The organism is Polymorphobacter sp. PAMC 29334 (assembly GCF_019431245.1).
GTDB classification, from domain to species: domain Bacteria; phylum Pseudomonadota; class Alphaproteobacteria; order Sphingomonadales; family Sphingomonadaceae; genus Polymorphobacter_B; species Polymorphobacter_B megasporae.
Genome location: NZ_CP080243.1, coordinates 2,572,765 through 2,629,478, shown reverse-complemented (window position 1 = coordinate 2,629,478; position 56,714 = coordinate 2,572,765). Strand labels below are relative to the sequence as shown.

The window sequence follows — 56,714 nt, the reverse complement described above, 5'->3', positions numbered from 1 at the left end:
AACCTCGACCGCCGGGTCGAAGTGCTGGTGCCGATCGAGAACCCGACGGTTCATGCCCAGATCCTCGATCAGGTCATGCTCGCGAACCTCAAGGATACCGAGCAGTCGTGGACGCTTGGGCCCGACGGCCTGTCGACACGCATCGTCCGGGGGGCGCACGAGGCGTTCAATCTCCATCGCTACTTCATGACCAATCCGTCGCTGTCGGGCCGCGGCACCGCGCTGCGCGGGCACGATGTGGTCCCACGGCTGATGCTCGACAGCGATATCGACGAGATGGACGCGCTGCCCGACGCCGGAGCCGCGCGCGAATGAGCTTGATCCTGCCGTGGTCGCGAACCAAGACACCAATCGTGGCGCCCGATAACGACCTTAGCGGTATCATCGACATCGGCTCGAACTCGGTCCGGCTCGTCGTGTATCAGGGGCGCAACCGGACGCCCGCGGTGATCTTCAACGAGAAGGTCATGGCCGGGCTCGGGCGCGGGATCGCCAGCGAAGGCCGGCTGAGCGAAAGCTCGATTCGCGTCGCGGTGACCGCGCTGTCCCGCTTCGCGCATCTCGCGCGCGACATGGGAGTCTCCGACCTGCGCACCGTCGCCACGGCTGCGGTCCGTGAGGCGCGCAACTCACAGCGCTTCATCGATGTCGTCGCCGAGCGCTGCGGCCTGACGATCGAGGTCATCAGCGGCGAGGCCGAGGCGCGCGGCGCGGCGCTCGGCGTGATCGCGGGCATCCCTGCCGCCGACGGCATTGTCGGCGATCTCGGCGGGGGCAGCCTCGAACTGATCCGCGTCGAGGGCGGCGAGGCGCACGAACGCATCTCGCTGCCGATCGGCGCGCTGCGGCTCGATGCGGTGCGGAAGCGCGGCAGCCGGGCGCTGCGCCCGTTCATCGCTGCCGCGCTCGACCAGGTCGACTGGGCGGCGAAGGGCGCGGGCAAGCCGTTCTACATGGTCGGCGGATCGTGGCGCGCGCTCGTCCAGCTCCACATCTACCTCCACGATTACCCGCTGCCGGTAATTCACGAATATTCGATGGACCCGGGCTCGCCCGACCGGCTGGTCCGCTCGCTCGCGCGGATCGATCCAAAGACGTTGAAGGACGTCACCGCGATCTCGACCTCGCGGCTGCCGTCGCTGCCCGGCGCGGCGCTGCTGCTCGGCGCGGTGGTCAAGCGGCTCGGCAGCAGCACGATCGTCGCGAGCGCATACGGCCTGCGCGAGGGGCTGCTGTATGAACGCATGCCGCCCGCGCTCCGCGCCGAAGACCCGCTGATCGCCGCCGCGCGCGACGAGGGCGCACGCCAGGGGCGCTTTCCGGAGCACGGCGACATGCTGATGGCGTGGATGGACGGGCTGTTCGGGACCAAGGAAGCCCCCGACATGCGTCGGCTGCGCCTCGCGACGTGCCTGTTGAGCGACGTCGCGTGGCGCGCGCATCCCGACTTCCGTCCCGAACGCGGGCTCGACGTCGCACTCCACGGTAACTGGGTGGCGGTCGATGCGCGTGAACGGGCGCTGCTCGCCGCATCATTGGTTGCGTGTTTCGGCGGTTCGCCGTCGGGGCCGGCGGCGGAGTTGCTCGCGCGGCTCGCCGATGCGCCGAGCCTCGCCACCGCACGCTGCTGGGGCCTCGCGCTCCGCCTTGGCCAGCGATTGACCGGGGGAACGGCGGTCGCGCTGCAATCGAGCCGCCTCGAAGTCGTCGACGGGGTGCTAACGCTGACGGTGGCCGAACGCGATGCGCCGCTTTACGGCGAGGCGGTGGCGCGGCGGCTCAAGCTGCTGGCGACGGCGCTGGGGTATGAGGCGGCGCACCGCTTCAACTGACGTTACGCGCGGCGCCGCGCGATTCGGCATCGACAATGCCGCATTTTTACTTCCATCAACCACTAAGATTATTGCGCTGCCGCAATAAAACACGCAGATACTGACGCACCGACCAGAAACGATATGGCTTTCGACTCGACCATTGGTTGTTTTAGAAAGATTGATGTGCGTTATTTATTTGTAGCTTTTTATTCGTTATTTGCGGCTTCCCAGTTATCGGCGGCTCCGTATGTGGTCGATTCCGCCAAAGACCGCAATTCGATCGAAAGCCTCGTCGATCACGAACGATTGATTGCGGGCAGGCACGCCGTCGCGGACAGCCCGGCGGTTTTCCCTGGCCAGTCGGCGTCGCCGATGACGCGCAGGCCGATCGTGCTCGCCAGCCCGGCGATCGCGTCGTCGATCCCGCTGCCGGCGTTGCGACCGGCGATGACATCGTTCGAATTCTGCAAAATCCCCGAGGCCAAGCCGCGGGAGCAGATGATGGTCACGGCCAAGCGCTATGCCGGGCGTGCGGCGATCATCGTGGCCGGGGCACTCGGGGCTCTCGCCCTGATCGCCGCGCTCATGGAATCGTATCGCCTCAGTCGTCGGACGAAGACCGGCAGCGCCGTCCGCATCATGCGCACCATCGCGCCGGCCGCCCCCGTCCGCACAGGGGTCACGGTATCATCGCGATCGTACACCGGCCCCGATTGCCGCGTCTGCCAGATGATCGATCAGCGCGCCGGCGAACTGCGTCGCACGACCGACATCCCGCTGAGCGGGCACAAGCGCAACCCGCCCCCGTTTTCGGCGCTATTCCGCTTTCCCGTTGCGGTAGAGAAGCTCGAGGCGTGACGCCGGCGCTTTACGCCGCGGTCGACGTCATCGTCAGCCGACCGGCCTTGACCGTGAACCCGAGCCGCCCGTCGATCAGCGCGAGTGCGTCCTTGCCGAAGACGTCGTAGCGCCAGCCGCCGAGGACGACCAACCCATCGCGGACCCCCCCGGCGATCGCGTCAAGCTCGTCGCCGCGCGCGATCAGCTTCGGCGCGACGTTGGCCTCCTTGGCGCGGATCTTGAGCAGCAGCTTGAGCAGGTCGGCGATCAGCGCGCCCTCGGTCGACAGTCCCGGTCGGGCGACTTCGCGGGTCGGCATGTCGGCGGCGGCCATCGGCTCGGCCTCTTCCAGCGCCCGCATCAGCCGTCGCCCGATGTCGTTCGATGCCCATGCTGCCGACAGGCCGCGCACCTTGGCGAGGTCGGCCTGCGACTTCGGCGCGGTCGCGGCAAGGTCGCCCAGCGTCTCATCCTTGACGATTCGCCCGCGCGGGACATCCTTCGACTTCGCCTCGCGCTCGCGCCACGCCGCGAGCGCCTTGAGACGGCCGAGCACCTCGGGCTTGCGGCTCGGCACGCGGAGGCGGAGCCACGCGGTCTCTGGGTCGTTGGCGTAGGTCGCGGGATCGCAGACCCGCGCCATCTCGTCGTCGAGCCACGCACCGCGTCCGGTCGAGCGCAACTTGTCGACCATCTTGGGGAACAGCTGCGCGAGATAGGTGACGTCGCCGATCGCATAGTCGATCTGGCGGTCGTTGAGCGGACGCCGTGCCCAATCGGTGAAGCGCGCGCCCTTATCGACCGCGACGCCGAGATACGACTGGACGAGGTTCGTATAGCTGACCTGCTCGCCCTGGCCGAGCGCCATCGCCGCGACCTGCGTGTCGAACAACGGGGAGGGGGTCTTGCCGGTCAGGTTGTAGATGATCTCGAGGTCTTGCCCCGCGGCGTGGAACACCTTGAGGACGTCGTCCTCGACGAGCAGCTTGAGCAGCGGCGCAAGGTCGATGCCGGGGGCCTTGGGGTCGATCGCCGCCGCCTCGCCGCCGCCAGCGATCTGGAGCAGGCATAGATCGGGGAAAAACGTGTTCTCGCGCATGAATTCGGTGTCGACCGTGACGAAATCAGCGGTCTTCAGGCGGTCACACAAAGCGGAAAGCGTAACAGTATCGGTAATCAACGGGTGAATCAGCATCGCCTTGCATAACCGTTGCGGCGGATAAGGGCTAGAGGCGTCCCGCGCACGCTCGGCCGGGGCCGAAGACCTGGCGACCGGCGTGCGCAAGACGACGATCACGCCGCGACGGACGCCCGCCGCTGCCGCAACGCCGCTCCGGCCAAGGCAAAGCCGGCGATCATCAGTGACCATGCGGCGGGTTCGGGGACCGAAGTGGTCACGGTGACGAAACCGCCGTTATCGTTGTAATAGCTCGCCGAGCCGGTCAGCGCATAGCCATCGGCAAAGCCGAAGTAGAGCTTGGTCGCCCCGGTCGGCACGACGATCGTGAAGCTCGAGCCGATGTTCAGGACCGCATTCGAGGCGCCGCCAGTAAACGTCCCGAGCAGCCCGAACGAGCGCGTACCGAGATAGTCGGCGACGCCGCTTCCGGTCGGGTTGGTCACGACAGCGCTGCCGGCGACAGGGTTGGTCGCAAAGCCGTCGGCATCGGTGACGAGACCGGACCCGATCGCCGGGGTCACCGTGCCGAAGGCCGAAATCCGCAGCTTCTCGCCCGCGAACACCGTGATCGACGGCGGCAGCGATCCGCCGCCGCCGGGCAGCGCCGGGAGGGTGGTCAAGCCGGCCGCGAAGATGATCGAGTTCGCCGGGACGACGAAAGTTGCGGCATGTGCCGAACCGGCCAGCAAAAGGCCGAGTACCGCGATCGTCCGAACCATCGAAAATTCCCTGTCTACGAGCCTTTGTGACTCGCGGCAGACGAAGCAATATTCGTGCCATATCCGTAACGATATGGGATGGCAGGGCTTTGGCTTGGCACCTGCAGGACAGTGTGTCGGATGTGTAAAGTCCACCGACACTTTTGCGCGAAGTCGCCTGCAAGGCCGATCACGAAAGCTCGCCTAATTCTGCGCCTCGAACGCGGGCATGGGCAGAACGGTCGCCTTGGGATCGAGCGACAACAGGGCGCGGGCGTGCGTCTTGTAGCGCTCGGCGAGCTGGTCGAACTCGGCGCGGCGGCCCTCGATCTGCGCGCTGGTCAGCGCCGACGACAGCATCGCGACCGAATTGCGGTGGAAGGCGATGCGCCGCTCGTTTGCCGCCAGCAGCCAGACAATCGGGCGGCGGCGAAAGTGGAACAGCACCGCAACGACCACCGCGACGGTGATCAGCCCGAAGCCGGTCGTCATCAATCCAATCAGCGTGCTGCTCGACATCGTGTCCCTAACCGGGCGCGATGCCCATCCGCTCAACTAAGTACAGTGAGCGACGGGTAAAGTGCCGCGATGCCGCAGTCGAGTGCTTCCGCTCAGCCGGCCCATTGTGCGAGCCAGTCGGCGAGCGCCTGCGGGGTCATGTTGCGGGCGTCCGACAGCGCAGCGTAGCGGTCGGGATTGCGCGTCTTGCCCGACACCGGATCGACGATCATCACCATCGGCACGCCCTTGACGCTGGCACCGTACGCCTCGGCAACGTCGAGGTTCTTGTCGCGGCGGCCGATGTCGACCGTCACGACCTCATAGTGCTTGCTGAGGAATGCCTTAACCTCGGGCACCGCCATCACCCCGGCGAGGACGCGGCAGTCGGGGCACCAGTTGCCGCCGAGGTCGATCAGCAGCAGCTTGTGGCTCGCCTTCGCCCGCTTGCGCGCCGCGTCGACCTGCACCTTGCCGACCGCTTCGGTGTCGTACGGGATGGGGAGCGGCTGGGGCAGGTCGTCGAGGGTCGCGATGCTGACCCGCGGCGCGGCCGCGGCATTGGCAGGTGCGGCGGCGAGCGCGGTGACAACGGCAGCGGCGGCGAGAACGAGCTTCATCGGGGTCTCCATTTGGTTGGTGACGATTGCCGAAGCGCGCCGCCGCTGACCAACAACAAGTCCTTGCCGTTGCCCAAGCCGCGCCCTCTGCACGATGCCTCACCTTGACAATTCGGACGTCAGCGTGTGTCACCCCCGTCGCTCACCGCACAGTTCGAACGGTTCATCCATGCACGCCTATCGCACCCACACCTGCGCCGCGCTCCGCGCCGAGGACGCCGGCACGATCGCCCGCCTGTCGGGCTGGGTCCACCGCAAGCGCGATCACGGCGGCGTGCTGTTCGTCGACTTGCGCGACCATTACGGCCTGACGCAGATCGTCGCCAACACCGGCTCCGAGGCGTTCGACATCCTCGACAAGCTGCGCGCCGAGAGCGTGGTCACGATAACCGGCGATGTCGTCGCGCGCGCCCCTGAAGCGGTCAACCCGAAGATGCCGACCGGGGCGATCGAGCTTCGCGCTGGCGAGGTCACGGTCCAGTCGCGCGCCGACGAGCTGCCGCTGCCGGTCGCGGGCGAGGCCGACTACCCCGAGGAAATCCGCCTCAAGTACCGCTACCTCGACCTTCGCCGCGAACGCCTCCACCGCAACATCATGCTGCGCTCGAACGTCATCGCCTCGCTGCGCCGCCGAATGATCGACCAGGGCTTTACCGAGTTCCAGACGCCGATCCTGACCGCGAGCAGCCCCGAGGGCGCGCGCGACTTCCTCGTCCCGAGCCGCGTCCACCCGGGCAAGTTCTACGCGCTGCCGCAGGCGCCGCAGATGTTCAAGCAGCTGCTGATGGTCGCGGGCTTCGACCGCTATTTCCAGATCGCGCCGTGCTTCCGCGATGAGGACGCGCGCGCCGACCGTTCGCCCGGCGAGTTCTACCAGCTCGACTTCGAGATGAGCTTCGTCACGCAGGACGATGTCTTTGCAGCGATCGAGCCGGTGCTGGCGGGTGTGTTCGTCGAGTTCACCGGCTTCGTCGACGGCAAGCCCAAGACCGTCACCGATACCCCGTTCCCGCGCATTGCCTACGCCGATTCGATGATGAAGTACGGCAACGACAAGCCCGACCTCCGTAACCCGCTGATCATCCAAGACGTCACCGAGCATTTCCGCGGCAGCGGCTTCGGCATCTTCGCCCGGATGATCGAGGGCGGGGCGGTCGTCCGCGCGGTCCCGGCTCCCGGCGCAGGGCTCAAAGCGCGCAGCTTCTTCGACGGCATGAACGACTGGGCGCGTGCCGAGGGTTGGGCGGGCTTGGGCTATATGAACTTCAAGAGCGGCGAGCCGGGCGGTCCGATCGCCAAGAACCTCGGCCCCGAGCGTGTCGCCGCGATCGTCGCGCAACTCGGCCTCGGCCCCGATGACGGCGTGTTCTTTGCCGCCGACAAGCCGCTTAAGGCCGCCAAGCTTGCGGGCCTCGCGCGGACCAAGGTCGGCGAGGACCTCGGGCTGGTCGAGCAGGGGTGCTACAAGTTCTGCTGGATCGTCGACTTCCCGATGTTCGAGTATGACGAGGACGCGAAGAAGCTCGACTTCAGCCACAACCCGTTCTCGATGCCGCAGGGCGAACTCGAGGCGCTCGAGACCAAGGACCCGCTCGACATCCTCGCCTACCAGTATGACATCGTCTGCAACGGCGTCGAACTGTCGTCGGGCGCGATCCGCAACCATCGCCCCGAGATCATGTACAAGGCGTTCGAGATCGCCGGCTACTCGCAGGCCGACGTCGATCGCGATTTCGCCGGCATGATCAACGCGTTTAAGTTCGGCGCGCCGCCGCACGGCGGCTCGGCCCCGGGCGTCGACCGCATCGTCATGCTCCTCGCCGACGAGCCGAACATCCGCGAGGTGGTGGTCTTCCCGATGAACCAGAAGGCGGAGGACCTGATGATGAACGCGCCGTCGGCAGTCCCGGCGAAGTCGTTGCGCGAGCTGCACATCCGCACCGTTGAGCCGGTCGGCAAGCCATGAGCAAGATCCGCCTCAAGGACTATGAGGGCACGCCCGAGATCAAGCGCGCCGACTACGACACGCAACTCCTCGCGCTTCAGTACAAGCTCCAGCTGATCCAGGCGGCGTATATCACGCAGGGCCTGCGCGGGATCGTTGCGATCGAGGGCTGGGACGCGGCGGGCAAGGGCGGGCTGATCCAGCGGATGACGACCGAGCTCGACCAGCGCTATAGCGATGTCTGGTCGATCGGCACCCCGACCAAGGACGAACTCAACCACCATTTCCTGTGGCGCTTCTGGGCGAAGCTGCCCGGCTGCCGCGAGATCGCGATCTTCGACCGGACATGGTACGGGCGCGTCCTCGTCGAGCGGGTCGACAAGCTGACCCCCAAGCCCGACTGGAAGCGCGGCTACGACGAGATCAACGATTTCGAAGCGCAGCAGATCGCCGACGGCACGCGCATCGCCAAGATCTTCCTCCACATCACCCAGCGCGAGCAGGACAAGCGGCTCCGCGAACGGCTCGAGACGCCGTACAAACGGTGGAAGACCGGGCCTGAGGATTACCATAACCGCTCGATGCGCGACGCTTATTGCGAGGCGTACGAGGACATGTTCGACAAGACGTCGACCCCGCACGCGCCGTGGACGGTGATCGCCGCCGACGACAAGAAGACCGCGCGGATCGCCGCGATCGAGGCGGTAATCGCGACGTTGGGCGAGGATGTGGATTTGACGTACCCGCCGGTTTCGCCGGAGTTGCGGGCGCTGGCGGAAGCGGCGCTGGGTGTTACGCTTAAGGTTTAGGTGCGGCGGGGAGGAGAGGGGCGGCCCAGCAATAACCGACTCCAGTGCCACGACAACTAACCGTTAAGTCGTCATCCCGGCGAAGGCCGGGAGCCACGGTTGTGCGCAATGCGGATTTCGTCGCCTGGCACGACGGTGGATCCCGGCCTTCGCCGGGATGACACTGAGAGTGTGGGGCTGCTAAACGCACTTTCCCCTGTCCTACACCCCCGAAAAAGCGATACGCCCGCCCCCAGTCGAGCCGCCACCGGGCGGCGGGAAATGTGTGCGTTCTCATCGCTGGTTTCTTGTTCGCCCCGAAGAGGCGAAGGCGAAAAAACACATGCGTTTGTGTGAACTTATTTTGAACTTAGCGTTGGATTGCTGTGGGCAATCGTCGACGGATTGTATCCGATCGGGCCACAACCCGTTGAAATAGCGTCTTTTATCACCCCGGTGTCCGCTTCCCCAGATACGCGCTCAGCCGGTTCGACGCCGGCATCGTCGCGGTCGACGGGTGGAGCAGGTCGTAAACCACCGCGTTCGCCAGCACCCGCTGGACATAGTCGCGGGTCTCGCTGAATGGGATCAGCTCGACCCAGTCGACGACGTCGGTGCCGGGGATGCGCGGATCGCCGTTGAGCGCGAGGAACTTGCGGACGTTGCCTGGCCCGGCGTTGTACGCCGCGACCGCAAGCACGTTGCTGCCGCCGAGATTGTCGCGGATGCGCCCGTAATACGCCGCGCCGAGCGTGACGTTGAACACCGGGTCGTCGGTCAGGCGGCTCATCGAGTACGGCAGGCCGAGCTTGGCCGCCTGCTCCGACGCGGTCGCCGGGAGCAATTGCATCAGCCCGCGGGCGTTGGCGGAACTGACCGCGGCGCGGTCGAACTGCGTCTCCTGCCGGGCGATCGCGTGGACCATCGTGAAATCGGCCGCAAGCGTCGGCGGCAGGCTGAGCAACGGGTAGGCGACGTCGAGCAGCGCCAGTTCGCCGCCCAAGCGCGCCGCCTTGCCGGTCAGGACGCCAAGGTCGGGACGGTCGAGCGCGGCACCGAGGTCGGCGAGCAGGCGCTGCTGCTCGGGGGTCTCGGCATGTTCGACGAGCGCCTTCATGAACAAAGTCTGCCGCGCCCGGTCGCCGATCTCACCGAGCGCGCGCGTCACCCGGACGAGCTCGTCGGCGTTGAACTTGTCGCGCGCCTCGCGACTGACCGCGACCGGAGTTGCGGCGGGGAGGCTCAGCGTCGGGGCGATGTGCTCGGCGGCGAGCTGGCCGTAGTAATAATCGGCGTGAGTCGCGGCAGCGGCGTAATAGACCCTTGCGTCGGGGTTGGCCGCCGCTTCAGCGGCGCGGCCCGACCAGTAATCGCCGCGTGCCTGGCTGACGGGAGTCAGCGCGGCATCGCGGACGCGCTCGAAGTGGGTCAGCGCCATCGCCGGCTGGTTGAGGCGGCGGAGCGCGATCCAACCCGCCAGCCACTCGTTGTCGATCAGGCCCTGCCGCTCGCCGAGCGTCTGCTCGCTCAACGGCTTGCCGAGCGCGAAGGCGTGGTGGCCATCGGCGATCTTGTAGGCGAGGTCGAACTGGCCGTCGCGCATCGCCGCGCGGGCAAGCTCGAGCCGCAGCTTGAGCCACTGCTCGGGATCGGTCACCAGCCCCGGCGCGCCGTCATACGTCGCCATCGCCGCCCGCGCGCCGGCCATGTCGCCGGTACGCTTGAGCCACGTCGCCTGAGCGTAGATCACTCCGGGATCGTTGCGGGCCGCCGCTGGCAGGCTCGCCAGCGCACTGCTCGCACCGACGCCGGTCAACATCGCGATCCGCGCCGCCGCAACCGCGCGGACGTCGGGCGGAACGAGACCGAGCATCCGGCCCGCGGCGGTCGTCTCGCCGCGCCACAGCAGCCGGTCGAGGCGCGCGACATTGTCGGCGGGGGTCAGCGCGGTGGCGAACTCGTTCTGCAGCTGGATCTCCGCGACGGCATCGAGCCCGCCCGAGACCCACGCGGCGCGGGCATTGGCGTTCGCCGAGGCGACGTCGCGCGCCACGAGCTGCGCCTCGGCGAGGCGGAACTTCGCCAGTGACGACAACGGCGGGTAGTCGCGGAAAAAGGCGATGCGTTCGGGGAAGCCGACGCGGTCGTCGATCAGCTTTTCGGCGCGGCGGCGGAGCAGCGTCTCCGACGGCCAGCCGGGGTGTGCCCGGAGGAAGGCGGAAATCTCGGCGAAGCTCGCCGGACCGGTGTCGCGGCGCAGCCGGTCCCACACGACGACGGCGTCCATCAGCGGGTCGGTCGCCGGGTTGACGATCGGCGACAGCGGCAGGGTGTTGAACCGCCCCGCCGCAGTCTCGGCCAGCCGGGCGGTGTAATACGCCCTCACTGCGGGGCTCAGTGCCGCCGCCGCGGTCGATGCCGCCATCAGGATCGCAACCCCGATCCAGCGGAGTTTGCGGAAGCCGCGCCTTGGCTCCATATCACGCATTGAGATACTCATCCGCGCCTGACTAGACGGTCGAGCGGCGCGGCGGAAGGCAAGGCATGTTTAACGGATCGATTCCGGCGCTGGTGACCCCGTTCAAGGACGGCAAAGTCGACGAAACGGCGTTCGCCAGCTTCGTCGACTGGCAGGTCGCGAGCGGCTCGACCGCGCTGGTGCCGTGCGGCACCACCGGCGAATCGGCGACGCTGACAATCGACGAGCACAACCGCGTCATCGCGCTTACGGTCGAGGCAGCAGGCGGCCGCGTGCCCGTCATCGCCGGCTGCGGATCGAACGACACCGCGACCGCGCTGATCCACATGCGCCACGCCAAGCACGTCGGTGCCGATGCCGCGCTCGTCGTCTGCCCCTATTACAACAAGCCGAGCCAGGCGGGGTTGATCGCGCACTTCACCGCGCTCGCCGAGGGCTGCGACCTGCCGATCATCATCTACAACATCCCCGGCCGCTCGGTCGTCGACATGTCGGTCGAGACGATGGCGACGCTGGCGAAACTGCCCGGCATCATCGGGGTCAAGGATGCGACCGGCAATCTCGGCCGGGTCTCGGCGCAACGCGCGGCGTGCGGCGACGACTTCTGCCAATTGTCGGGCAACGACGAGACCGCGCTCGGCTACATGGCGATGGGCGGCGTGGGATGCATCTCGGTAACCGCCAATGTCGCACCCGACCTCTGCGCGCAGTTCCAGGCCGCCTGCGCCGCCGGGGATTACGCTGCCGCACTGGCGCTGCAGGACCGGCTCTACCCGCTCCACGACGCGCTGTTCAGCGATGCGAGTCCCGGACCGACGAAGTACGCGCTCGAACGCCTCGGCCGCATGAGCATCGCCACCCGCCTGCCGATCACCCCGCCGTCGCCCGCCGCGCGCGCCCGCGTCGATGCGGCGCTCGCCCATGCAGGGCTCGTCTGATGGCGCGAGCTTTCGTCAACACCGGCATCAAGGCCAAGATCGTCGCCGAGAACCGCAAGGCGCGGTACGAATTCTTCATCGACGAGGTCGTCGAGGCGGGGATCGCGCTTGCCGGGACCGAGGTCAAGGCACTGCGGCAGGGTGAAGGCTCGATCGCCGAGTCGTACGCCGAATTGAAGGACGGCCAGATGTGGCTGGTCAACGCCAACATCCCCGAGTTCAGCCACGGCAACCGCAACAACCACGAGCCAAAGCGCCCGCGCAAATTGCTCATGCACGCCAAGCAGATCAGCAAGTTCAACGGCGCGGTGACGCGGCAGGGGATGACGGTCATCCCGCTGATGATCTATTTCAACGACCGCGGCCGCGCCAAGGTCGAACTCGCGCTCGCCAAGGGCAAGAAACTCCACGACAAGCGCGAGACCGAGAAGACGCGCGACTGGAAGCGTGACGCAGCGCGGATCATGCGCGAGCGAGGGTGACGATGGCCGACGACGACATCACCGCCGAGCCCGGCTTTCGCGACAAGCTTGTCGCGTCGAAGCAGGCGTGGGCGCGCGCCGGGAGGCTGCTGACGGGCAAGGACGCCGATCCCGCCACCGACCGCCTGCCGCCGGGGCAGCGGCTCACCGACAACTGGCCGGTGCTCGATCTGGGTATCCAGCCCGACGTGCCGCGCGATCAGTGGGAACTGACTGTCGGCGGGCTTGTCGAGACGCCGGTGACATGGAACTTCGCCGCTTTGATGGCCGAGCCGCAGTTCCAGGATACTTCGGACATCCACTGCGTGACGTCATGGTCACGCTACGACAATCGCTGGCAGGGCGTGTCGACGCGGCATCTGATCGACGTCGTCCGGCCAACGCCCGAAGCCGCGCACGTCGTCCTTCACGGCTATGATGGCTACGTGACCAACCTGCGCCTCGCCGACTTTGTCGATGACGACTGCCTCCTCGCGCACAGCCACGACGGCAAGCCGATTACCCGCGAACATGGCGGGCCGGTCCGCGTCATCATTCCGCGTTACTATTTGTGGAAGTCGGCGAAGTGGCTAAAGGCGATCGAGTTCGTCGCCGCCGACCATCCCGGTTTCTGGGAGACACGCGGCTACCACAACATCGCCGACCCGTGGCTGGAACAGCGCTATAGTTGATTACCCTCCTCCATTCAGCATCGGGGCGACGCTAGGCGCGCTCCGTGTCATGAATATCCTCCCGCTCGGGTTGGCGCTGCTCGACGGCGGCGGCCAGTGCATCCAGACGAATGCGGTGTTCAACGAAACCGTCGGCAGCGATTGCACGAGCGGCGACGGCATCCTCGCGCTCGCGGTCGAGGACGACCGGGCACAGCTCGCCAAGGCGATCGTCCAGGTTCTCGACGGGACGGTCGACGGGCAGGAAGTGCGGCTCCGCCTCGCGGCGCGTCCCGACGAGACCGTCGTCGTGACCCTCGCGCCCGCGCCCGCCAACTGGGGATTCGCGGCGCTGATCGCGGTCCGCGATATCCGCGAGCAGGTCCGCCTCGAGCAACAGGTCGCGCAGGCGACGAAGATGCAGGCGGTCGGCCAGCTGGCCGGCGGCATCGCGCACGACTTCAACAATATCCTCACCGCCATTCTCGGCCTGTGCGACCAGCTGCTCGACCGGCATCCGGAAGGCACACCCGACTTCGAGGACATCGATCAGGTTCGCCAGAACGGCAACCGGGCAGCCAACCTCGTCCGCCAGCTGCTCGCTTTTGCCCGCCAGCAGACGCTGCGTCCGCAGGTGCTCGATGTCGCGAGTGTCATCGACGCTTTGAAGCCGTTGCTACGGCGGCTCGTCGGCCCCGATGTCGACCTCATCGTCGTCAACCATGGCGGTGCGGGAGCGGTTCGCGCCGACCCGGGCCAGCTCGAGCAGGTTCTGGTCAACCTGTCGGTCAACGCGCGTGATGCGATGAGCGCCAAGGGACGGCTGACGATCACGATCCGCGGCGTCCCGGCGGCCGAAGTGCCCGGTCTGGGCCACCGCATCATCCCGACGATCGATCTTGTTGCGATTTCGGTCAGCGACACCGGGACCGGCATTCCGCCCGAGATCGCCGCGAAAATCTTCGAGCCGTTCTTCACGACCAAGCCGGTCGGGCAGGGGACAGGGCTTGGTCTGTCGACGGTTTATGGCATCGTCAAACAAACCGGCGGTTTCGTCTTCGCCGAGCCGGTCGCCGAAGGCGGGACGTGTTTCGTCGTCTATCTGCCGGCAAGCGCGGCGCCAGCGGTGGTGCCCGTCGCGCAACGGCCGCGACAGCGTCCGCCGCTGATGGGGACGGTGCTTCTCGTCGAAGACGACCGCGCCGTCCGGCTCGTCGTCGAACGGGCGCTGCGTCGCCATGGTCTCGGGGTCATTGCGCTCGGCGATGCGTCGACCGCGCTCGATCTGATCGAGCAGGGGGAGACGCTGATCGACCTGCTCGTTTCCGATGTCGTCATGCCGGGAATGGACGGTGTCGATCTGCTCCGTCGCGCCCGGGCGCGTTGCCCGGCTCTGCCGGTCGTCTTGATGTCGGGCTATGCCGAACCGCCGCAGCGGCGGGCGCTGGTTCGCGCCGGCGTCGTCTTCCTGCCGAAGCCCTTTTCGGTCGAAGATCTGCTCGACGCGGTCCATACCGCGCTTGCCGCGGTCCCGCTTGACATGCCCCTGCCTCCTTCTATCGGTGCTTAGCGTGAACCAAACTGTAGTTTTGCCATGAATACCGCAGCACAGGCGCAATCGCAGGCGACAGGATCACGCCGCGTCCTCATCGTCGAAGACGAGGTCCTGATCGCCATGGTGCTCGAGGACGTGCTCGACCTGCTCGGACATCGGGTCGTCGGCACCCCATCGACATACGCCGAGGCCGACGCCGCCATTGCAGCGGGCGGGTTCGATCTCGCCATTCTCGACGTCAATCTTGGGAACGACCCGGTCTTTCCGCTTGCCGACAAGCTGCAGGAGAGCGGGGTGGCGATCATCTTCGCGACCGGATCGCACCGCGATTCACTGCCGTCGCGCTTCGCGAGTGCGCCCGTTCTCGAAAAGCCGTACGCGGTGCAGGCCGTCGAGACGGCACTCGGCGAACTCGCATAGTTCACGACTTGTTCTTGTAGAACAGACATGGTACGGCTCGGCCCTGGATACGGCAGGGAGACGGGTGATGGCGGCGGCGCTGAAAGTGGTTGGGGGCGACATGGACAAGGCAAAGGCGCTGGAAGCAGCGCTGGCACAGATTGATCGCGCCTTCGGCAAGGGCTCGGTGATGAAGCTCGGCTCGCGCGCCACGATGGAGATCGAGAGCAGCCCGACGGGTTCGCTCGGCCTCGATATCGCGCTCGGCATCGGCGGCCTGCCCCGCGGCCGCGTCATCGAGATTTATGGCCCCGAGAGCTCGGGCAAGACGACGCTCGCGCTGCACGCGATCGCCGAGGCGCAGAAGAATGGCGGGACCGCGGCCTTCGTCGACGCTGAACACGCGCTCGATCCGGCCTATGCCAAGAAGCTCGGCGTCAACATCGACGAACTGATCGTGTCGCAGCCCGACACCGGTGAGCAGGCGCTCGAGATCGTCGATACGCTCGTCCGGTCGAATGCGATCGACGTGCTGGTGATCGATTCGGTCGCCGCCCTCGTTCCCCGCGCCGAAATCGAAGGCGAGATGGGCGACAGCCATGTCGGTCTCCAGGCGCGATTGATGAGCCAGTCGCTGCGCAAGCTGACCGGGTCGATCAGCCGCTCGCGCTGCATCGTCATCTTCATCAACCAGCTGCGGATGAAGATCGGCGTGATGTACGGCAATCCGGAGACGACGACCGGCGGCAACGCGCTCAAATTCTATGCCAGCGTCCGCCTCGACATCCGCCGCACCGGCCAGATCAAGGATCGCGACGAAGTCGTCGGCAACACCACGCGGGTGAAGGTCGTCAAGAACAAGGTGTCGCCGCCGTTCAAGCAGGTCGAATTCGACATCATGTATGGCGAGGGCATTTCGAAGATTGGCGAGATCCTCGATCTCGGCGTCAAGGCGGGCGTCGTCGAGAAGTCGGGGGCGTGGTTCAGCTACGACTCGATCAGGATCGGTCAGGGCCGCGAGAATTCGAAGAAGTTCCTCAAGGAAAACCCCGACATTCGCGACCGGATCGAGAAGGCCGTGCGCGACAACGCGGCTGGCATCGGGGAAGCTTTGATGGTTGGCCTGTCGGCCGACGACGACACGGGTGACGACGAAATGTGAGATGTCGGGCGAGCGTGCCGCGCTTGAGATGCGCGGCTCGCTCGCCTAGGTTCGGCGCATGATTACCACCAACGAAATCCGGCGCTCGTTTCTCGACTATTTCGGTAACACCGGCCACCGTATCGTCCCCTCGGCACCGCTGGTGCCGCAGAACGACCCGACGCTGATGTTCGTCAATGCGGGCATGGTGCCGTTCAAGAACGTCTTCACCGGCCAGGAGCGGCGGCCTTACGTCTTGGCCACCTCGTCCCAGAAGTGTGTCCGCGCCGGGGGCAAGCACAACGACCTCGACAACGTCGGCTACACCGCTCGTCACCACACATTTTTCGAGATGCTCGGTAATTTTTCGTTCGGCGAGTATTTCAAGGCGCAGGCGATCGAGCATGCATGGACGCTGCTGACCCGCGACTGGGGCATCGATCCGAACCGGCTGACCGTCACCGTCTACCACACCGACGACGAAGCCTTCGATCTGTGGAAGCGGATTGCCGGGCTGCCCGACGATCGGATCATCCGCATCGCGACCAACGATAATTTCTGGTCGATGGGCGACACCGGCCCGTGCGGACCGTGCAGCGAGATCTTCTTCGATCACGGCGCGCATATTCCGGGTGGTCCGCCGGGATCGCCCGACGAGGACGGCGATCGCTTCGTCGAAATCTGGAACCTCGTCTTCATGCAGTACGAGCAGGTCGATGCGGCGACCCGCCTCGACCTGCCGCGCCCTTCGATCGACACCGGGATGGGGCTTGAGCGGATCGCCGCCGTGCTGCAGGGCGTCCACGACAATTACGAAACCGATACCTTCCGCAACCTGATCGATGCCAGCCGCGAGCAGATTGGCCGGGACACCGGGGTGTCGTCGTCGACGCCCGACAGCCGCGTCTCGCACCGGGTCATCGCCGACCACCTCCGCGCGAGCTGCTTCCTGATCGCCGACGGTGTGCTTCCTGCCGCCGACGGACGGGGCTATGTCCTTCGCCGGATCATGCGCCGGGCGATGCGCCACGCCCAGCTGCTCGGCGCGCGTGATCCGTTGATGCATCGTCTCGTTCCTGCGCTCGTCGCCGAAATGGGGGTCGCTTTTCCCGAATTGATCCGCGCCCAGTCGCTGATCGAAGCGACGCTCGAGCTCGAGGAAACGCGGTTCCGTTCGACGCTCAGCAACGGTCTGCGTTTGCTCGGCGAGGCAACTGCGACGCTCCGACCCGGCGACACGCTCCCGGGTGATGTCGCGTTCAAGCTCTACGATACCTTTGGCTTCCCCTACGACCTGACCGAGGATGCGTTACGCGCGCAGGAAATCGTCGTCGATCGCGCCGGCTTCGACACCGCGATGGCGGAACAACGTCGCGCGGCACGCGCGGCATGGACCGGCTCGGGCCAGACGGCATCGGCGACGGTGTGGTTCGACATCCTCGACGAAAGCGGTGCGACCGAGTTCACCGGCTATTCGACCGATTCCGCTCAAGGCCAGATCGTTGCGATCGTCAAGGACGGCGTTCGCGTCACCTCGACTACCGCGGGCGACAAGGTGGCGATCGTGACGAATCAGACGCCATTCTATGCTGAATCGGGCGGGCAGGCGGGTGACGCGGGCACGATCGGCAGCGACACGGTCAAAATGACCGTCGAGGACACGTCGAAGCAGCTCGGCAAGCTTCACGTTCACCTTGGCACCATCGACACCGGATCGGTTGCGGTCGGCGAAACCGTCACGCTGGCGATCGACCACGACCGCCGCGCGCAGCTACGCGCCAATCACTCCGCGACGCATTTGCTCCACGCTGCGCTGCGCGAGAGGCTCGGCGACCATGTCACGCAAAAGGGATCGCTCGTCGCTCCCGACCGGCTGCGCTTCGACTTCAGCCAGACCCGCGCGCTGACTCGCGAAGAACTCACCACGGTTGAAGCCGACGTCAACCGGCACATCCGCGAGAATACCACGGTGTCGACACGACTGATGTCCCCTGACGCGGCGATCGCCGCCGGGGCAATGGCGCTGTTCGGTGAGAAATACGGTGAGGAAGTTCGGGTCCTGAGCATGGGACTCGCTGGCGAGGCCAATTACTCGACCGAGCTTTGCGGCGGGACCCACGTCGCCGCGCTCGGCGAGATCGGACTGTTCAAAATCGTCAGCGAAGGCGCGGTGGCAAGCGGCGTGCGACGGATCGAGGCGCTGACCGGCGAGGCCGCGCGCGTCTTCCTTACCGAACAGGAAAATCAGCTCAAGACTGCGGCGACGCTGCTGAAATCGCGGCCTGATGAAGTCTCCACGCGGATCGCCGCCCTGATCGAAGACCGACGCCGCCTTGAGCGCGAACTCACCGACGCGCGACGGGCGAGCGCGCTCGGCGGCGGCAAGTCGGAGGGCGCGGTGTCCGAGCAGGTCGGCGGCACCGGCTTCATCGGCCAGGTCATCCCCGGCCTCGATGCCAAGAACCTGCGCGGCCTTGTCGATGACGCAAAAAAGCAGATCGCGAGCGGCATCGTCGTGCTCGTCGCGGTCAACGACGGACGCGCCACCGTTGCGGTCGGCGTTACCGAAGACCAGGTTTTGCACCACAATGCAGTCGACCTTGTTCGGATAGCAGCCGCTGCAATCGGCGGTCAGGGCGGCGGCGGTCGTCCCGACATGGCGCAGGCCGGCGGGCCCGATGGCGCACGCGCGAGTGCCGCGATCGACGCGGTCCGTGCCGCACTGACCGGGGTCGCTGCAGCGGCTTAAATCCGCGAGGCGATCACCGCGAAACCCAGCGCCGCCGCGGCCGCGGGCCAGAGTGCGCCGAGGCCGAGGAGCGGAAAGACCAACGCCCCGGTCACGGCGCCGCTCACGAGTCCGAGCCAGAGCAACAGATAGGGTGCCCAGGCGAAGCGCGGGCCGCCAAGTAACGTCGTCGTTAGGCGTTGGCCGAGCTTGACCAGCGTCCCGGTCATGTACGTCAGCCCGACGACCTCGCCGTCGCGCTCGAACACGGCATTTTCCGCGCCCATGGCGAGGACCATCGCGATTGTTGCGCCCTTGGTCGATCCGGCGATACCAAACGCGGCGGCGACAGCGAGAAGCAGCGCGACGAACGCTAGTACCATCCGGGCGCGATGAACCTTGGCGCGAACCCCGACATACGATCCGGCGACGACTCCGATAACAAATGTCGAGATCAACCCGGCGGCGAGCGGTGCGGCGGAGGTTTGGTTTGCGATCCCGATCGCCAACCGCGTCGAGTTCCCGCTCATGAACGACGTGAAAAAGCCGCCGAGTGTCAGAAATCCGATCGCGTCGACGTAGCCGGCAAGTGCCGCCAACGCGGCGGCGAGCAGGCGGCTACGCCGGTCGAAACGGTTCACTGGAGCCCGGACAGCATCGTCGAAGCCCCCCTCATCGCGCAGTTTCGCTCGGCCGGCGATCCGCCTTCGCCGTTCTTCGCCCGACCGCCGACCAAGATGACGGCGTTTCGGACGACGGTTCGACTAGCCGGCGACCGGTGCCGCCATCGCCGCGTCGAGGTTCTTGCGAACCGCCTCGAAGAACTGTTCGGTCGTCATCCACGCCTGATCGGGTCCGATCAGGATCGCGAGATCCTTAGTCATTGCGCCCGCCTCGACGGTTTCGACGCAGACGCGCTCGAGCGTCTCGGCGAAGTGCGTCACTTCAGGGGTGCTGTCGAGCTTGCCGCGATGCTTGAGGCCACCCGTCCACGCAAAGATCGATGCGATCGGATTGGTTGACGTCGGCTTGCCCTGCTGGTGCATCCGATAATGGCGGGTGACGGTGCCATGCGCCGCCTCGGCCTCGACGGTCTGGCCATCGGGAGTGAGCAGGACGCTGGTCATCAGGCCGAGCGAGCCGAACCCCTGCGCGACCATGTCCGACTGGACGTCGCCGTCGTAATTCTTGCACGCCCAGATGAAATTGCCCGACCATTTGAGCGCCGAGGCGACGAGATCGTCGATCAGGCGATGTTCGTAGACGATGCCAAGCTTGGCGTACTTGTCCTTGAACTCGGCGACATAAGTTTCCTCGAACAGGTCCTTGAAGCGGCCGTCATATGCCTTGAGGATCGTGTTCTTGGTCGACAGATAAACCGGCCATTTCCGGGCGACGCCGTAGGCGAGGCACGCACGCGCGAAGTCGCGAATCGAGTCATCGAGGTTGTACATGCCCATCGCCACGCCCGCGCTGGGATATTGGAAGACCTCGTGTTCGATGACTTGGCCGTCTTCGCCGGTGAATTTCATTACCAGCGTGCCGGGGCCAGGGACGAGGAAGTCGGTCGCGCGATACTGGTCACCGAAAGCGTGGCGGCCGACGACGATCGGGCTGGTCCAGCCAGGAACGAGGCGGGGCACCGACGGAATGACGATCGGCTCGCGGAAGACGACGCCGCCAAGGATGTTGCGGATCGTCCCGTTCGGCGACTTCCACATCTTTTTCAGGTTGAATTCGGTGACGCGCGCTTCGTCGGGGGTGATCGTCGCGCATTTGACGCCGACGCCGTGCTGCTTGATCGCATTCGCCGACTGGACGGTAACACGGTCGTCGGTGGCGTCGCGGTTCTCGATCGACAGGTCGAAATAGATCAGGTCGACGTCGAGATACGGCAAAATCAGCTGTTCGCGGATCCATTGCCAGATGATCCGGGTCATTTCGTCGCCGTCGAGCTCGACGACGGGGTTCTTCACCTTGATCTTTGACATAGCGTCCTCGTTCTGGTCGGCACCGTGTAGGGGGCTTGCGCGGCGCGGGTCAACGGTCGACGAACGCGGCGAGGCCGACGAGGTCGACCGTTTCGACGAGCGCGAACAGTCCCGGATAGGCGAACCCGGCGCGATCGAGGTGGCCCAGCAGGCCGAGGAACGGTTGCCAGAAGCGGCCGCCGAGCAGGAAGATCGGCTTCGTGTGGAGGCCGAGATTGCGCCACGTCATTACCTCGAACAATTCGTCCATCGTGCCGATGCCGCCGGGCAGGACGACGATCGCGTCCGATTTCGCGAACATCAGCGCCTTGCGCTCGTGCAGCGTCGCGGTGACGATCAATTCGGACAGGCCCGGCTGCGCGACCTCGCGTGCTTCGAGCGCCGCCGGGATGATGCCGATGACCTCGGTGCCGCCCGCGAGCGCTGCGCGGGCAGCGATCCCCATCAGGCCGAAGGTGCCGCCGCCATAGACCAGCGTCAGCCCGCGTTCGGCGCAAAACGCGCCGAAACCGGCAGCGAGTTCGGCTGCCGCAGGGTCGACCCCCGGCATCGAACCGCAGAACAGGCAGAGCGAACCGATGGTCATTGCGTCGCTTAGCAAGCCGCGTCGTCGTTGTCAGCGCGCTTGCTTCGGACTAGGTGAGTTAGATGCTTACGACAGAGACGCCGAACCTGCCGGCGACGGCAAAATACCACCTCCCCCCAATGCATCCCGAGGGGCGCAAGTTCGTCGGGGCGGCGGCGGTCGTCACGTTGCTTCTCGGCTTCGCGCTGCACTGGACGACCGGCGGCTGGCTGATGGCCGGGGTAACGGCATGGGTCGCGCTGTTCTTTCGCGATCCCGAGCGGACGACACCGCAGGGCGAGGGGCTGATCATCTCGCCCGCCGACGGCATGGTCTGCATGGTCGCCGACGTCGCGATCCCGCGGCAGCTCGACGGCGACGGCGGCCTTGGCACGACGATGGTCAAGCGCGTGTCGGTGTTCATGAACGTATTCGATGTTCATATTAATCGCACACCGATCAGCGGCACGGTCAGCCGCGTGACGTATGTTCCGGGCAAATTCCTCAACGCCGACCTCGACAAGGCGTCGGACGACAACGAGCGCCAGTATTTCATCGTCGAGGCCGCAGATGGAACGCGGGTCGGCTTCACGCAGATCGCCGGGCTCGTGGCGCGACGGATCATGCGCTTCGTCCAGCCGGGCGATTCGGTCGTCGCCGGGCAGCGCGTCGGGCTGATCCGTTTCGGCAGCCGGGTCGATGTCTATTTGCCAGCGGGTTATCAGTGCCAGGTCCTGCCGGGGCAGCGCTGCGTTGCGGGCGAGACCGTGCTCGCGCGCCGCGACCTCGCCGAAGTCACCATCGGTGTGACGCAATGATGCCGGGCTGGACCCGAGGGTGACCTGTTGATCGAGCCCCGCCGTTTCGGCCGGGTCATTCCGATCCGGGCGTTGATCCCCAACGCCGTGACCGTACTGGCGTTGTGCTTTGGACTGACCGGCGTGCGCTTCGGCATTGCCGGAGAGTGGGAGAAGGCGGTCGCGGCGGTCGTCGTTGCGGGTGTCCTCGACGGGATCGACGGGCGGATTGCACGGTTGCTCAAGGGCACGAGCCGCTTTGGGGCCGAACTCGACTCGCTGTCCGACGTCATCGCCTTCGGCGTCGCCCCGGCGCTGATCATGTATCTGTGGGCGCTCCAGTTCCTCCCGGCGTTCGGCTGGATCGTCGCGCTCGCGCATGCGGTGACGTGTGCGCTGCGACTGGCGCGGTTCAATGCCGGGATCGGCGCGACCGATCCCGCGGTCAAGCGCGCCGGTTATCTGATCGGGGTACCTGCCCCGGTCGGGGCCGGACTCGCGCTCAGCCCGATCTTCGTCTGGCTGTGGCTCGGGCCATGGCTAGCGGCGGTGGCCCCGAACGATCCGCAGCTCTCGCTTTACGTCCGTGCCGGAATCAGCGCGGTGGTGATGATCGCCGTCGCGGTGATGATGGCATCGAGCCTGCCGACCTTTAGCTGGGGTTCGACCCGGCTTCGCCCCGAATGGCGTCTGGTTGCGCTGCTCGGCATCGGACTGTTTGCTGGAGCCTTGTTCACCGTGCCGTGGATGACGCTGTCGCTGCTCAGCCTAGCGTATGGCGCCTCGATCCCGTTCGGGATCCGCGCCGCACGGCGGGTCAGGCGGCCACTGCTCGCAGCGGTGCCACCGGCGCAGTGACGGCGGACGCAAGCGGATCGTCGAACAGCGCCGCCGCGATGGCGACCCGCGCCCGAATGAACCCAACCACGATACCCCCAAGCAACCCGACAATCAGCGCCGAGTTGACGATCGAACAAATTAGAACAGCGATCATTGCCCATCTCCCTGTTAGAGGTGTAATGTTCCTCATATGTTCCATGATGTCAAGCCGGTTTGCGGGGGCACCGGCGCGCTGATAGCGTGCCGCTTCAAGGAGACGCTCGATGATCGGCGCGATGCAGGACTGGCCGTTGACGCTCGGACGCTTGATCGATCATGCCGCGGTCAATCATCCGCAGCGTGAGATCGTCAGTCTGCTCGTCGAAGGAGGCGAGCATCGGACCAACTGGGCGGAAGTGCGCGATCGTGCCCGCCGCCTCGCCGCCGGACTGACAGCGCTTGGAATGCGACCCGACGACCGGATCGCGACGCTGGCGTGGAATACGCACCGCCACGTCGAATGCCTGTACGGCATTGCCGGCATGGGCGGGGTCGCGCACACGATCAACCCGCGGCTGTTCGACGACCAGATCGTCTTCATCGCCAACCACGCCGCCGACCGCGTCCTGCTGTTCGACCTCAGCTTTATCGCGCTGGTCGAGCGAATCGCGCCGCGATTGGAGACGATCGAACATTTCGTCGTCCTAACCGATCGCGCGCACATGCCCGAGTCGAGCCTCGACCTGATGTGCTACGAGGAGCTTGGCAGTGCCGCGGACCCTGACTTCGCCTGGGTGGCGCGCGAGGAGAACGCGCCGGCGGGGCTGTGCTACACCAGCGGGACCACGGGCAATCCCAAGGGCGTGCTATACAGCCACCGCTCGACCGTCCTTCACGCGATGGCGGCGTGCACCGCCGACGCCTTTGCGATCGGCGCGCGGACAGTCGCCCTGCCGGTATCGCCGATCTACCACGCCAGCGCGTGGAGCATTCCGTACGCCTCGGCCGTCGCGGGCGCGAAGCTGGTGCTCGCCGGGCCGCACTTCGACGGGGCGACGCTCCAGCGGCTGATCGTTGCCGAGGATGTCGATTTCGCGCTCGCGGTGCCGACGATCTGGCTGACGATGCTCCACTATCTCGATGCCAGCGGCCTCGGGCTGGGCAAGCTCGACCGGCTGGCGATCGGTGGATCGGCGGTGCCGCGGTCGATGATCGAGGCGTTCGCCGCGCGCGGGGTTACCGTCAGTCATCTATGGGGGATGACCGAGATGTCGCCGGTCGGCAGCGTGGGCGCGCCAACCCCCGAGATCGTCGCGCAGGGCGATGAAGCCGACCTCGCCGCGCGGATGAAGCAGGGGCGGGCGCTGTTCGGGGTCGAGATGAAAGTCGTCGACGACGCCAACGCCGATTGCCCGCGCGACGGCACCAGCTTCGGACGGTTGCTCGTGCGCGGGCCGTGGACCGTCGCGACCTATTTCCGCGGCGACGGTGGGCAGGTGACCGACGCCGAGGGCTGGTTCGACACCGGCGACGTCGCGACGATCGATCGCTTCGGCTATATGGCGATCGTCGACCGGTCGAAGGACGTCATCAAGTCGGGCGGCGAATGGATCAGCTCGATCGAGCTCGAGAACGCAGCGGTCGGCTGCCCCGGGGTGCTCGAGGCGGCGGTGATCGGCGTACCACACCCGAAGTGGGACGAGCGACCGCTGCTGATCGTCGTCCGCAAGCCCGGCGCAAGCGTGACCCGCGCCGACATGCTCGCGTATCTGACCGGGCGCATCGCCAAATGGTGGATGCCCGACGACGTCGTCTTCATCGACGAACTGCCGCACACTGCGACGGGCAAGCTCCTCAAGACCGCGCTCCGGGAGCAGTTTCGCGGGCATGTTCTCGCGGCGTGATCGCCGCCGCTCAGAATAGACCCAACTGCTTCGGCCCCGGCACGTCGAACAGGTCGGTTCGCAGCGCCGGGCGCGGCGCGTCGAGACCGAGGCGCGCCTTCGCCAGCGCCACGCGGCGATGGAGGAGCGCGGCGTAGGGGCCGGTCCCCCTCATCCGCTTGCCGAATTCCGCATTGTTGTCGCGTCCCTCGCGCATCGACTGGATCAGCGACATCGTGTGCCCGGCGCGGCCGGGATGATGCGTATCGAGCCATTGCCGGAATAGCGGCGCGACCTCGTTCGGCAGGCGGACCGGGCGTGCGAAGGCGCCGACCGCACCGGCAGCGGCAGCGGCTTCGAGGATCGCCTCGATCTCGTGATCGGTGATCGCGGGGACGATCGGCGACACCGAGACATAGGTTGGCACACCGGCGGCGCTCAATGCAGCGATCGCCGCTAGACGCCTCGTGGGGGTTGCCGCACGCGGTTCAAGGGTGCGGGCGATCGTCCGGTCGAGGCTCGTCACCGAGATCACCACGGCGACAAGGCCGTCGGCGGCGAGGCTGGTGAGGATGGCGAGGTCGGCGACCACGCGATCGGACTTGGTCGTGATCGACACCGGATGGTTGAACGCGCGCAAAACCTCGAGCATCCCGCGGGTGATGCGATGGGTCGCTTCGATCGGCTGGTACGGGTCGGTATTCGTCCCCATCGCCAACACTGCCGGCATATAGCCCTTACGGCTCAATTCCTTGCGGAGCAGCGCGGGTGCGGTCGGCTTGACGAACAGCCGCGACTCGAAATCGAGTCCCGGCGACAGGCCCAGATAGGCATGGGTCGGGCGAGCAAAACAATAAATGCAACCGTGCTCGCATCCCCGATAGGCGTTGACCGAGCGATCGAACGGGATGTCGGGCGAAGTGTTGCGGGTGATGATCGTCCGCGGCGTCTCGATCGTCACCGTCGTCCGCAGCGGCGGCGGACCGTCGTCAACGGTCGTTTGATCGTCGAGCCAGTCGAGATCGGTCTCGCGACCCGGCTCGTCGAAGCGCGCACTCGGCGCATTGGTCGGCGCGCCGCGACCGCGAACAGGCAGGGGGATCTGCATCCCCCTACCTAACGCGCTTATGAGAACATTACAAGAACAACCTTACGCGAAGACGCCGTAGCGGACCTCGGCTATGCGTCGCGTCCCGTTCTCTACGAGGAGCAGGTCGGGACCGTAACGGACCCAATGATAGCCATATGGCGGCGCGTAAAGCCCGAGCGACTGATAGTCGTTGAAGAAGTACGACGTTGAAAACAGCAGCGACGGCAGCAGCAGGCCCGGCGACCAGCGGCGATACGAGTAGCCGCGCGGGTAGTTGTACCCCGACCCCCGCACGCGCGGACGGTTCCAGTTGTTGCCGTTCCAATAGCCCGGGGGCGGGCGATACGACGGCGGGCGCTGGAAGTTTCCGCCGGGCCGACCGGGACGAATATCGCCGCCCGGGCGATTGTCGCCGGGCCGCCCGGGACGATTATCGTTGCCGGGACCGTCGGGCCGGTTGTTGCCAAAGCCGGGGCGATCGCCGCCGGGCTGTCCCGGGCGATTATCCCCTCCCGGACGTCCGGGCCGATCGTCGCCGCCGGGGCGACCGGGACGATTGTCGCCACCGGGACGGCCGGGCTGGACCTGCTGCCCGGGCGAAGGCCTTGGCTGCTGGACTTGCAGGCCGGGGCGCTGCCCGCCGTTGACGTCGCCGGGGCGCTGGCCGGGACGCTGTCCACCGGGTTGGCCGCCGCCGGGCCGTTGCCCGCGGTCTTCGCCTGGGCGCTGCCGATCCTGATCGGGGCCGCGATCCTGCGCGGCGGCGAGGTCGGGCACGACGGTCAATGCGGCGACGGCAACGAGGAGCAAACGCTTCATAGGTCGACCTTTACTGTTGCGACGCAACTGTAACGATCGGGCTATTCTAACGCTCCATCAGCCGGGGCATCAGCTCGACGAAGTTGCAGGGGCGGTGGCGGCTGTCGAGTTGGGTCGACAAGATGCCCGCCCACGCGTCGCGCACCGCGCCGGTCGATCCGGGGAGGGCGAAGATATAGGTGCCGCGTGCGACCCCGGCGGTGGCGCGCGACTGGACCGTCGAGGTGCCGATCGTCGCGTAGCTCAGCCAGCGGAACAGCTCGCCGAAGCCGGGGATTTCCTTGTCCCAGACCATCGCCAGCGCCTCGGGCGTGACGTCACGTCCGGTGACGCCGGTGCCCCCGGTGGTGATGATGCAGTCGATCTCCGGGTCGACAATCCATGCGTCGAACTGCGCGACCAGCGCAGGGACGTCGTCGCGGACGATCTCGCGCGCGGCGAGGATGTGTCCTGCCTCGGTCAGCAGCGCGGCGAGCGTGTCGCCCGATCGGTCATCGGCGTGAGTGCGGGTGTCGGAGACGGTCAGCGTCGCGATGCGGACCGGGCGGAAGGGGAGGGTGAGGTCGATGGGCATGCGGGGAGCCTAGCACACCAAGAAGTGTTGCCCACTCTCCGGGCGTTATCCCCGCGAAGGCGGGGACCCATCAGCCCATCAATTTGAAATTTGCAATGCCGCTCGACCATCCGTGGCCAACATCGATTGCCCCTGGAGAATGGGTCCCCGCCTTCGCGGGGATGACGACATTGTTGGGCGAACCGCCGCTCTCGATGTTGTCCCGACGAAGGTCGTGATGACATTGGCATGTGGGAAATCGGACTGCAGTACAACGGCGCGTAACCCCGCAGAGCATCGGCCGGGGACAGTAAAGCCACCGCTGCCAGCCACCCGCCGCTAAAGCGAACTTGCGACCACCGTGGTGTCGTCGGGCAATATCGGCAGCGGGCGGACGATTGGCATCAGCGGTGCGGTCATCGTCGGGATGCCGACGACGCCGGTCGCGCCCGGCATCCCGGGGAAGCGCGGCCACAGCCCCGCAGCGAGCGCGTCGATCGACGACGGGCTTTGTCCGGCGCGAAGCTGGTACATCCAGTAGTTGCGCAGCACGACCTCGACATAATGCCGTGTCTCGCGGAACGGGATCGATTCGATGAACAGCAACGGATCACCGTTGTCGCGGACCGTGGCATTCCACTTTTGCACCGATCCGGGACCGGCGTTGTACGCGGCGATCACCTTGGGCAGCAGCCCGGCGGTGTAGCTCATATCGCGCAGGTCCTCGAGGTAGCTTTGGCCACACTCGATGTTGAACTCGGGATCGGTCAGGTCGCGGGTGACGACGAGGACCTCGGTGCCGTCGGCCATCCGCGCGGACACTTTTTTCGCGGTCGCGGGCATCAGTTGCATTATGCCCTTGGCCCCAGCCTTCGACGTCGCGCCGGTGACGAAGTTCGATTCCTGCAGTGCGTGCGCGAAGACGAGGCCCTTGTCGACACGCCAGCCTTTAGCCGGGGTCCATGTCGGCTCGGGGTAGCGCGCCGACAGCGGCGGATCGATCCCCTCGGGCGGGTGGTGCGCGAGCCAGAACTGCGTCGCGGGCAGGTTGAGCCGCGCCGCCAGCCGGAGCAGCGCGGCGTAATTGCCGGTGTCGGTGATCGTCGCAAGATACTTGAGCTCGCGGTCTGCAAGGCCAAGCTGCCCGATCTCGACGAGCGCGGCGGCGCGGCGGGCTCCCGGGATCGCCGACAGATGGTTCCAGTCGGCGGTGATGAAGTCGGGTTCGGCCCAGTCGAGCGGCTGGCCGAGACCGAGCGTCCGCAGTGCGAGCATGCCGTAGAAGCTGTCCGGACGCGCGGCGGCGACCTTCAACCGCGCCGCGACCTTGTCGGGCTTGCCGCAGGCGAGATAGGCGCGCGCCGACCAGAACGCGGATGCTGGAGCGATATCCTCGCCGCCGAAGCGCGTGCCGACGAGGTCGAATGCGGTCGAGGCAGCGGCGCAATCACCACGCCGGAACGCGGCGAGCCCGGCGGTCCATGCGCCGAGCGACGACCATTCGCTGCTGCCGGTCGCGGCAATCCGGCCCATCCGCTCCGCCGCCATGTCGTCGCCCGCGCCGTAATAGCTCCACGCGGTCCGCTGCGCCCATTCGGCAGCGACGTCGGACGATAGGGCGCCGCGTTGCGATGCGAGGAAGGCTTCGGCATCGGCGTTGCGGTCGGCGGCGAGGAGCGGCTTGAGCCGGGCCACGGCGGCGGCATCGACGCTGCCGGTCGAGAAGCTCGACTTCGGCGACATCGGCGGCTGGAAACTGACCGTGCGGAGGAGGCGGCCGATCGGCAGTGTCGGCATGTCGGGGCTGCGGACCGCGAGCGCGATCAGCTTCGGCGCCTGCGGCAGGTCGGCGTTGGCGCTGAGCCATGTCGCGATACCGCCGCCGCGCACCGAGCCGCGCGCGAGCATCAGCTGCGCCTTCGCCGATGCGTGGAGCGGGCCGTCGCCGAGCGCCGACAGCTTCGCTTCGGCAGCGGCATAGCGCCCGGCATCGATGTCGACGAAGATCGCGTGATACGCAGTGCGCTGCGGGATCGTCAGCTGTTGCGGTACCCGGCGTTGCGCAGCGGTGATCCCGGCGTAACCGGTGACGGTGATCGTATCGCCCGCCATGTCGGGCGCGGCGGGCTCGGCGACGGCGGCGGTGATCGGCAGCAGCGCCGCCGCGAGGATCAACCAGCGCTTCATCCGTCGAGCCTCGCGCGGAACGCACACAGGTCGGCCCATGCCAGCGCCTTGTGTCCCGGATGGAGGAGGAGGTGCGACGGGGCGAAGGTCGGCATCACGGCGATCCCGCCGTCGGCCATCTCGTGCCAGCGCCCGCGCAGCCGGTTGATCCCGGCGGTCGATCCGGTGAGCGCGCTCGCCGCCGCCTGGCCAAGTGCGAGGATCGCGCGGGGGCGGGCGAGCTGGATCTGGCGGCGGAGGAACGGGGCAAAGGCGGCGACTTCGGCGGGGGTCGCGGCGCGGTCGCCCGGCAGCGCGACGATATTGGCGAGCATCGCAGTGTCGCGTCCGCGCCCGATGCTCAGCAGCATTTTGTCGAGCAGCGCCCCGGCAGCGTCGCCGAACACGCGGCCCGCGGCAGCATCGGCCATCGTCGGGCGCTCGCCGATCACCATGATGTCGCCCGCGCCGTCGGCGAACAGCGCGGCGGGATAGGCCTCGGCCATCGCGGCGGCGAGTGCGGCGAGGCTGTCGACATTGATCGCAACGGCTTCGCTGCGGACGACGACGGGTGCGATCGGGGCGACGGCAGGCGCGATCGGGCCGGCGTCGGCAAGCCACGCGAACGGCGCGTCGCCGACGACGGTATCGACCCCGGCGTCGACCAGCCAGCCGAGCGCGGCGGCGATCTCGTGACGGCTTGCGGTGTGGGCCCCGGTCATGCACCGCCATAGTGCGACGCGGCTGGTACTGGTCAAGCGCAACCCGGCCCCGTATCTGACGAACAACACTATTTCAGCGACGTGCCGATGGCCTGGGGAAGATCATGAGCGAAAATAACGCCCAACGGGAGTCCCAGAGGGAGTCGATGCCCTACGACGTCGTCATCGTCGGCGGCGGTCCGGCGGGGCTGTCGGCGGCGATCCGGGTCAAGCAGGCGGCGGCTGAAAAGGGCATCGAGGTGTCGGTCTGCGTCCTCGAAAAGGGGGCCGAGATTGGCGCGCATATCCTGTCAGGCGCGGTCGTCGACCCGCGTGCGCTCGACGAGCTGCTGCCGAATTGGAAGGACCTCGACAGCCCGATGACGGTGCCGGTCGTCGAGAACCATCACTGGATCCTGACCGCGGGCAAGAAGTACGACTTTCCCCACGGCCTGATGCCGCCGTTCATGAACAACAAGGGCTGCTACACGCTCAGCCTCGGCAATTTCTGCCGCTGGCTGTCGACGCAGGCCGAAGCGCTCGGGGTCGAGATCTTCCCCGGCTTCGCCGCCGCCGAGATCCTGTACGACGAGCACGGCGCGGTGATGGGCGTCGCGACCGGCGACATGGGCGTGGCGCGCGACGGGACGCACAAGGACAGCTACACGCCGGGGCTCGAACTCCACGCCAAATACACATTTTTCGCCGAGGGTGTCCGCGGGCATCTGTCGAAGCAGCTGATCCGCCAGTTCAAGCTCGATGAGAACAGCCAGCCGCAAGTCTATGGCATCGGGATCAAGGAGCTGTGGGACATCGACCCGGCGAAGCACGTCCCCGGCAAGGTCATCCACACCCAGGGCTGGCCGCTGAGCGATGCCAACGGCGGCGGGTTCATCTATCATCAGGCGAACAACCAGGTCGCGCTCGGCTTCGTCGTCTGGCTCAATTACTCGAACCCCTACCTCTCGCCATTCGACGAGATGCAGCGGTGGAAGACCCACCCCGCGCTTAAGGAGATGCTCACCGGCGGCCGCCGCGTCAGCTACGGCGCGCGCGCGATCAACGACGGCGGCTACCAGTCGGTGCCCAAGCTGACCTTCCCCGGCGGTGCGCTGATCGGGTGCAGCGCGGGCTTCGTCAACGTGCCCCGGATCAAGGGCAGCCACACCGCGATGAAGACCGGCATGATGGCCGCCGACGCCGCCGTCGACGCGATCGTCTCGCAGCGCGCCAACGACGGCCTGACCGCGTATCAGAACGCGTACGATGCGAGCTGGGTCAAGGAGGAGCTGCGCGGCGTCCGCAACACGCTCCCGGCGGTCGAGAAGTTCGGCAACGTCGCCGGCACCGGCATCGCCGGCGTGACGATGTGGGCCGAACACCTCGGGATCCGCATGCCATTCACAATGGGGCATCACAAGGACAACGAGCAGCTCAAGCGTAAGGAGCACGTCCACAAGATCGTGTACCCCAAGCCCGACGGCGTCTTCAGCTTCGACAAATTGACGAGCGTCTTCCTGTCGAACACCAACCACGAGGAAGACCAGCCGATCCACCTGACGCTCAAGGACGCGACCGTCCCCGTCGAGGTCAACCTGCCGCTCTACGACGAACCGGCGCAGCGCTACTGCCCGGCGGGAGTCTACGAGATCGTCGAGGAGGAGCGCGGCCCGCGCCTCCAGATCAACGCGCAGAACTGCGTTCACTGCAAGACGTGCGATATCAAGGACCCGACGCAGAACATCGTCTGGGTGGTGCCCGAGGGGGGCGGGGGGCCGAATTATCCGAATATGTAGCCGCTGCGCGGCCGCCAGCCGCGAAGCGAACGCACTTCGCGTTCGTTAGCAGCGCAGCGGACTCGCGCAGCGGCCGGCCGGCGGGGCGGCGGCCATCGGGCCGCCGAACCCGTCCGACGACCGGCACGGCTTTGCCGCGACGCTGCCTTGGGCAAGCGCCAAAACAAGTGCTAGAATCCTACCGCTCTACGTCATTGATCTCATTATCATTGACGACAAGGCTAAGTGCGAGCTCACCGAATATCTTGTCGGCACCCCAAGCCTGAGCTGCTGTAAAAGCGATCTGCCGCTGCTGGTCGAACGTAAGCTCTCGCACAGTTTTGTATCCAAGGTCGTGATGAGATTCCGACCAAGCGTGTTGAAATAAGGTCTTTATTTGTAGCTCAAAGAATTCTGGGACAGCACTTTCCTCTCCATCAGAAATGACTTCATCTGGCGTTTGAAATATGAAATGATACCCAAAATAACCAAATGAACTAGCATCATCTGGAGACTTTGGAGCAGCTTCAATGTGACTCATAAAAGCAGTTACATGGGATCGAACAAGCTCAACGTCACTAAGATACAATACGTTAATGCGAGCCCCAATCTGATCTTGTATGCCGTATCTGGGGTTTTCATATTTAAGTTGGCCGGCGTCATCCACCTTAGAAGCTTTAGCGAAATATCGATCAGGATTTTTTGCTCTAACGGTTACCGAGTCTATTCTCGGCAATTGAGACATGATTTGACAGAGGTAACTTTGTAATCGCTCAGAAGTCTTTACCAAGATGTCATAACGTTCTAGGTATTCAGTTTTAACGGAGACATCGATAGTCATTTCTTGGCCAATCGTTGGTCGCTCACCCTTCCGCGGGTTTTGTATTCGATTATATCCCCAGAATGTGTGGTCTCAAATATCTTTTCAAACTCGTCGCTTGGAGCGGTCAGGATTGCACCCGTATTCATTTCAACGGTGCGAAACGGTGCAACAACCTTGAATTGGTTGGCGTCAAACTCGAACGTTTTACCAAATAAGCTGGGCTTTGGCAGCGCGGTCTTAATCGTCTCTTGTGCGGCCGTACTTAGGGCGAAATGGTCACAGAAACCCTGGATGGTTAGCGATTTATTCTCAAATACTGCCGTCGCTAGCGAACTAGCGTGCGCAATTTCGCTTTTAACCGTAAGGTTTGGATTTGTTTTTAAAGCTTCTTTGAGCGCTGTCGCTAGCCGACGCGTACCCTGTGCAGGTGTTTCCGAAAAGTCTGCGTTCAAAAAATCTCTCAGCCAGTATTCGGAGATATGCTCACCAGACTGCCCGGCTTGCCGATCCGTCGCAATGCCTTTCCAAAATCCATCAGGGGGGCTTGGGTGTTCTACCATCGCTGCTTTGTATGAAGTGAGGCGCTTGATGAAGACCTGCTCAAGAAATTCTACATCGAGCGAACCAGAGGCGGCATCTGCAAGGATCGCTTGATCTGTCGGAAAACGCGACATAACCAATCGCCTTTGGAGTCCGTGAAGGCCGCTTAAAAGGAAAAATAATCCTGTTCCGCTTCGATTGTCCGTAACATTCTGGAGACGTTGAGCAATAAGGAGGCCAGTTGCAATCGATGGAAGCTCATAAAAGCTGAGCATAAGGCTACGACATTCATTTAGTTGCTTCCCGTTCGCGTCAGGATTGAACGTGATTTCAAAATTATGTGCTCCAGTCTGATCGGAAAAAACGCCGGAGAGCATAATGCTCAGTTTGTTTTGCTCGATGATGATCTCCTTACTGGAAATCACCGGCGGATTGCTCAAACCTTTGCCGGGAGCGATCAGATAAGCGAAAACATTTGTGATTGGCATAAAAGTCCCCCTCAGACCTTCTGCCGATCCGCGAAGCAGAAATCAAATAAGGCTTGTGTTTGGCGTCTGGCGACTCGTTGATATGTGATCAGCGGCACCCAGACATCTTCAACACGACCCACCTCTCCCCTGCAACTTTCCCCTGTCCTACACCCCTCCGCTTACGCTAGCCTTCCCCCCGTCGCCACCGGGCAACACGCGCTCTTTCTCATTGGTACTCCCCGTCGTCGCTCCCGCCGGAAAGGCGAGACGAAAAAGCACACGCTTTAGTGTGAACTTATTTTGAACTTAGCGTCGGATCGGCCGACGCTCCCCCCAAAGGCGCGGCGCCAAGAACCGCTGTTCGACGCCCCCCGATCCGCGTTACCCTTGGCCGGTACGAGTCTCGGAGCCTCACCTTATGCCCACCCTCTCGCTCAGCCGCAGCGCCTCGCGGCTCCCTCGCACCGGGAGGGTGTTTCAACTCGACGTGGCGTCAACTTCGTCAACTTCCGCGGCTTTTGCACTTATTTGGTTAGCGCTGGCCGCCCCCGCGCTGGCGACGCCGCGCCCGGCGATCTCGCCGCTCCACGGCTATATCCTCGGGCGCTTTGCCGATGCCGACAACCGGCTCGACGATGCCGCGCATTATTACGACGATGCGCTCAAGGCCGATCCGGGGGACCTGACGCTCCAGCGGCGGACCTTCGACACCGCGGTCGCGGCGGGGGACGAGAAGCTTGCGGTCGATCTGGCGAAGCGGCTCGACGCGGCGAAGGCGGGGGATTCGACGACGGCGCTGGTCCGCCTCGCCGATGCGCTCAAGCGGCGCGACTGGAACGCCGCCGATGCCGCGCGCCCGGGGCTGGCCGACGCGGGCTATGCCGCCGTCGTCGCGCCGATCGTCGAGGGCTGGACGCTGTACGGGCGGGGCAAGACCGACGAGGCGCTGGCGGTGCTCGACCCGGCCAAGTTCCAGGGCTTCGCGCGGAGCTATGTCACCGAGCATCGCGCGCTGATGCTGTCGGCGGCGAAGCGCTGGGACGAGGCGGCGCCGCTGTACGCCGCGCTGCTGACCGGCGAGGCGCGTGCGGTCGTCCGGCTCCGGGTGGCCGGGGCGGCGGCGCTCCAGGCGGCGCACAAGGATGCCGAGGCGAAGGCGCTGCTCGTCAAGGGCGGGGCGGACCCGGTGCTCGATGCGGCGCTCAAGCGGCTCGATGCGGGGCGGGCGCTCGATGCCGGGCCGAGCGAGCCGCGGCAGGGGGTGGCCTTGCTCGTGGCGCGGCTGGCGGGGGATCTGGCGCGCGAGAAGCCGGTGCCGCTGGCGCTGGTATTCGCCCGGGTCGCGACCTTCCTCAGTCCGGAGACCGCCGATACGTGGCTGATCACCGGCGACGTCCTTGCCCGGAGCGAACGGCCCGAGGCGGCGATTGCGGCGTTCGCGCACATCGCACCGAAGGACCCGCAGGCCAGCCTTGCGGCGATCCACCGGGCGTCGGCGCTGTCCGACCTGGGGCGCGATGCCGAGGCGCGCAAGCTGTTCGAGGCGGCGGCGAATGGGCCGGAGGCGACAAGCGACGACTGGCAGCGGCTGGGGGATTTCGAGCGCAAGCTCAACCGCAATGCGGCGGCGGCAGCTGATTACGGGCACGCGATCAGCCTCGCCACGCCCGCCGATCCGCCGGGGTGGATGCTGTATTTCCTGCGCGGCGCGGCCTTTGAGCAGAGCAGCGATTGGGGGCACGCCGAGCCCGATCTGCGCGCGGCGCTCGCGCTGGCCCCTGAGGAGCCGACGGTGCTCAATTACCTGGGCTATGCGCTGCTCGACCGCGGGTTGAAGCTGCCCGAGGCGCAGACGCTGATCGGCACCGCCGCCAAGCTGCGTCCCGACGACGGCTTCATCGCCGATTCGCTGGGGTGGGCGTATTACCGGACCGGGCAGTACGCCAAGGCGGTGACCACGCTCGAAGGCGCGGCGCGGCTCGAGACCGGCGACGCGACGATCAACGAGCATCTCGGCGATGCGTATTGGCGGGCGGGGCGGCGCATCGAGGCGCGGTTCAGCTGGCGGGCGGCGCGCGACCTGTCGCCGACTCCCGAGCAGGGCGCGCTGATCGCGAAGAAGCTCGATTTCGGGCTCGACGTCGCCACCGCGCAGGCGGCGCAACTTCCCTCAGCCGCCGCGCCCAAGCCTTGATCGAGGCGGCACCGGCGAAGGTCAACCTCGCCCTCCATCTTCGGCGGCGGCGCGATGACGGGTATCACGATCTCGAAACCGTGTTCGTGTTCACCGAGCTTGGCGACACGCTTCGTGTCCGCGCCGAGGCCGGCCTAAGCCTCGCGATGAGCGGTCCCCTTGCTCAGGCGGTCGGCGACGGCGACAACCTGGTCCTCCGCGCTGCGAGGGCTCTGGCGGAAGCAGCGGGGGTGCCGGCGAATGCGGCGCTGACGCTGGACAAGCATATCCCGGTCGCGGCGGGCCTCGGCGGCGGATCGGCGGATGCGGCGGCGGCGCTCCGCCTACTCAACCGCTTCTGGAAGCTGGAGTGGCCAATAGCGCGTCTGTTGCCGATCGCCGCGTCGCTCGGTGCCGACGTTCCCGCGTGTCTCGTCGGTCGTACGGTGACGGGGACGGGCAGGGGGGAGGTGCTCACCCCTGTCGATCTCGATATCGCGGGCACGCCGATCCTGCTGGTCAACCCGCGCGTCGCGGTGCCGACCGGCCCGGTATTCTCCGGCTGGGACCGGATCGATCGCGGGCCGCTCGACCCAACGGCGTGGCGCGGCGCGCGCAACGATCTGGCTAAGCCAGCGATCCGGCTTGCACCCGTCATCGCCGAAGTCCTTGCCGCACTCGCGAACACAGGGGCTTGTCTCGTACGCATGTCGGGGTCGGGAGCGACGTGTTTCGCGCTCTACGCTAGCGCAGCAGGACGCGACTCGGCAGCGCGATCGCTCAGTGAGGCTAGCCCGGGATGGTGGACCTGCCCGACGAGCATCGTCTGAGCCGGCATCCAACGATTCTTGTTGCGCCGCAGCATGAGCCGTGCTCAAAACAATTTTGATTTACGCTCAGTTTCTCGCTTGACGATCTTCTGAGTGTGACTTAGATCGGCCTCAGTTGTTCTGAGTGAAACTCAAGTCTGCCCTCCCCCGTCTCGCTTTCTAGGAGATCCACCATGTTCACCCGCTTCATCACCACAGCCCCGGTTGCCATTGCAATCAGCGCCGCGTTCATCGCAGCCGCCGCTCCCGCATCTGCCGCGCAGTCGGCAGCGACCTGCACGACCACCCCGAACCAACTCCGCGCTGCCGCAAGCACCGCAACGACTGACCGGCAGAAGTCGGCGCTGATTCTGATCTCGACCGGCGAGCGCCTGTGCGCGGTCGACGCAACATCCGAAGCTGCCAAGAAGTTCGCCGCCGCTGCCCGTACGCTGGGCGTCGACATGGCGGCGTTGCCGGCCTCGACGACGGCTTCGACGCAGTAGCTTTAAGCCTTCGACCCAGAACTGGCCGCGCACTCAATGGGTGCGCGGCCTTTTTGTTGGGGTTGCCCGATGCGGCCCGATCGGTGACACGCGGGAGATGAGCGATCACCTTTATCTCCAGACGAGCGGCGGCGTCGCCCGCCTTGTCATCGACCGCGCTGCCAAGCGCAACGCCTTCGACCAAACGATGTGGGAAGCATTCCCCAAGCTCGTCGATCGAGCCATGGCCGACCCCGCGGTCCGCGTCCTGATCGTCGGCGGCGGGCAGGGGCCGTTCTGCGCCGGGGCCGACATCGGTGAATTTGCAACCCATGCCGCCGACCCGGTCTGGCGGGGGCGCAACAACGCCGCCATCCGGGCGACGCAGATTACGCTTGCCCGTGCCCCTAAGCCGACGCTTGCAGTGATCGATGGCGATTGCATCGGCGGCGGGCTCGGCATCGCGCTGGCGTGCGATGTCCGGCTGGCGTCGCGGGCGGCGCGCTTCGGCCTGACCCCGGCGAAGCTTGGGCTGGTCTATCCGCTCCACGATACCAAGCTGCTCGTCGATCTCGTCGGCCCGAGCCAGGCCAAGCGCATGCTGTTCACCGCGCGCACCTTCGATGCGGCCGAGGCGCTCAGACTCGGACTGGTCGACGACGTCGCCGATGACCTTGCCGCCGCGGTCGACGACTTCGCCGCCCGGGTTGTCTCGCTGTCGCCCGCGACCCAGTTGGCCGCCAAGGCGATCATCCGGCGGATCCTCGACGGCGCGAGCGACGACGATGCCGTCTCGGCGGCGCAGTTCGACGCGGCATTCGACTCGCCCGACTTCGCCGAAGGCGTTGCTGCCTTCCTCGCCAAGCGGCCGCCGCGCTTTACTTGAGGGCGCGGTTGCGGCCATGAACAGGCCCATGAGCTTCGATAAATCACGGCTGCCGAGCCGCCACGTCACCGTTGGACCCGAGCGCGCGCCGCATCGGTCGTATTATTACGCGATGGGCCTGACCGCGGAGGACATCGCCAAGCCGTTCGTCGGGGTTGTTTCGGCGGGCAACGACTCGGCGCCGTGCAACACGACGCTTGATGCGCAGGCCGATGCGGCGCGGGCCGGAGTGATCGCCGCCGGGGGGACGCCGCGGCGGTTCAACACGATCACCGTCACCGACGGCATCGCGATGGGCCATCAAGGGATGAAGTCGTCGCTCGTCAGCCGCGAGGTCATCGCCGACTCGGTCGAGCTGTCGATGCGCGGCCACAGCTATGACGCGCTCCTGACCTTCGCCGGCTGCGACAAGTCGCTGCCGGGGATGATGATGGCGATGCTCCGCCTCAACGTGCCCGCGGTGTTCGTCTATGGCGGGTCGATCCTGCCGGGGCGGTTCGAAGACAAGGACGTCACCGTCGTTGACGTCTTCGAGGCTGTCGGCCAGTTCGCCGCTGGGGCCTGCCCGCTCGCCCGGCTGACCGCGCTCGAGAAGGTCGCCTGCCCGGGCCACGGCGCGTGCGGCGGCCAGTTCACCGCGAACACGATGGCGTGCGTTGCCGAGGCGATCGGCCTGTCGTTGCCCAATTCGAACATGATGCCCGCGCCGTACGAGGGGCGTGCCGCGCTCGCCGTCGCCGCGGGGGAGGCGGTGATGCACTGCCTCGAAGCTAACCTCCGTCCGCGTGACATCTGCACGCGCAAAGCCTTTGAAAATGCTGCGACGGTCGTTGCCGCGACGGGCGGATCGACCAACGCCGCGCTGCATCTGCCGGCGATGGCGAACGAGGCGGGGATCGAGTTCACGCTGTTCGACGTCGCCGAGATCTTCAAGCGGACCCCGTATATCACCGACCTCAAGCCCGGCGGGCGCTACGTCGCGCGCGATCTTTACGACGCTGGCGGCATCTACATGGTGATGAAGACGCTGATGGACGGCGGCTTCCTTCACGGCGACTGCATGACGGTGACCGGCAAGACGCTCGCCGAAAACCTCGCGCAGGTGACATGGAACGCGAACCAGGACGTCATCCGCCCGGTTTCGAACCCGCTCACGCCCGGCGGCGGGGTCGTCGGCCTGCGCGGCTCGCTCGCCCCCGATGGCGCGATCGTCAAGGTTGCGGGGATGCACACGCTCGTTTTCGAGGGCCCGGCGCGGGTGTTCGACTGCGAGGAAGACGCCTTTGCGGCGGTCGAGGCACGCTCGATTCGCGAGGGCGAGGTCCTCGTCATCCGCTATGAGGGGCCCAAGGGCGGCCCCGGGATGCGCGAAATGCTGTCGACCACCGCTGCGCTTTACGGCCTCGGTATGGGCGAGAAGGTCGCGCTGATCACCGACGGGCGGTTCTCGGGCGGAACGCGCGGCTTCTGCATCGGTCATGTCGGTCCCGAAGCCGCCGACGGCGGACCGATCGCGCTCGTCGAGAACGGCGACCGCATCCGTATCGATGCCGAAGCCGGGACGATCGACCTGCTCGTCGACCCCGCCGAACTCGACAGTCGCCGCGCCGGATGGGAGCCGCGGGTCAACGCCTATCAGGCGGGGGCGCTGTGGCGCTACGCGAAGACCGTCGGCCCGGCATGGATGGGCGCGGTGACCCACCCGGGAGCCAAGGCTGAACGGCACGTTTACGCGGATATTTGAACGACTTAGCCGGAAGAAAAACGCCTCTTGAGCTGGGTAGCGGCTACCAGGCTTGATGCTAAGTTCAAAATAAGTTCACACAAACGACGGTGTTTTTCGCATTCGCCTCTGCCTTGAGGCGGGTGCCCTTATTGCCGCAAATGCGCGATCCGCTTCCGCCTCAAGCGTAGAAGCGCTTGCCCAGCGCACTAAGTTCAAAATAAGTTCACACAAGAGACGGTGTCATTCGCGTTCGCCTCTGCCGCGAGGCGGGTGATGGTATCGCCCCCATTGCGCGACCCGCTTCCGCGAAGCGCGCGATCAAAAATGCACCGATGAGAAAGAACACGCGCCGCCCGGTGACGACCGAAGAAGGCTAGCGCAGGCCGGGGGGTGTAGGACAGCGCGTTTTTTGAGGCTCGTCACGCGCCTGTCGAGGACCGATGATGCTGTTCCCCGGGAATCATGCGTCGTCGCATCGAAGGTCGGCTGAGCGGCCGATCAGCGTCGTCGGCTAATTGCCGCGCAGCGTCCGGTCGAACAAAGCGAGCATCGCGACCCAGCCGCGCTCGGCTTCATCATGGTCGTAGACGGGAAAGTCCGGCATCATCCAGCCGTGTGCCGCGCGGTAAGTCGCGGTATCGTAGCGCACGCCGGCTTGATCGAGTGCCTGCTCGAACCGTTCCGCCATGTCTGGCGGATAGCTGCCATCGTTCTCGGCGGCGCCGATATAGACTTCGGCCTCGAGCTTCGGTGCCAGCCTGTGAGGGCTTTCCGGCGCGTCGGTCGCTAGATTGCCGCCGTGAAAACTGGCGACGGCGGCGAATCGATCCGGATACGTCCCGGCCGCCGCAAGCGCCATTCCACCACCCATGCAAAATCCGACCGCGCCGAACTCGCCGCCCGCAACGTCGTCACGCGAACGGAGATAGGCGAGGAACGCGTCGCTATCCTCGGCGGCCTTGTCGTTGCCGGTCGTCGCCATCAATGGACCGAGGATCGCGCGAAAATCACCGACGAACACTTCGGCAGGGACGAACGGTCCATAGGGCCCATAGCGGTAGAACAAGTCGGGGAGCAGGACGACGTAACCGGCGTCGGCGAGGCGCTGCGCCATGTCGAGCATGGCGGGCCGCATGCCGCCGGCGTCGGTGTAGAAGATCACCGCAGGCCACGGGCCGCTGCCGTCGGGCGTGACGGCTTAGCAAGGGCAGATGCCATCGCGGGTCGTGACGGCAACATGCTCGTGCGGCATCAGACGACCTTATGTCCTAATTGTGTTGCTTCGAACGACCTGCGCAGCGTGGTTGCGGACGACGAACCGGCGCTACGGTGCGACCGGTCTTGGCGCCACCAGCGCGAGTGAGCCAACCGGGATTGGACGGACCGCGCCGAGCATCGGCTCGCCGTTGCCGTCGCGCGGAACCTCGTCGTGGGTGCCGCCGGCGACCGCCTTGCTGTCGTACAACGGCGACTGGGCGCAGGCTCCCAGCGCGGCGACTGCGGCGAGCGCGAGGGCGGGGGCGAGGAAGCGGGGTGTCATCGGGAGCGAGTGATACTACAGCATCGCATTATGGCAAGCCGATTGACCCTGCCGCCGGTGCTCGATGCCGGCGAGATGCGCGCTGCCGAAGCGGCGCTATTCGCGGGCGGCATCGACCCGCTCGACCTGATGGAGCGCGCGGGGGCGGCGGCGGCGCGCGCGGTGCTCGCTTTTGCCTCGCCGCGCGATGTCGTCGTGGCGTGCGGGACCGGCAACAACGGCGGCGACGGCTATGTCGCCGCGCGGCATCTCGCGATTGCGGGGGTCGCGGTGCGGGTGGCGGCGACCGGTGAACCGGCCACCGCCAATGCGCGGGCGATGGCGGCCCGCTGGGGCGGGGCGGTCGAGCCAATTGCGAGTGCGAAGCCTGCGAATGTGCTCGTCGATGCGGTGTTCGGGATCGGGTTGAGCCGTCCGGTCGAGCCGGGACTGGCGGGCGAACTGGCGCGGCTTGCGGCAGCGGCCCACGTCGTCGTCGCGCTCGACGTGCCGAGCGGGCTGTTCACCGACGATGGCGGTGGCGAGTCGATCGCCGCCGACCTGACGGTTTCGTTCGGCGCGCTCAAGCCGGTCCATCTCCTCGCCGCTGCGCGCTGCGGGCGGGTCGTGGTTGCCGACATCGGGATTGATGCGAGCAGGGCGCGGACGTGGGGAACCGCGCCGCCGCCGTCGTTCGAACCTGCTGCCGACAGTTATAAATATGCGCGTGGGGCCGTTCTGACGCTCGGCGGCCCGGCGGGGCAGGGGGGAGCGGCGCGGCTGGCGGCGCGCGCGGCGTTGCGCGGCGGCGCGGGGCTGTCGATGATCGCCTGTCCCGCGGGGGCGCTTGCCGAGAACGCGGCGCGGCTCGATGCCGTGATGGTCCGTGAAGCCGACGACGCTGCGGCGGTGACGGCGTTGCTTGCCCGCCACCGCTTCGCCGCGATCGCCGCTGGTCCGGGGCTGGGCGACGGTCGCGCGCGGCTCGGCGCGGTGCTTGCGAGCGGGTTGCCGCTGGTGCTCGACGCCGACGTCTTCACGCTGTTCGCAGGTGACCCGGCTGGGCTGGCGGCGGCGCTGGCCGGCCCGGCGGTCCTGACGCCGCACGAGGGCGAGTTCGTCCGCCTGTTCGGCGACCTGCCCGGATCGCGCCTCGACCGCGTCCGCGCCGCTGCTGCGAAGGTCGGCGCGGTTGTCCTGCTTAAGGGGGCGGCGACGGTGATTGCCGCTCCCGACGGTCGCGCCGCGATCAACACCCATGCGACGCCGTGGCTGGCGACGGCGGGATCGGGCGACGTGCTGACCGGGGTCATCGCCGCGTGTCTCGCGCAGGGCTATGACGCGTTTGACGCAGCGTGTGCCGGGGCGTGGCTCCACGGTGACGCCGGGCGGCGATGCGGGGCAGGGCTGATTGCCGAGGACCTGCCCGAGGCAGTCGCGGCGGCGCTGGCCGGGCTATGACCGACTGGGTCGACATCGTCCGCATGGCAGCGCGCGGCGACGGCGTCACCGCCGACGGGCGCTTCGTCCCCGCGACAGTAGCCGGTGACCGCGTCCGCTTCGACCCGTTCGAGATCGCGCCCGGCCCCGACCACGCGACGCCGCCGTGCCGCCATTTCCCCGAGTGCGGCGGCTGCCAGCTCCAGCACGTCACCGATCCGGCGTACGAGCGCTGGGTCGCGGCGCGGATCATGTCGGCACTCGACGCCGCCAAGGTCGCAGTCGGCGCGATCGAGCCGGTTGCCCTGTCGCCGCCGCGGAGCCGACGCCGGGCTTCGCTGCGCGCGGTAAAGCGGGGCAAGACGCTGACGCTCGGCTTCAACGCCGACGCGAGCCACCGCATTGTCGACATGCACGAATGCTGGGTGCTGACCCCCGGGCTGTTCGCGCTCGTCGCGCCCCTGCGGAGCCTGCTCGACGCGGCGCTCAAGGACGGTGAAGGCGCGGGGGTGACGCTGACCGAGAGCGAGAGCGGGGTCGACCTGCTGCTCGCCAACGTCGCCGCGCGCAGTCTTGCCGAGATCGAGCGACTGAACGCCTTCGCCGCCGCCAACGATCTCGCGCGCCTGTCGGTCGAGGGGCCCGACGGGGTCGAGACGGTGACCGAGGCGCGCCCGCCGGTGCTGCGCTTCGGCGGCGTGCCGGTGGTCCTGCCGCCCGCGCCTTTCCTCCAGGCGACACGCGAGGGAGAGGCGGCGCTGCAAGCAGCGGTGGTGGCAGCGGCCGACGGGGCGGGGGCGGTCGCCGACCTGTTCTGCGGGCTCGGGACATTCGCACTGCCGCTCGCCCGAACGGCGAAGGTGCTCGCGGCGGACGGGTCGATGAGTGCCACCGCAGCGCTGGGCAGCGCTGCGCGACTGGCAGGGGCGCGGGTGTACGTCGAGCATCGCGACCTGTTCCGCAAGCCGCTGACCGGGCCCGAGTTGGCGCGGTTCGACGCAGTCGTGTTCGATCCACCGCGCGCCGGAGCGGTGGCTCAGGTCGCCGAACTCGCGGCGAGCAAGGTCCCGGTCATCGTCGCGGTATCGTGCAATCCCAACACCTTCGCGCGCGATGCGGCGATGCTGGTCGAGGGCGGCTATCGGCTCGAACGCCTCTGGCCGGTTGGTCAGTTTCGCTGGTCGACGCATGTGGAGCTGGTGGCGAAGTTCGTTCGGTGACCTGGGTTGGCGGGGCACGGGCAAAGCCCGCGCCTTCGTCGGACGGGTGCGGCTGCGTTAAACAGCCGCCCCGCCGGCCGGACTTCGCGCGAGTCCGCGCTAGCTCACGGACGCGAAGTGCGTCCGCTTCGCTAGGCGCCGGCCGCGCTCAGTCGTCGAACATCTTCCCGTAGCTGCGGACGACCCGGTCCTTCCAGTGACCGCGGTGGTATGCATCCGAAGCGAGGAGCGGCATGACCGACCCGGCTTCGGCGAAGACCATCTGCTCCTGCGTCGTCTCGACCTTGCCCCAAGACGCCGCTTCCTTGAGCGTCGACGACGAACACGCGCCGTCGCGGACGTCGGCGACGGTGATCTGGACGGCGTACTTGTGCATCTTGACGTCTTCGTGGCCGAGGATCTCGGCACAGACAACGGTGTCCTGGATGAAGTTCTTCGGGACGCCGCCGCCGATCATCAGCAGGCCGGTCGTCCCCGCCTTGATCTTGATGTCGGTCAGCTCGCGGAAGTCGGCAATTGCATCGAGAACCATGTACGGCTGCTTCGCCTTCATCCGCTCGACCTGGTGCTTGACCAGCCCGAAGCCCGCCGACGAATCGACGAACGCGGGGCAGAAGATCGGCACGTCGTGCTCGAAGGCCAGCTTGACGAGGCTGTTGTCCTTCTTGCCGTGCTTCGACAGATAGCGGCCCATCTCGCGGATGAACGCGCGGCTGCTGTACGGCTTGGCCTCGAGGCTCTCGGCGATCTCGAAAATGGTGCCGTCGCAGTCCTGAAGCTGCTCCTCGTCGATATAGGTGTCGTAGATGCGGTCGATGTAGAGCGAGCGCAGGATGTTATCGTCGGGGATTTCAAGCGCCTGATAGTGCTTGTGGCCAAGACCCTCGAAGAAATCCATGTCCACGATCGACGCGCCGGTGGCGACGATGCCGTCGATCATGTTCGACCGCAGCAGTTCGGCGTACAGGTCCATGCACCCGCCCGCGCTGGTCGAGCCGGCGATGACGAGGAAGATCGAGCAGTCCTTGTCCGCCAGCATCGCGTTGTAGATGCCCGTCGCGCGCGCAAGGTCGCGGCTGGTGAAGCTCATCTTCGACATGCCGTCGATGATTGGCCGCGCGTCGAAGCTGCGGATGTCGATATGCTCGACTTGGGTCGAGAGGAGTTCGGCCTTGCGGTTGGTCAGGTCGGTCATGATGGTCCTTTCTTCCCTCTCCCCTTGAGGGAGAGGGACGGCGCGTTTCAGCGCCAGGGTGAGGGTGAGTGATGCGCGGGTGACGCTCCCTCACCCTGGTCGCGCAAGTGCGCAACCGTCCCTCTCCCTCAAGGGGAGAGGGAAGCGGCTAGCTCCGCGCTTCGCGAATCGACGTAACGACTTCGCGTGACGGTTCGGTGACGGTGTAGTTCGACGCCATCGGCTCGTCGTCGGCGACCAAAGTCTCGCCGTTGCCGAAGCCGTTGAACGCCGTCCGCATCGCGCAACCGTACGCGCCGAGCATGCCGATTTCGATATAGTCGCCGGCGCGGATATCGGCAGGCAACATGAACGGGCCGCGCATGAAGTCGGCGTCGTCGCACGTCGGCCCGTAGAAGCTGAACGCGAGCTTCTTGGTGTTCGATTCGACATCGCGGACGAGGTCGACGGGGAAGCGCCAGTCGACGTGCGCCGCATCGAACAGCGCGCCATAGGCACCGTCGTTGATAAACAGCACGTCGTCGCGGCGCTTTTCGACGCGAACCACGATCGACGCATATTCCGCCGACAGCGCGCGGCCCGGCTCGCACCAGAGTTCGGCCGAATAGCTGATCGGAAGGTCTTCGAAGGCGCGGTGGATGACGGCGAAGTAACGCTCGATCGGCGCGGTTTCCATCCCGGGATAGATCGACGGAAAGCCGCCGCCGACGTCGATCACGTCGACGGTGACGCCCGCCGAAACGATCGCGGCGCGGACGAGGCCCATCGCGTCGCTATACGCCTGCGGGCTCATCGCCTGCGAGCCGACGTGGAAGCAGATGCCGAGCGCGTCGGCAGCCTGCCGGGCGGCGTGGAGGACCGGTGCGGCTTCGTCGACGCCGACCCCGAACTTCGCGGCGAGGCTGAGCTTCGAATGCGCCGACGACACGCGGAGGCGGACGCAGAGCGTCAGGTCGGTCGCAGGAACGCCATCGGTCGCAGTGACCTCGACGATCTTCTCGACCTCCTCGACGCTGTCGAGGCTGAAGGTGCGGACACCGTGGACGTGGTACGCCTCGGCGATCGCCTCGGCGGGTTTGACCGGGTGCATGAAGCACAGCACGGCTTCGGGCAGGAGCGACCGCACCAACCGGACCTCGGTGATCGAGGCGACGTCATAGTGCGTGATCCCGCCATCCCACAGGAGGCGGATCAGGTCGGGCGACGGGTTCGCCTTGACCGCGTACATCGACGTGCCGGGAAACTTCTGCGCGAAGAACTCGGCGGCGCGGGTAGCGGCGTGCGGGCGGACGAGGGTAACGGGCTGCGACGGACGACGGTCGCGGGCTACCCCCAGCGCGTTGCTGGGCTTATGCAATTCAAGGGACCTCCGGGAGTCAGTTCGCTACAAGCGGGTAGCACCGAAACTGCCTTGCGGTGGAAGTCCCTTGGGGCAGCGAGGGCGTATCTAGGGACGAGGGTGGTTCGTGTAAAGCAGTTTTTTTCGGTGGTGTTTTTTGATGTATTCGCTTGGCCGATCAACAGCTTAGCTTGGGCCAAAAAGGGACGCTTTTTCAATGGTTTCAATTGATGATGTGCGAACCGCAGCGGTTCGCTTGCACGGTGTGACGGTCCGCACGCCGCTCCTGCGCGCCGATGCTCTCGATGCGATTTGCGGGGGTCAAATCTGGCTAAAACCCGAGTGCCTCCAGCGCACCGGATCGTTCAAGATTCGCGGTGCGTACAACCGCTTGGCCGCAATGACCGCCGCCGAACGCGCGCGCGGAGTCGTCGCTTTTTCGAGCGGAAATCATGCGCAGGGAGTGGCGCTCGCGGCGCGGCTGCTCGGCATCGACGCGACGATCGTCATGCCGAGCGACGCCCCGGGGGTGAAGGTCGATGCCACCCGTGACTACGGCGCCGACGTCGTCTTCTACGACCGCTACACCGAGGATCGCGCCGCCATCGCGACGCGTCTCGCCGCCGTCACCGGCGCCACTGTGGTGCCGTCGTACGATGACCCTCACATCGTCGCGGGGCAGGGGACCGCGGGCCTCGAAGTCGCCGAGCAGCTTACGGCGGCAGGCGTTGTCGCCGACCTCGCGCTCGTCTGTTGCGGTGGCGGCGGGCTCGCGAGCGGATTTGCGCTCGGCTCGGGCCTCCCGGTCATTACGGTCGAGCCGACCGGCTATGACGACGTCGCGCGGTCGCTGTCGGGCGGTGCGATCGTTCCGGTCGATTCGCCGCGCGCAACGATTTGCGACGCGCTCCAGACGCTGGTGACGGTACCGCTGACCTTCGACATCCTGCGCGATCACGGCACGACGGGGGTCGCGGTGACCGACGCCGAGGCAGCGCAGGCGGTCGGCTTCGCTTTCCGCACCTTGAAGCTGGTCGTCGAACCGGGCGGCGCGGTGGCGCTCGCGGCGGCGCTGACGGGGCGGGTCGATCTGCGCGGCAAGACCGCGGTGGTGGTGCTGTCGGGCGGGAATGTCGATGCCGATATCTTCGCGCACTGTCTGGCGGCTTAGGCCAGCTTCGAGTCGATTCGCCGCGCACCGTCGATTCGCAGTCCTGAAAGTGTCAGGCCAGCTTGACGAAGTTGATGAACCTGACGCCACGTCGAAACGAAATCTACGTCCCGCCGTAGCGGTGGCACGCCGCCAATCGCTATTAAAGGGAAAGTAGGAAGTCATCCTGTCAGGCTGGCGGATAAGTTGCGTGTAGGACAGGGTTATTTCGTGAAAGCGGATCAGGGGTGTGGTCAGCTTTGCGGGGATAACAACGACGGGCCCTCCCACCCGTCATTCCGGCGAAGACCGGGACCCAACTTCCCGCGCAATGCGAGGTTCGGTGCCTGCACGACGATGGGCCCCGGCCTGCGCCGGGGTGACGCTGATGACTGGAGCCGCGATCTCGGCGGAGGTAATTTTATACAGCGGAGTGATGATCGGAAATTTCGGCTGCTGCCACGGATGATCGCGCAAACTTCGGGGTGGCCAGCCTGCGGCTTGCGCGATAGGCGCGGCGCGATGTTCCGCCGCTCGTTCACCATCGGTCTTGCCGTGTTCGCGGTGCCCGCCGCCGCCGGGCCGCCGTACGTCACCGACGACCCGCAACCGACCGATCTCGGCCATTACGAGGTCTACTTCTACGGCGCGGCCTCGCAGGTTCCCGGCGCGGTATCGGGGGCGGGCGGGGTCGATTTCAACTATGGCGGCTTCCGCGACATCCAGCTCACCGCGGTTGTCCCGCTCGCGTTCGACACGTCGGACGGCGGGCGAACCGTTGGGGCGGGCAACGTCGAGCTCGCGGTCAAATACAAGGTCTTGCACCAGAGCGAGGGCTCGGCGCTCCCCGATATCAGCGTATTCCCGCGCGTGTTCGTGCCAACCGGGGGACGCCGCTTCGGCCCGGGGCGGGTTGCGCTCCTGCTGCCGGTGTGGGCCGAGCGCGACTGGGGCAAATGGTCGGTGTTCGGCGGCGGCGGTTACCAGCTCAACCCCGGCGAGCGCGACTTCTGGACGGGCGGGATCGCCGTCAGCCGGGCGATCGGCGCACGCGCGTCGGTCGGGGCGGAGGTCTATCACCACGGCCCCGATGCGCGTAACGCCCGCGCCTTTACCGGGATCAGCGTCGGCGGCACCTACCGCCTGTCGCCGCATTGGTCGTTCATCGCAGCCGGCGGGCCGGGGATCGAGAACGCGCGCGACGGCGGGCAGGTCTCGGGTTACGCCGCGTTGAAGGCCGACTTCTAGTCCTGCCCGGGCACCGCGAACCGGTGCGTTGCGGCCTCGATGCCGTCGTCGGGCGGGGTCGCCTCGCCGAACCACGCCGCGACGCGCGCCTTTGCGGCTGCGTCGAGGTGGAGGCCGAGCTTCGTCCGCCGCCACAGCACGTCATCGGCGGTCGTCGCCCATTCGGCGTCACGGAAGTGCTGGAGTTCGGCTTCGAAGACCCCGCCGAGATTGTCGCCAAGCCCGGCCGCGAGTAACGGCTCGGTCGCGGTGCCAAGCGTATGACCGAGGCGTTCGATCAGCTTAGGATCATAATTCTCATAGGCTTGCGTCAGGTGGCCGAGCCAGCGCTTGAACGCTGTCTGGCCGTTTTCGCCCGGCAGGCGGGTGATGGCACCGCCGGGGAGAGGGGCGGTCGCGGTCCACTTCTTCGACTTCGGCGCGATCTTCGCCAGCACCGCCTCGGCAAGGACGCGGTAGGTGGTGATCTTGCCGCCGACGACGGTCAGCGCGGGGACGCCGGCGTGCTCGACGAGGGTGTAATCGCGGCTCGTCTCGCGCTCGCCCTTGCCCGCCTCGAGGATCAGTGGGCGCACCCCGGCGTAGCGATGGACGATGTCGGCCTGCGTCAGCGGACGCGCGATGTAGCGGTTGACCGCCGCGAGGAGATAATCGGCCTCGTCGGCGGTGACCGCGACCGCATTGGCGTCGTCGACGCTGTGCTCGGTCGTGCCGATCAGCGAGAAGTCGTGCTCGTACGGCAGGACGAAGACGATCCGCCCGTCGGGCTGCTGGAACATGAAGGCGTCGCGGCCGAGGTGAACCCGCCGCGTGACGATGTGCGAGCCCTGGACCAGCCGCAACGCGGGGGCGTCGTTGCGACCGAGGACGGTCCGCGCGACCTCTCCGGCCCATGGTCCGGCGGCGTTGACGATCTGGCGGGCGAAGAGTTCGCTCCCGTCGCCGAGCGTCGCGGTCCACAACGCGCCATCGTAGGTCGCGCGGACGACGCGGGTTCGCGGCAGGACGGTCCCGCCGCGCGCGGCGACGTCCTGCGCGTTGGCGATGACCAGCCGCGCGTCGTCGATCCAGCCATCCCAATAGCGGAACGCGGTGCGAAACTGCGGCTGGAGCGCGCGCCCCGCCCGGTCCTGCCGCAAGTCGATTCGGCTCGAGCCCGGCACGACGTCGCGATGCGCGAGGTGGTCGTACAGCCACAGTCCGGCGCGGAGCATCCATTCGGGACGCTGCTCGGGCGAGTGCGGCAGGACGAACGACTGCGGCCAGCTGATGTGCGGGGCGATGTCGAGCAGCACCTCGCGCTCGGCCAACGCCTTGCGGACAAGCCCGAAGGCGTAGAATTCGAGGTAGCGGAGGCCGCCGTGGATCAGTTTGGTCGACGCGCTCGAGGTTGCGCCGCCGAGATCCCCGGCGTCGAGCAACGCGACTTTCAGCCCGCGCCCGGCCGCATCGCGCGCGATACCCGCGCCATTGATGCCGCCACCGATGACGAGAAGATCGAAGATATTTTCCACGCGCCGCTATTGCCGGTCCTCGGCCCGCAAGTCGAGGGATGCCGCAGCGCGAGCGGACACCGGGACATGGTTAAATCCAGCGAGGGGGAATTCGCGACCGACCAACGTATGCACTCGATGCCGGAATGGTGTCGGGGTCCGGGAGTGTAGTTTTGCATCGTCACCGTCTGTTTTGCGGCACCGCCGCGTCGCTCGCGCTTGCCACCATCGCCACGTCCATCACCACAGCGGCACGCGCCGACGATCTCAGCATCTCGGCCTCGCAGACGACGCCGGTGGCGACTGCGACCGCCGCGAACAGCAGCGCCGGCAACATCACGCTCGTTACCGGCGGTGCGATCGCGGTGACCAGCGGCACCGCGGCGACGATCAATTCGAGCAATACGCTGACCAACGGCGGGGCGATCAGTTCGAGCGCGACGACCGGGTCGATCGGCGTGCTGATCAATTCCGGCAATCCGATCGGCTTCGTCAACAACGGCAGTGTTGCCCTGTCGGCGACCGGCGGCAGCGGCAATGTCGGCGTGTCGATCGCCGGCCCGGTGACGGGCACGATCTCGTCGGGCACCGCCGGGTCGGTGACCGTCGCTGGCGACGGGGCGATCGGCGTCGCGGTCGCGGCTCCGTTCACCGGCTCGATCGGGCTGCGCTCGGTCGGCGTCACCGGCGCGAATTCGACCGCGGTGTCGGTCACCGCGCCGATCACCGGCAACCTGACGCTGACGGGGACGAACGAGACCTCGGGAGCGGGCGGCTATGGCCTGCTCATCGCGGCGCCGGTCAGCGGCACGGTCAATACCGGCGGCTCGATCTCGGCGGGAACGATCCGCGCCGCCGATGCGACGACCGGCGTGCTCGTCGCCGGGGTGCAGGCGATCGCCGCCGAACGCGTCAGTGCCAGTGTCGGCGGCGGGCTGATCAACGACCGCTATTATATCGATTCGACGGGTGCGACGGTCGCCGCTGCGGCGGTCGATACGACGCTCGACACGCTGGTCACCGGCTCGATCATCGCCACCGGCGCCGCGCCCGCGCTGTGGGTCGCGCCCGATGCGACCAATCCGACCGCGATCACGATCGGCGCCGCGGGCACGGGCGCCGATGCCTATGCGATCGTCAACCGCGGCGTTCTCCAGACCAGTATCGCCAACACCGGGCTCGCAGCGGTCGCTCTCCGTGTCGGCGGCGGCGGAGCGACGACGACGCTGATCGGCGGGATCAACAACCAGAGCACCGCGACGATCTCATCGGCGAGCCTCGACGCGAGCTCGACGGGCGTCGACCTGCTCGCCGGGGCGGTCGTTCCGCAGGTCGTCAACGCCGGTGTGATCACCGTCGCGACTTCGGCCGTGGCAGCGAGCGGATCGACGCCGGTCGGACCGGGCGGCGCGGGCTATGGTGTCGTCGCCGAGGTGGGGTCCAATGTCGGCGCGATCGTCAACAGCGGCACGATCATCGTCTCATCGGTGGGCGCCGGCAACGGCAGCACCGCGATCCTCGACCGGTCGGGGACGCTGACCTCGATCAACAACTCGGGGACGATCACCGCCACCGCGACCGGTACCAACGGCTTCGCGCGCGCCATCGACCTGACCGGAAGTACCGCAGCGGTCACCGTGACCAATAGCGGCACGATTACCGGCGACGTCGTTCTCGGCAATGGCCCGACGACGCTGGCGCTGACCGCCGGAACGATCAACGGGACCGTCGGCTTCGGCACGTCGACATCGAACCTGCTGGCGTTGAGCGGCACCTCGACACTGACCGGCGCGCTCACCACCGCCGCGCCGATCGCGGTGACGCTGACCGACACCGCGCGCCTCAGCCTGGCGAGCGGACCGACGGTCCTCGCTTCGCTCGCGGCGACGGGCAATTCGGTGCTCGTCCTGCCGATCCGTTCGGGCGGCGCAGCGCTGACCGTCAACGGATCGGCGAGCTTTACCGGCACCAGCACGATCTCGGTCGCGCTCCAGTCGCTCGCGCTGAACCAGAACGTGACGATCATCCAGGCGGCGGGCGGCATCACCACCGACCACCTCGCCACGCTGGTCGATGCGACGAGCTCGCCGTACCTGTTCACCGCGACCGCGCCCGTCCTGACGCCGACGACCCTTTCGCTCGGCCTGACCCGCAAAACCGCAGCGCAGGCCGGCCTGACCGGTGCGCAGGCGACGCTGTACGATCAGTCGGTGATCGCGCTCGCGAACAGCCCGACCGAAGCGGGGGCAATCGCCAACCTGCCCGACCAGGCGTCGGTGCTGTCGGCGTATCGCCAGATCACCCCGCCAAGCTTCGGTCGCGCCCAGCTTCGCGCCGCGCAAAGCGCCGCCGATGCCGGGTTCGGCGCTGCGGCGGATCGTGTCGCGCTGCTGACCGACTTCGCGCGGCCAGTGCGCAACGACGACAGCTACGGCGTCAAGATCTGGGCGCAGGAACTCGGCGACTTCTCCACCCAAGCGGCGGGGACCAACGAGGACCGCTTCACCACCGCCGGGTTCGGCTTCGCCGGCGGCGTCGACACATCGCTCCTTGGCATCGACGCGGTCGGTCTCGCCTTCCTCGCCGACTACACGACGATCCATCACGACGGCGTCGGCACCGCGCCGGGGTTCAACGTGCCGGTGACGACGACCGGCGTCGAACCCTATGCGGCGTGGACATGGCGCGGCTTCTTCGTCACCGCGACCGGCCTCGCGGCGCACGTCAAGTCCACGTCGAAGCGGACGCTGGCGATCGGCTCGATATCCGACACCGTCGGCGCAGCGTGGACGGGGACGCAGTTCGGCGCCGGATTGACGTTCGGGGCAAAGCTCAACTTCGGCGCGTTCCGCCTGACCCCGTCGAACGCGATCGCGTGGACGAGCCTGCGTCAGGGCGGCTACACCGAAAGCGGGGCGGGGAACTTCGCGCTCGCGGTCGCGGGCCAGCGCGACACCGTGACGACCGACACCGCCAAGCTCGCGCTGGCGTACATCCACGCTTATGGCGACGGCAAGCTCAAGGTCGAGGCGCACGGGGCCTACGCGCACCAGTTCAACGCCAGCCCGACGACGACCGTCGCAAGCTTCGTCAGTGGCGGCGGACCGGTCGAACTGGTCGGCGACGTCGCGCGCGCCGAGGAGACGAGCTACGGTGCCGACCTCGGCTACGCGCAGGACATGGTCGCCTTGCGGGTCGGCTACGACCGCCGTTCGTCGAGTGGCGGCTATCGTGACCAGGCGATCGCGGTCACCGCAGGGATCGCCTTCTAGCGGCTGCGTCGTGTACACACCCGCCGGAACGACGCCGGAGGACGAATGCCGCAGCCTGACCTGATTGTCCTTCGTGACGAGCGAGCGACGTCGACTAAGGCGGCGGCGGTCGTCTCCGTCAGCGCGGGTTTCGTAGCCGCTCGGGCGCTGCGGCTCGCGACTCTGGAGCAGGGGCGCGCGGTATGATCGAGACGTTACTGTCGCTCGGCGCACTCGCCGGACTGCTTCTCGCCGGGTTCGGCATTTGGGCGCTGGTGACCGGCTACGGCAACCGGTTGAAGGCAGGATTGATGGTCGGCGCGGGCGTCGTCGTCCTGATCAACGTCTGGCTGTATTCGCTCCCGCCGCCGCCGGGGGCTTAACGGTCCCAGCCGACCGCAGGCCGGCCGTCGAGCATACCCTCGACGCTGAGGTCTTCGTCGATGTCGGGCCAGTGGATGCCGATGCCCGAGCCATTGAGCCGCCAGTTGCCGCGCTCCTCATCGGACGCATCGCGAAGACGCGGATACCAAATAATTGGTGTTGAAATCGTTCGTCCATCGCGGAGATCGACGACAAGCTGATCATCTGCGAAGCGAACGTCCATTGCACGCTCGCTTCCTCGATACCCTTCATTCGTCTGTCGTGCCAAAGTGGCCATGCCACGCGTCCTCGAACGTTTTCGCGCTGAGCCTTACCATGGTTTCGAGCCGCGCCAAATCTCGTGCCTTGAAGCCATCGTTCGAGGCTATTCGCACCGGGCGCAGAAAAAAGCTGGCGGAGCGACCGTCCTTTTCGACATGCACATGCGGCGGAGCGTGGTCCTGTGCATAGAAGTGGAAGCGGTAGCCTGCTTCGCGATAGATGGTCGGCATGCAATTTCCTGAAGAAGCATGCATTCCATTGATACGACGCCTGCCGACTCGTCTAGTGACATGATACGAATGTTCAGAACTCAGCCGACAGATCGAAATTACAGAGCTTACCGCGCCCGCGTCAGCTCCCGCATCGCCAGATCCAACCCGCCGAGCGTCAGCGGGTACATCCGGTCCTCCATGATGCTCTTCATCATCTGGATCGACTGGCCATGGCTCCAGCTCGCCTCGGGGATCGGGTTGAGCCAGACTGCTGCCGGGTAGACGTCGAGCATCCGGCGCATCCACGTCTCGCCGCTTTCCTCGTTCCAATGCTCGACCGAGCCGCCGGGGTAGTTGATCTCGTACGGCGACATCGATGCGTCGCCGACGAACACCAGCTTGTAATCGTGGGGAAATTTGTGGAGCAGGTCGAGCGTCGGCGTCCGCTCGGTCCAGCGCCGCCGGTTGTCCTGCCACAGCGCCTCGTACGGGCAATTGTGAAAGTAGAAGAATTCGAGGTGCTTGAACTCGGTCCGCGCCGCCGAGAACAGCTCCTCGCACAGCTTGATGAACGGGTCCATCGACCCGCCGACGTCGAGAAACAGCAGGACCTTGACCGCATTGTGCCGCTCGGGGCGCATGACGATCTCGAGATACGCCTTCTTCGCCGTGCCGCTGACGGTGGCGTCCATGTCGAGCTCGTCGGCCGCGCCGTCGCGGGCGAAGCGGCGCAGGCGGCGTAGTGCGAGCTTGATGTTGCGCGTGCCGAGCTCGACCGTTGCGTCGAGGTTCTTGAACTCGCGCTTGTCCCAGACCTTGATCGCCTTGCCCTGCCGTCCGGCATCCTGGCCGGTGCGAACGCCCTCGGGGTTGTAGCCGTTCGCGCCGAACGGCGAAGTCCCGCCGGTGCCGATCCACTTCGACCCGCCCTCGTGGCGGCCTTTTTGCTCCTCGAGACGTTGCTTGAGCGTCGCCATGATCTCGTCCCACGACCCGAGCTTCTTGATCTCGGCCATCTCCTCCTCGGTCAGATGGAGCTCGGCGACCTTGCGCAGCCATTCCTCGGGGATCTCGGCGGTACCGGTGTCGATGACGGTCTCGATGCCCTTGAACACCTTGCCGAACACCTGGTCGAAGCGGTCGAGCAACCCTTCGTCTTTCACGTAGCAGGACCGCGCAAGATAATAGAATTGCTCGACCTTATAGTCGATCACATCCGCCTTCATCGCCTCGAGCAGCGTCAGATGCTCCTTGAGCGACGCGGGAATCTTCGCGGCGCGAAGTTCAGCAAGGAAGTTGAGGAACACAGGCGCACTCCGGAGGCGGACCGCTGGACGGTAGTGCGTCGCCGGGGCATCGTCACGCGCAGAACCAAAGCGACCGAGGGATCGAGACCGGCCATGATCCGCATCCGCGACCGCCTGCTGACGACGATAGACCTCGCCGCGACGCTAATCTTGTCGACCGAGTTCGCACTGGCGGGGGCACGTGCCGACCTCGACATCTTCGGCATCGCGGTGCTCGCGTTCGTTGGCGCGGTCGGTGGCGGGGTGATGCGCGATATTCTGCTCGGCGAACACCCGCCGGCGGCGTTCCGCGACCGGCGCTACCCGATCATCGCACTGATCGGCGCGAGCGCGGTCGTTGTCGCTGGTTTGGCAACCGGTCCAGTTGCAACATGGACGCCTCCGCGCGTGATCGACGTCATCGAAGCCGCCGGGCTCGCCCTCGCCGCCGTCGCGGGTGCCCGAAAGGCACTCGACTACGACCTCAACGGCGCGAGCGTCATCGCCATCGCGGTCGTCAACGGCTGTGGTGGCGGGGTGCTGCGCGATGTCTTGACCGCGCAGATCCCGCGCATCCTCCGCGCCGACTTCTACGCCACCGCAGCGATCGCAGGGGCGATCGTGATGGTGTTGCTCGTCCGGCGGACCGGCGCGTCGAAGTCGCTTGCGGCGTTCTGCACCGGGGTGACGGTATTCGCTTTGCGGACCGCCGCGATATTCGGCGACTGGTCGCTCCCGCATTTGCGCTGAGGTCAGCCCTGTCCGCCCTGCCGCCGCGACATGAACGCCAGCCGCTCGAACAGCATCACGTCCTGCTCGTTCTTGAGCAGCGCGCCATGCAGCGGCGGGATCAACGTCTTGGTATCACGCGACTTGAGCACCTCGAGCGG

The 56,714-nt window shown here is 66.5% G+C and carries 53 protein-coding genes (2 of these 53 only partly in view); 28 read left to right on the top strand and 25 right to left on the bottom strand.

Annotation, left to right across the window (positions count from 1 at the left end; translation table 11 throughout):
• From KZX46_RS16170 to KZX46_RS16160, 3 genes are all read left to right on the top strand, one after another.
• Positions 1–315, top strand: the 3' portion of a protein-coding gene (locus KZX46_RS16170) for an RNA degradosome polyphosphate kinase (RefSeq protein ID WP_219774834.1). The gene continues 1,896 nt to the left of window position 1, outside the view; the window shows 315 of its 2,211 coding nt (coding positions 1,897–2,211); the start codon falls outside the window, past its left edge; the stop codon is at positions 313–315.
• A gap of 38 nt (positions 316–353) precedes the next feature.
• A complete protein-coding gene (locus KZX46_RS16165; RefSeq protein ID WP_369426554.1) occupies positions 354–1,832 on the top strand; it encodes a Ppx/GppA family phosphatase in 1,479 nt (492 codons plus the stop codon).
• A gap of 231 nt (positions 1,833–2,063) precedes the next feature.
• On the top strand, positions 2,064–2,672 hold the full coding sequence (locus KZX46_RS16160; RefSeq protein WP_219774833.1) for a hypothetical protein: 609 nt from the start codon (positions 2,064–2,066) through the stop codon (positions 2,670–2,672).
• Between the two features lie 10 nt (positions 2,673–2,682).
• Here the strand turns inward: KZX46_RS16160 and rnd are convergent, their stop codons facing one another.
• From rnd to KZX46_RS16140, 4 genes are all read right to left on the bottom strand, one after another.
• Positions 2,683–3,849 carry a ribonuclease D gene (rnd, locus tag KZX46_RS16155; RefSeq protein WP_219774832.1) on the bottom strand — a complete coding sequence of 389 codons (1,167 nt, stop codon included), beginning with the start codon at positions 3,847–3,849 and terminating at the stop codon, positions 2,683–2,685.
• Positions 3,850–3,947: 98 nt separating this feature from the next.
• On the bottom strand, positions 3,948–4,553 hold the full coding sequence (locus KZX46_RS16150) for a PEPxxWA-CTERM sorting domain-containing protein (RefSeq protein ID WP_219774831.1): 606 nt from the start codon (positions 4,551–4,553) through the stop codon (positions 3,948–3,950).
• A 183-nt stretch (positions 4,554–4,736) separates the two neighbouring features.
• On the bottom strand, positions 4,737–5,051 hold the full coding sequence (locus KZX46_RS16145; RefSeq protein ID WP_219774830.1) for a hypothetical protein: 315 nt from the start codon (positions 5,049–5,051) through the stop codon (positions 4,737–4,739).
• 92 nt (positions 5,052–5,143) lie between these two features.
• Entirely contained in the window at positions 5,144–5,650 is a 507-nt protein-coding gene (locus tag KZX46_RS16140; RefSeq protein ID WP_219774829.1) for a thioredoxin family protein, read from the bottom strand.
• 169 nt (positions 5,651–5,819) lie between these two features.
• Here KZX46_RS16140 and aspS point away from each other — a divergent pair, with 169 nt between their 5' ends.
• Both aspS and KZX46_RS16130 read left to right on the top strand, forming a co-directional pair.
• The gene (gene aspS, locus KZX46_RS16135) at positions 5,820–7,616 is read left to right on the top strand and encodes an aspartate--tRNA ligase (RefSeq protein ID WP_219774828.1); all 1,797 of its coding nucleotides are present in this window, start codon (positions 5,820–5,822) and stop codon (positions 7,614–7,616) included.
• Positions 7,613–8,404, top strand: a complete 792-nt coding sequence (locus KZX46_RS16130) for a polyphosphate kinase 2 family protein (RefSeq protein WP_219774827.1) — start codon at positions 7,613–7,615, stop codon at positions 8,402–8,404. Before aspS ends, KZX46_RS16130 begins: the two co-directional genes overlap by 4 nt.
• Positions 8,405–8,831: 427 nt before the next feature.
• On the opposite strand, the gene KZX46_RS16125 is transcribed toward KZX46_RS16130, so the two are convergent.
• Positions 8,832–10,871 (bottom strand): lytic transglycosylase domain-containing protein, encoded by a 2,040-nt coding sequence (locus KZX46_RS16125; protein ID WP_219774826.1) that lies wholly within the window; start codon positions 10,869–10,871, stop codon positions 8,832–8,834.
• A gap of 56 nt (positions 10,872–10,927) precedes the next feature.
• Between KZX46_RS16125 and dapA the strand changes: the two genes are divergently transcribed.
• The 7 genes from dapA (at position 10,928) to alaS (ending at position 18,776) form a co-directional block, all read left to right on the top strand.
• On the top strand, positions 10,928–11,800 hold the full coding sequence (gene dapA / locus KZX46_RS16120) for a 4-hydroxy-tetrahydrodipicolinate synthase (protein ID WP_219774825.1): 873 nt from the start codon (positions 10,928–10,930) through the stop codon (positions 11,798–11,800).
• Positions 11,800–12,282, top strand: a complete 483-nt coding sequence (gene smpB, locus KZX46_RS16115) for an SsrA-binding protein SmpB (RefSeq protein ID WP_216707809.1) — start codon at positions 11,800–11,802, stop codon at positions 12,280–12,282. The genes dapA and smpB overlap by 1 nt, the downstream gene beginning before the upstream one ends.
• Before the next feature lie 2 nt (positions 12,283–12,284).
• Entirely contained in the window at positions 12,285–12,953 is a 669-nt protein-coding gene (locus tag KZX46_RS16110; protein ID WP_219774824.1) for a sulfite oxidase-like oxidoreductase, read from the top strand.
• 49 nt (positions 12,954–13,002) lie between these two features.
• Positions 13,003–14,502, top strand: a complete 1,500-nt coding sequence (locus KZX46_RS16105; protein WP_219774823.1) for an ATP-binding protein — start codon at positions 13,003–13,005, stop codon at positions 14,500–14,502.
• A 24-nt stretch (positions 14,503–14,526) separates the two neighbouring features.
• A complete protein-coding gene (locus KZX46_RS16100; protein ID WP_219774822.1) occupies positions 14,527–14,907 on the top strand; it encodes a response regulator in 381 nt (126 codons plus the stop codon).
• A gap of 67 nt (positions 14,908–14,974) precedes the next feature.
• Entirely contained in the window at positions 14,975–16,048 is a 1,074-nt protein-coding gene (gene recA, locus KZX46_RS16095; RefSeq protein ID WP_219774821.1) for a recombinase RecA, read from the top strand.
• Between the two features lie 58 nt (positions 16,049–16,106).
• Complete coding sequence (alaS, locus tag KZX46_RS16090) at positions 16,107–18,776, top strand: alanine--tRNA ligase (protein WP_219774820.1); 2,670 nt, start codon at positions 16,107–16,109, stop codon at positions 18,774–18,776.
• On the opposite strand, the gene KZX46_RS16085 is transcribed toward alaS, so the two are convergent.
• From KZX46_RS16085 to KZX46_RS16075, 3 genes are all read right to left on the bottom strand, one after another.
• The gene (locus KZX46_RS16085; RefSeq protein WP_219774819.1) at positions 18,773–19,396 is read right to left on the bottom strand and encodes a YoaK family protein; all 624 of its coding nucleotides are present in this window, start codon (positions 19,394–19,396) and stop codon (positions 18,773–18,775) included. The two genes, alaS and KZX46_RS16085, sit on opposite strands and share 4 nt — an antisense overlap.
• A 123-nt stretch (positions 19,397–19,519) precedes the next feature.
• Positions 19,520–20,746 (bottom strand): NADP-dependent isocitrate dehydrogenase, encoded by a 1,227-nt coding sequence (locus KZX46_RS16080; RefSeq protein ID WP_219774818.1) that lies wholly within the window; start codon positions 20,744–20,746, stop codon positions 19,520–19,522.
• A 49-nt stretch (positions 20,747–20,795) separates the two neighbouring features.
• Positions 20,796–21,332, bottom strand: a complete 537-nt coding sequence (locus KZX46_RS16075) for a TIGR00730 family Rossman fold protein (protein WP_219774817.1) — start codon at positions 21,330–21,332, stop codon at positions 20,796–20,798.
• A 62-nt stretch (positions 21,333–21,394) separates the two neighbouring features.
• Between KZX46_RS16075 and KZX46_RS16070 the strand changes: the two genes are divergently transcribed.
• Entirely contained in the window at positions 21,395–22,129 is a 735-nt protein-coding gene (locus KZX46_RS16070) for a phosphatidylserine decarboxylase (protein ID WP_219774816.1), read from the top strand.
• Between the two features lie 27 nt (positions 22,130–22,156).
• Positions 22,157–22,966: a phosphatidylcholine/phosphatidylserine synthase gene (locus tag KZX46_RS16065; protein WP_226895998.1), complete on the top strand. Its 810-nt coding sequence runs from the start codon at positions 22,157–22,159 to the stop codon at positions 22,964–22,966.
• Here KZX46_RS16065 and KZX46_RS16060 read toward each other — a convergent pair.
• Positions 22,926–23,102 carry a hypothetical protein gene (locus KZX46_RS16060; protein ID WP_219774815.1) on the bottom strand — a complete coding sequence of 59 codons (177 nt, stop codon included), beginning with the start codon at positions 23,100–23,102 and terminating at the stop codon, positions 22,926–22,928. The two genes, KZX46_RS16065 and KZX46_RS16060, sit on opposite strands and share 41 nt — an antisense overlap.
• A gap of 109 nt (positions 23,103–23,211) precedes the next feature.
• Here KZX46_RS16060 and KZX46_RS16055 point away from each other — a divergent pair, with 109 nt between their 5' ends.
• The gene (locus KZX46_RS16055) at positions 23,212–24,831 is read left to right on the top strand and encodes a long-chain-fatty-acid--CoA ligase (protein ID WP_219774814.1); all 1,620 of its coding nucleotides are present in this window, start codon (positions 23,212–23,214) and stop codon (positions 24,829–24,831) included.
• Between the two features lie 10 nt (positions 24,832–24,841).
• Here the strand turns inward: KZX46_RS16055 and KZX46_RS16050 are convergent, their stop codons facing one another.
• The 5 genes from KZX46_RS16050 to KZX46_RS16030 form a co-directional block, all read right to left on the bottom strand.
• The gene (locus KZX46_RS16050; RefSeq protein WP_219774813.1) at positions 24,842–25,918 is read right to left on the bottom strand and encodes a PA0069 family radical SAM protein; all 1,077 of its coding nucleotides are present in this window, start codon (positions 25,916–25,918) and stop codon (positions 24,842–24,844) included.
• Between the two features lie 42 nt (positions 25,919–25,960).
• Entirely contained in the window at positions 25,961–26,719 is a 759-nt protein-coding gene (locus KZX46_RS16045) for an RcnB family protein (RefSeq protein WP_219774812.1), read from the bottom strand.
• A 46-nt stretch (positions 26,720–26,765) separates the two neighbouring features.
• Positions 26,766–27,293 (bottom strand): molybdenum cofactor biosynthesis protein B, encoded by a 528-nt coding sequence (gene moaB, locus KZX46_RS16040; protein ID WP_219774811.1) that lies wholly within the window; start codon positions 27,291–27,293, stop codon positions 26,766–26,768.
• Positions 27,294–27,611: 318 nt separating this feature from the next.
• Positions 27,612–29,459, bottom strand: a complete 1,848-nt coding sequence (locus KZX46_RS16035; RefSeq protein ID WP_219774810.1) for a lytic transglycosylase domain-containing protein — start codon at positions 29,457–29,459, stop codon at positions 27,612–27,614.
• On the bottom strand, positions 29,456–30,160 hold the full coding sequence (locus KZX46_RS16030; protein WP_219774809.1) for a uracil-DNA glycosylase: 705 nt from the start codon (positions 30,158–30,160) through the stop codon (positions 29,456–29,458). The genes KZX46_RS16035 and KZX46_RS16030 overlap by 4 nt, the downstream gene beginning before the upstream one ends.
• 146 nt (positions 30,161–30,306) lie before the next feature.
• Between KZX46_RS16030 and KZX46_RS16025 the strand changes: the two genes are divergently transcribed.
• The gene (locus KZX46_RS16025; protein WP_219774808.1) at positions 30,307–31,935 is read left to right on the top strand and encodes an electron transfer flavoprotein-ubiquinone oxidoreductase; all 1,629 of its coding nucleotides are present in this window, start codon (positions 30,307–30,309) and stop codon (positions 31,933–31,935) included.
• Positions 31,936–32,113: 178 nt separating this feature from the next.
• Here the strand turns inward: KZX46_RS16025 and KZX46_RS16020 are convergent, their stop codons facing one another.
• Entirely contained in the window at positions 32,114–32,755 is a 642-nt protein-coding gene (locus KZX46_RS16020; RefSeq protein WP_219774807.1) for a hypothetical protein, read from the bottom strand.
• The gene (locus KZX46_RS16015) at positions 32,752–33,765 is read right to left on the bottom strand and encodes a hypothetical protein (RefSeq protein ID WP_219774806.1); all 1,014 of its coding nucleotides are present in this window, start codon (positions 33,763–33,765) and stop codon (positions 32,752–32,754) included. The genes KZX46_RS16020 and KZX46_RS16015 overlap by 4 nt, the downstream gene beginning before the upstream one ends.
• A gap of 400 nt (positions 33,766–34,165) precedes the next feature.
• On the opposite strand from KZX46_RS16015, the gene KZX46_RS16010 reads away from it, so the two are divergent.
• From KZX46_RS16010 to ilvD, 5 genes are all read left to right on the top strand, one after another.
• Positions 34,166–35,941 carry a tetratricopeptide repeat protein gene (locus tag KZX46_RS16010; RefSeq protein ID WP_219774805.1) on the top strand — a complete coding sequence of 592 codons (1,776 nt, stop codon included), beginning with the start codon at positions 34,166–34,168 and terminating at the stop codon, positions 35,939–35,941.
• Positions 35,938–36,750 carry a 4-(cytidine 5'-diphospho)-2-C-methyl-D-erythritol kinase gene (locus tag KZX46_RS16005; RefSeq protein ID WP_219777132.1) on the top strand — a complete coding sequence of 271 codons (813 nt, stop codon included), beginning with the start codon at positions 35,938–35,940 and terminating at the stop codon, positions 36,748–36,750. The genes KZX46_RS16010 and KZX46_RS16005 overlap by 4 nt, the downstream gene beginning before the upstream one ends.
• A 173-nt stretch (positions 36,751–36,923) precedes the next feature.
• Complete coding sequence (locus KZX46_RS16000) at positions 36,924–37,235, top strand: hypothetical protein (protein ID WP_219774804.1); 312 nt, start codon at positions 36,924–36,926, stop codon at positions 37,233–37,235.
• Positions 37,236–37,332: 97 nt separating this feature from the next.
• Positions 37,333–38,100, top strand: a complete 768-nt coding sequence (locus KZX46_RS15995) for an enoyl-CoA hydratase/isomerase family protein (protein WP_219774803.1) — start codon at positions 37,333–37,335, stop codon at positions 38,098–38,100.
• A 28-nt stretch (positions 38,101–38,128) separates the two neighbouring features.
• Positions 38,129–39,844 (top strand): dihydroxy-acid dehydratase, encoded by a 1,716-nt coding sequence (ilvD, locus tag KZX46_RS15990; protein ID WP_219774802.1) that lies wholly within the window; start codon positions 38,129–38,131, stop codon positions 39,842–39,844.
• A 493-nt stretch (positions 39,845–40,337) separates the two neighbouring features.
• Here the strand turns inward: ilvD and KZX46_RS15985 are convergent, their stop codons facing one another.
• The gene (locus KZX46_RS15985) at positions 40,338–40,988 is read right to left on the bottom strand and encodes a dienelactone hydrolase family protein (RefSeq protein ID WP_219774801.1); all 651 of its coding nucleotides are present in this window, start codon (positions 40,986–40,988) and stop codon (positions 40,338–40,340) included.
• A gap of 162 nt (positions 40,989–41,150) precedes the next feature.
• Positions 41,151–41,366: a hypothetical protein gene (locus tag KZX46_RS15980; RefSeq protein ID WP_219774800.1), complete on the bottom strand. Its 216-nt coding sequence runs from the start codon at positions 41,364–41,366 to the stop codon at positions 41,151–41,153.
• Between the two features lie 30 nt (positions 41,367–41,396).
• Here KZX46_RS15980 and KZX46_RS15975 point away from each other — a divergent pair, with 30 nt between their 5' ends.
• On the top strand, positions 41,397–42,806 hold the full coding sequence (locus tag KZX46_RS15975) for an NAD(P)H-hydrate dehydratase (RefSeq protein ID WP_219774799.1): 1,410 nt from the start codon (positions 41,397–41,399) through the stop codon (positions 42,804–42,806).
• On the top strand, positions 42,803–44,005 hold the full coding sequence (locus KZX46_RS15970; protein WP_219774798.1) for a class I SAM-dependent RNA methyltransferase: 1,203 nt from the start codon (positions 42,803–42,805) through the stop codon (positions 44,003–44,005). Before KZX46_RS15975 ends, KZX46_RS15970 begins: the two co-directional genes overlap by 4 nt.
• A 148-nt stretch (positions 44,006–44,153) precedes the next feature.
• On the opposite strand, the gene KZX46_RS15965 is transcribed toward KZX46_RS15970, so the two are convergent.
• A complete protein-coding gene (locus tag KZX46_RS15965) occupies positions 44,154–45,200 on the bottom strand; it encodes a deoxyhypusine synthase (RefSeq protein ID WP_219774797.1) in 1,047 nt (348 codons plus the stop codon).
• A gap of 148 nt (positions 45,201–45,348) precedes the next feature.
• The gene (locus tag KZX46_RS15960) at positions 45,349–46,557 is read right to left on the bottom strand and encodes a type III PLP-dependent enzyme (protein ID WP_219774796.1); all 1,209 of its coding nucleotides are present in this window, start codon (positions 46,555–46,557) and stop codon (positions 45,349–45,351) included.
• 199 nt (positions 46,558–46,756) lie between these two features.
• Between KZX46_RS15960 and KZX46_RS15955 the strand changes: the two genes are divergently transcribed.
• Together KZX46_RS15955 and KZX46_RS15950 are read left to right on the top strand one after the other, a co-directional pair.
• Complete coding sequence (locus tag KZX46_RS15955) at positions 46,757–47,710, top strand: threonine/serine dehydratase (RefSeq protein ID WP_219774795.1); 954 nt, start codon at positions 46,757–46,759, stop codon at positions 47,708–47,710.
• A 501-nt stretch (positions 47,711–48,211) separates the two neighbouring features.
• A complete protein-coding gene (locus KZX46_RS15950; RefSeq protein ID WP_219774794.1) occupies positions 48,212–48,937 on the top strand; it encodes a hypothetical protein in 726 nt (241 codons plus the stop codon).
• Here the strand turns inward: KZX46_RS15950 and glpD are convergent.
• The gene (glpD, locus tag KZX46_RS15945) at positions 48,934–50,451 is read right to left on the bottom strand and encodes a glycerol-3-phosphate dehydrogenase (RefSeq protein ID WP_219774793.1); all 1,518 of its coding nucleotides are present in this window, start codon (positions 50,449–50,451) and stop codon (positions 48,934–48,936) included. The genes KZX46_RS15950 and glpD overlap by 4 nt on opposite strands.
• A gap of 152 nt (positions 50,452–50,603) precedes the next feature.
• Between glpD and KZX46_RS15940 the strand changes: the two genes are divergently transcribed.
• Both KZX46_RS15940 and KZX46_RS15935 read left to right on the top strand, forming a co-directional pair.
• The gene (locus KZX46_RS15940) at positions 50,604–53,702 is read left to right on the top strand and encodes an autotransporter domain-containing protein (protein ID WP_219774792.1); all 3,099 of its coding nucleotides are present in this window, start codon (positions 50,604–50,606) and stop codon (positions 53,700–53,702) included.
• 182 nt (positions 53,703–53,884) lie between these two features.
• Entirely contained in the window at positions 53,885–54,064 is a 180-nt protein-coding gene (locus KZX46_RS15935) for a hypothetical protein (protein ID WP_216707774.1), read from the top strand.
• Here the strand turns inward: KZX46_RS15935 and KZX46_RS15930 are convergent.
• The 3 genes from KZX46_RS15930 to KZX46_RS15920 all read right to left on the bottom strand — a co-directional run bounded on the left by KZX46_RS15930 (position 54,061) and on the right by KZX46_RS15920 (position 55,845).
• On the bottom strand, positions 54,061–54,342 hold the full coding sequence (locus tag KZX46_RS15930; protein WP_216707773.1) for a DUF2442 domain-containing protein: 282 nt from the start codon (positions 54,340–54,342) through the stop codon (positions 54,061–54,063). The two genes, KZX46_RS15935 and KZX46_RS15930, sit on opposite strands and share 4 nt — an antisense overlap.
• The gene (locus tag KZX46_RS15925) at positions 54,314–54,556 is read right to left on the bottom strand and encodes a DUF4160 domain-containing protein (protein WP_219774791.1); all 243 of its coding nucleotides are present in this window, start codon (positions 54,554–54,556) and stop codon (positions 54,314–54,316) included. The genes KZX46_RS15930 and KZX46_RS15925 overlap by 29 nt, the downstream gene beginning before the upstream one ends.
• A gap of 107 nt (positions 54,557–54,663) precedes the next feature.
• Positions 54,664–55,845, bottom strand: a complete 1,182-nt coding sequence (locus KZX46_RS15920; RefSeq protein WP_219774790.1) for a VWA domain-containing protein — start codon at positions 55,843–55,845, stop codon at positions 54,664–54,666.
• Between the two features lie 93 nt (positions 55,846–55,938).
• Between KZX46_RS15920 and KZX46_RS15915 the strand changes: the two genes are divergently transcribed.
• On the top strand, positions 55,939–56,574 hold the full coding sequence (locus KZX46_RS15915) for a trimeric intracellular cation channel family protein (protein WP_219774789.1): 636 nt from the start codon (positions 55,939–55,941) through the stop codon (positions 56,572–56,574).
• Positions 56,575–56,576: 2 nt separating this feature from the next.
• Here KZX46_RS15915 and KZX46_RS15910 read toward each other — a convergent pair whose 3' ends face one another.
• Positions 56,577–56,714, bottom strand: partial view of a MoxR family ATPase gene (locus tag KZX46_RS15910; protein ID WP_216707769.1) — the 3' end only. The gene runs 714 nt beyond the window's last position; the window shows 138 of its 852 coding nt (coding positions 715–852); the start codon falls outside the window, past its right edge; the stop codon is at positions 56,577–56,579.

Bases quoted from the DNA above. Each gene is read 5' to 3' on its own strand.
- rnd (WP_219774832.1), bottom strand. From the start codon at position 3,849: ATGCTGATTCACCCGTTGATTACCGATACTGTTACGCTTTCCGCTTTG.
- KZX46_RS16150 (WP_219774831.1), bottom strand. From the start codon at position 4,553: ATGGTTCGGACGATCGCGGTACTCGGCCTTTTGCTGGCCGGTTCGGCA.
- KZX46_RS16145 (WP_219774830.1), bottom strand. From the start codon at position 5,051: ATGTCGAGCAGCACGCTGATTGGATTGATGACGACCGGCTTCGGGCTG.
- KZX46_RS16140 (WP_219774829.1), bottom strand. From the start codon at position 5,650: ATGAAGCTCGTTCTCGCCGCCGCTGCCGTTGTCACCGCGCTCGCCGCC.
- aspS (WP_219774828.1), top strand. From the start codon at position 5,820: ATGCACGCCTATCGCACCCACACCTGCGCCGCGCTCCGCGCCGAGGAC.
- KZX46_RS16130 (WP_219774827.1), top strand. From the start codon at position 7,613: ATGAGCAAGATCCGCCTCAAGGACTATGAGGGCACGCCCGAGATCAAG.
- KZX46_RS16125 (WP_219774826.1), bottom strand. From the start codon at position 10,871: ATGCGTGATATGGAGCCAAGGCGCGGCTTCCGCAAACTCCGCTGGATC.
- dapA (WP_219774825.1), top strand. From the start codon at position 10,928: ATGTTTAACGGATCGATTCCGGCGCTGGTGACCCCGTTCAAGGACGGC.
- smpB (WP_216707809.1), top strand. From the start codon at position 11,800: ATGGCGCGAGCTTTCGTCAACACCGGCATCAAGGCCAAGATCGTCGCC.
- KZX46_RS16110 (WP_219774824.1), top strand. From the start codon at position 12,285: ATGGCCGACGACGACATCACCGCCGAGCCCGGCTTTCGCGACAAGCTT.
- KZX46_RS16105 (WP_219774823.1), top strand. From the start codon at position 13,003: ATGAATATCCTCCCGCTCGGGTTGGCGCTGCTCGACGGCGGCGGCCAG.
- KZX46_RS16100 (WP_219774822.1), top strand. From the start codon at position 14,527: ATGAATACCGCAGCACAGGCGCAATCGCAGGCGACAGGATCACGCCGC.
- recA (WP_219774821.1), top strand. From the start codon at position 14,975: ATGGCGGCGGCGCTGAAAGTGGTTGGGGGCGACATGGACAAGGCAAAG.
- alaS (WP_219774820.1), top strand. From the start codon at position 16,107: ATGATTACCACCAACGAAATCCGGCGCTCGTTTCTCGACTATTTCGGT.
- KZX46_RS16080 (WP_219774818.1), bottom strand. From the start codon at position 20,746: ATGTCAAAGATCAAGGTGAAGAACCCCGTCGTCGAGCTCGACGGCGAC.
- KZX46_RS16075 (WP_219774817.1), bottom strand. From the start codon at position 21,332: ATGACCATCGGTTCGCTCTGCCTGTTCTGCGGTTCGATGCCGGGGGTC.
- KZX46_RS16070 (WP_219774816.1), top strand. From the start codon at position 21,395: ATGCTTACGACAGAGACGCCGAACCTGCCGGCGACGGCAAAATACCAC.
- KZX46_RS16060 (WP_219774815.1), bottom strand. From the start codon at position 23,102: ATGATCGCTGTTCTAATTTGTTCGATCGTCAACTCGGCGCTGATTGTC.
- KZX46_RS16055 (WP_219774814.1), top strand. From the start codon at position 23,212: ATGATCGGCGCGATGCAGGACTGGCCGTTGACGCTCGGACGCTTGATC.
- KZX46_RS16050 (WP_219774813.1), bottom strand. From the start codon at position 25,918: ATGCAGATCCCCCTGCCTGTTCGCGGTCGCGGCGCGCCGACCAATGCG.
- KZX46_RS16045 (WP_219774812.1), bottom strand. From the start codon at position 26,719: ATGAAGCGTTTGCTCCTCGTTGCCGTCGCCGCATTGACCGTCGTGCCC.
- moaB (WP_219774811.1), bottom strand. From the start codon at position 27,293: ATGCCCATCGACCTCACCCTCCCCTTCCGCCCGGTCCGCATCGCGACG.
- KZX46_RS16035 (WP_219774810.1), bottom strand. From the start codon at position 29,459: ATGAAGCGCTGGTTGATCCTCGCGGCGGCGCTGCTGCCGATCACCGCC.
- KZX46_RS16030 (WP_219774809.1), bottom strand. From the start codon at position 30,160: ATGACCGGGGCCCACACCGCAAGCCGTCACGAGATCGCCGCCGCGCTC.
- KZX46_RS16025 (WP_219774808.1), top strand. From the start codon at position 30,307: ATGCCCTACGACGTCGTCATCGTCGGCGGCGGTCCGGCGGGGCTGTCG.
- KZX46_RS16020 (WP_219774807.1), bottom strand. From the start codon at position 32,755: ATGACTATCGATGTCTCCGTTAAAACTGAATACCTAGAACGTTATGAC.
- KZX46_RS16015 (WP_219774806.1), bottom strand. From the start codon at position 33,765: ATGCCAATCACAAATGTTTTCGCTTATCTGATCGCTCCCGGCAAAGGT.
- KZX46_RS16010 (WP_219774805.1), top strand. From the start codon at position 34,166: ATGCCCACCCTCTCGCTCAGCCGCAGCGCCTCGCGGCTCCCTCGCACC.
- KZX46_RS16000 (WP_219774804.1), top strand. From the start codon at position 36,924: ATGTTCACCCGCTTCATCACCACAGCCCCGGTTGCCATTGCAATCAGC.
- KZX46_RS15995 (WP_219774803.1), top strand. From the start codon at position 37,333: ATGAGCGATCACCTTTATCTCCAGACGAGCGGCGGCGTCGCCCGCCTT.
- ilvD (WP_219774802.1), top strand. From the start codon at position 38,129: ATGAGCTTCGATAAATCACGGCTGCCGAGCCGCCACGTCACCGTTGGA.
- KZX46_RS15980 (WP_219774800.1), bottom strand. From the start codon at position 41,366: ATGACACCCCGCTTCCTCGCCCCCGCCCTCGCGCTCGCCGCAGTCGCC.
- KZX46_RS15975 (WP_219774799.1), top strand. From the start codon at position 41,397: ATGGCAAGCCGATTGACCCTGCCGCCGGTGCTCGATGCCGGCGAGATG.
- KZX46_RS15970 (WP_219774798.1), top strand. From the start codon at position 42,803: ATGACCGACTGGGTCGACATCGTCCGCATGGCAGCGCGCGGCGACGGC.
- KZX46_RS15965 (WP_219774797.1), bottom strand. From the start codon at position 45,200: ATGACCGACCTGACCAACCGCAAGGCCGAACTCCTCTCGACCCAAGTC.
- KZX46_RS15955 (WP_219774795.1), top strand. From the start codon at position 46,757: ATGGTTTCAATTGATGATGTGCGAACCGCAGCGGTTCGCTTGCACGGT.
- KZX46_RS15950 (WP_219774794.1), top strand. From the start codon at position 48,212: ATGTTCCGCCGCTCGTTCACCATCGGTCTTGCCGTGTTCGCGGTGCCC.
- KZX46_RS15935 (WP_216707774.1), top strand. From the start codon at position 53,885: ATGATCGAGACGTTACTGTCGCTCGGCGCACTCGCCGGACTGCTTCTC.
- KZX46_RS15930 (WP_216707773.1), bottom strand. From the start codon at position 54,342: ATGGCCACTTTGGCACGACAGACGAATGAAGGGTATCGAGGAAGCGAG.
- KZX46_RS15925 (WP_219774791.1), bottom strand. From the start codon at position 54,556: ATGCCGACCATCTATCGCGAAGCAGGCTACCGCTTCCACTTCTATGCA.
- KZX46_RS15915 (WP_219774789.1), top strand. From the start codon at position 55,939: ATGATCCGCATCCGCGACCGCCTGCTGACGACGATAGACCTCGCCGCG.